At 66.0% G+C, this 57,504-nt stretch carries 46 protein-coding genes and 1 pseudogene; 22 read left to right on the plus strand and 25 right to left on the minus strand.

Annotated elements, in window-relative coordinates:
* Positions 1 to 33: 33 nt before the first annotated feature.
* Positions 34 to 414: pseudogene (locus tag QM712_RS17290) on the plus strand (DUF2147 domain-containing protein); the annotation flags it as partial.
* A gap of 2 nt (positions 415 to 416) precedes the next feature.
* Here QM712_RS17290 and QM712_RS17295 read toward each other — a convergent pair.
* Positions 417 to 1,109 carry a GntR family transcriptional regulator gene (locus tag QM712_RS17295; protein ID WP_415024331.1) on the minus strand — a complete coding sequence of 231 codons (693 nt, stop codon included), beginning with the start codon at positions 1,107 to 1,109 and terminating at the stop codon, positions 417 to 419.
* A 121-nt stretch (positions 1,110 to 1,230) separates the two neighbouring features.
* Here QM712_RS17295 and QM712_RS17300 point away from each other — a divergent pair, with 121 nt between their 5' ends.
* The 3 genes from QM712_RS17300 (at position 1,231) to QM712_RS17310 (ending at position 6,666) form a co-directional block, all read left to right on the plus strand.
* Positions 1,231 to 4,635 (plus strand): molybdopterin-dependent oxidoreductase, encoded by a 3,405-nt coding sequence (locus QM712_RS17300; RefSeq protein WP_415024332.1) that lies wholly within the window; start codon positions 1,231 to 1,233, stop codon positions 4,633 to 4,635.
* 48 nt (positions 4,636 to 4,683) lie between these two features.
* Positions 4,684 to 6,135 (plus strand): short-chain fatty acid transporter, encoded by a 1,452-nt coding sequence (locus QM712_RS17305; protein WP_415024333.1) that lies wholly within the window; start codon positions 4,684 to 4,686, stop codon positions 6,133 to 6,135.
* A 174-nt stretch (positions 6,136 to 6,309) separates the two neighbouring features.
* Positions 6,310 to 6,666 carry a hypothetical protein gene (locus QM712_RS17310; protein ID WP_415024334.1) on the plus strand — a complete coding sequence of 119 codons (357 nt, stop codon included), beginning with the start codon at positions 6,310 to 6,312 and terminating at the stop codon, positions 6,664 to 6,666.
* 97 nt (positions 6,667 to 6,763) lie between these two features.
* On the opposite strand, the gene QM712_RS17315 is transcribed toward QM712_RS17310, so the two are convergent.
* Together QM712_RS17315 and QM712_RS17320 are read right to left on the minus strand one after the other, a co-directional pair.
* A complete protein-coding gene (locus tag QM712_RS17315) occupies positions 6,764 to 7,168 on the minus strand; it encodes a cupin domain-containing protein (RefSeq protein WP_415024335.1) in 405 nt (134 codons plus the stop codon).
* Between the two features lie 23 nt (positions 7,169 to 7,191).
* Entirely contained in the window at positions 7,192 to 7,890 is a 699-nt protein-coding gene (locus tag QM712_RS17320) for a ribonuclease activity regulator RraA (protein WP_415024336.1), read from the minus strand.
* A 238-nt stretch (positions 7,891 to 8,128) separates the two neighbouring features.
* Here QM712_RS17320 and pxpB point away from each other — a divergent pair, with 238 nt between their 5' ends.
* The 3 genes from pxpB to QM712_RS17335 are packed head-to-tail and all read left to right on the plus strand — an operon-like array spanning position 8,129 to position 10,696.
* Positions 8,129 to 8,860, plus strand: a complete 732-nt coding sequence (pxpB, locus tag QM712_RS17325) for a 5-oxoprolinase subunit PxpB (RefSeq protein WP_415024337.1) — start codon at positions 8,129 to 8,131, stop codon at positions 8,858 to 8,860.
* Positions 8,857 to 9,894, plus strand: coding sequence for a biotin-dependent carboxyltransferase family protein (locus QM712_RS17330; protein ID WP_415024338.1), 1,038 nt, complete (start codon positions 8,857 to 8,859; stop codon positions 9,892 to 9,894). Before pxpB ends, QM712_RS17330 begins: the two co-directional genes overlap by 4 nt.
* A 31-nt stretch (positions 9,895 to 9,925) precedes the next feature.
* The gene (locus QM712_RS17335) at positions 9,926 to 10,696 is read left to right on the plus strand and encodes a LamB/YcsF family protein (protein WP_415024339.1); all 771 of its coding nucleotides are present in this window, start codon (positions 9,926 to 9,928) and stop codon (positions 10,694 to 10,696) included.
* 87 nt (positions 10,697 to 10,783) lie between these two features.
* On the opposite strand, the gene QM712_RS17340 is transcribed toward QM712_RS17335, so the two are convergent.
* From QM712_RS17340 to QM712_RS17360, 5 genes are all read right to left on the minus strand, one after another.
* Positions 10,784 to 10,936 (minus strand): hypothetical protein, encoded by a 153-nt coding sequence (locus QM712_RS17340; protein WP_415024340.1) that lies wholly within the window; start codon positions 10,934 to 10,936, stop codon positions 10,784 to 10,786.
* A gap of 330 nt (positions 10,937 to 11,266) precedes the next feature.
* Entirely contained in the window at positions 11,267 to 12,880 is a 1,614-nt protein-coding gene (locus tag QM712_RS17345; protein ID WP_415024341.1) for a sulfite reductase subunit alpha, read from the minus strand.
* Complete coding sequence (locus tag QM712_RS17350) at positions 12,877 to 14,655, minus strand: NirA family protein (protein WP_415024342.1); 1,779 nt, start codon at positions 14,653 to 14,655, stop codon at positions 12,877 to 12,879. The genes QM712_RS17345 and QM712_RS17350 overlap by 4 nt, the downstream gene beginning before the upstream one ends.
* Before the next feature lie 333 nt (positions 14,656 to 14,988).
* The gene (locus tag QM712_RS17355; RefSeq protein WP_415024343.1) at positions 14,989 to 16,152 is read right to left on the minus strand and encodes a CmpA/NrtA family ABC transporter substrate-binding protein; all 1,164 of its coding nucleotides are present in this window, start codon (positions 16,150 to 16,152) and stop codon (positions 14,989 to 14,991) included.
* Positions 16,149 to 16,739 carry an ANTAR domain-containing response regulator gene (locus QM712_RS17360; RefSeq protein WP_415024344.1) on the minus strand — a complete coding sequence of 197 codons (591 nt, stop codon included), beginning with the start codon at positions 16,737 to 16,739 and terminating at the stop codon, positions 16,149 to 16,151. Before QM712_RS17360 ends, QM712_RS17355 begins: the two co-directional genes overlap by 4 nt.
* 110 nt (positions 16,740 to 16,849) lie before the next feature.
* Between QM712_RS17360 and rimO the strand changes: the two genes are divergently transcribed.
* Positions 16,850 to 18,175, plus strand: coding sequence for a 30S ribosomal protein S12 methylthiotransferase RimO (gene rimO, locus QM712_RS17365; RefSeq protein ID WP_415024345.1), 1,326 nt, complete (start codon positions 16,850 to 16,852; stop codon positions 18,173 to 18,175).
* 383 nt (positions 18,176 to 18,558) lie between these two features.
* Here the strand turns inward: rimO and QM712_RS17370 are convergent, their stop codons facing one another.
* Positions 18,559 to 19,500 carry a hypothetical protein gene (locus QM712_RS17370; RefSeq protein WP_415024346.1) on the minus strand — a complete coding sequence of 314 codons (942 nt, stop codon included), beginning with the start codon at positions 19,498 to 19,500 and terminating at the stop codon, positions 18,559 to 18,561.
* A gap of 124 nt (positions 19,501 to 19,624) precedes the next feature.
* On the opposite strand from QM712_RS17370, the gene QM712_RS17375 reads away from it, so the two are divergent.
* Positions 19,625 to 20,773, plus strand: coding sequence for a tetratricopeptide repeat protein (locus tag QM712_RS17375; protein WP_415024347.1), 1,149 nt, complete (start codon positions 19,625 to 19,627; stop codon positions 20,771 to 20,773).
* A 102-nt stretch (positions 20,774 to 20,875) separates the two neighbouring features.
* Here QM712_RS17375 and QM712_RS17380 read toward each other — a convergent pair whose 3' ends face one another.
* Positions 20,876 to 22,906 (minus strand): hypothetical protein, encoded by a 2,031-nt coding sequence (locus QM712_RS17380; protein ID WP_415024348.1) that lies wholly within the window; start codon positions 22,904 to 22,906, stop codon positions 20,876 to 20,878.
* A 314-nt stretch (positions 22,907 to 23,220) separates the two neighbouring features.
* Here QM712_RS17380 and QM712_RS17385 point away from each other — a divergent pair, with 314 nt between their 5' ends.
* Positions 23,221 to 23,862, plus strand: a complete 642-nt coding sequence (locus tag QM712_RS17385; RefSeq protein WP_415024349.1) for a hypothetical protein — start codon at positions 23,221 to 23,223, stop codon at positions 23,860 to 23,862.
* 256 nt (positions 23,863 to 24,118) lie between these two features.
* Entirely contained in the window at positions 24,119 to 25,315 is a 1,197-nt protein-coding gene (locus QM712_RS17390) for an acetylornithine transaminase (RefSeq protein ID WP_415024350.1), read from the plus strand.
* A gap of 82 nt (positions 25,316 to 25,397) precedes the next feature.
* Here QM712_RS17390 and QM712_RS17395 read toward each other — a convergent pair whose 3' ends face one another.
* The gene (locus tag QM712_RS17395) at positions 25,398 to 26,615 is read right to left on the minus strand and encodes an MFS transporter (protein ID WP_415024351.1); all 1,218 of its coding nucleotides are present in this window, start codon (positions 26,613 to 26,615) and stop codon (positions 25,398 to 25,400) included.
* 172 nt (positions 26,616 to 26,787) lie between these two features.
* On the opposite strand from QM712_RS17395, the gene QM712_RS17400 reads away from it, so the two are divergent.
* Positions 26,788 to 27,678 (plus strand): LysR family transcriptional regulator, encoded by an 891-nt coding sequence (locus QM712_RS17400; protein ID WP_415024352.1) that lies wholly within the window; start codon positions 26,788 to 26,790, stop codon positions 27,676 to 27,678.
* Positions 27,679 to 27,698: 20 nt separating this feature from the next.
* Here the strand turns inward: QM712_RS17400 and QM712_RS17405 are convergent, their stop codons facing one another.
* The 3 genes from QM712_RS17405 to pcsA form a co-directional block, all read right to left on the minus strand.
* The gene (locus QM712_RS17405; RefSeq protein ID WP_415024353.1) at positions 27,699 to 28,673 is read right to left on the minus strand and encodes a quinone oxidoreductase family protein; all 975 of its coding nucleotides are present in this window, start codon (positions 28,671 to 28,673) and stop codon (positions 27,699 to 27,701) included.
* A gap of 76 nt (positions 28,674 to 28,749) precedes the next feature.
* Positions 28,750 to 29,484 carry a TerC family protein gene (locus QM712_RS17410; RefSeq protein ID WP_415024354.1) on the minus strand — a complete coding sequence of 245 codons (735 nt, stop codon included), beginning with the start codon at positions 29,482 to 29,484 and terminating at the stop codon, positions 28,750 to 28,752.
* Complete coding sequence (pcsA, locus tag QM712_RS17415; protein ID WP_415024355.1) at positions 29,481 to 30,248, minus strand: phosphatidylcholine synthase; 768 nt, start codon at positions 30,246 to 30,248, stop codon at positions 29,481 to 29,483. The genes QM712_RS17410 and pcsA overlap by 4 nt, the downstream gene beginning before the upstream one ends.
* 86 nt (positions 30,249 to 30,334) lie before the next feature.
* Here pcsA and QM712_RS17420 point away from each other — a divergent pair, with 86 nt between their 5' ends.
* Entirely contained in the window at positions 30,335 to 31,519 is a 1,185-nt protein-coding gene (locus QM712_RS17420; RefSeq protein WP_415024356.1) for a UbiH/UbiF family hydroxylase, read from the plus strand.
* Between the two features lie 9 nt (positions 31,520 to 31,528).
* Here QM712_RS17420 and QM712_RS17425 read toward each other — a convergent pair whose 3' ends face one another.
* Complete coding sequence (locus QM712_RS17425; RefSeq protein WP_415024357.1) at positions 31,529 to 32,482, minus strand: AEC family transporter; 954 nt, start codon at positions 32,480 to 32,482, stop codon at positions 31,529 to 31,531.
* Positions 32,483 to 32,588: 106 nt separating this feature from the next.
* On the opposite strand from QM712_RS17425, the gene hspQ reads away from it, so the two are divergent.
* The gene (gene hspQ, locus QM712_RS17430; RefSeq protein WP_024341905.1) at positions 32,589 to 32,921 is read left to right on the plus strand and encodes a heat shock protein HspQ; all 333 of its coding nucleotides are present in this window, start codon (positions 32,589 to 32,591) and stop codon (positions 32,919 to 32,921) included.
* Positions 32,922 to 32,999: 78 nt separating this feature from the next.
* On the opposite strand, the gene QM712_RS17435 is transcribed toward hspQ, so the two are convergent.
* Complete coding sequence (locus tag QM712_RS17435) at positions 33,000 to 33,812, minus strand: invasion associated locus B family protein (RefSeq protein WP_415024358.1); 813 nt, start codon at positions 33,810 to 33,812, stop codon at positions 33,000 to 33,002.
* Positions 33,813 to 34,081: 269 nt separating this feature from the next.
* Between QM712_RS17435 and QM712_RS17440 the strand changes: the two genes are divergently transcribed.
* From QM712_RS17440 to QM712_RS17455, 4 genes are all read left to right on the plus strand, one after another.
* A complete protein-coding gene (locus QM712_RS17440; RefSeq protein ID WP_415024359.1) occupies positions 34,082 to 35,917 on the plus strand; it encodes an extracellular solute-binding protein in 1,836 nt (611 codons plus the stop codon).
* Between the two features lie 4 nt (positions 35,918 to 35,921).
* Positions 35,922 to 37,424, plus strand: coding sequence for an AMP-binding protein (locus tag QM712_RS17445; protein WP_415024360.1), 1,503 nt, complete (start codon positions 35,922 to 35,924; stop codon positions 37,422 to 37,424).
* A gap of 84 nt (positions 37,425 to 37,508) precedes the next feature.
* Positions 37,509 to 38,738, plus strand: coding sequence for a GGDEF domain-containing protein (locus QM712_RS17450; protein ID WP_415024361.1), 1,230 nt, complete (start codon positions 37,509 to 37,511; stop codon positions 38,736 to 38,738).
* A gap of 116 nt (positions 38,739 to 38,854) precedes the next feature.
* Positions 38,855 to 40,438: a GMC family oxidoreductase gene (locus tag QM712_RS17455; RefSeq protein WP_415024362.1), complete on the plus strand. Its 1,584-nt coding sequence runs from the start codon at positions 38,855 to 38,857 to the stop codon at positions 40,436 to 40,438.
* A 132-nt stretch (positions 40,439 to 40,570) separates the two neighbouring features.
* Here the strand turns inward: QM712_RS17455 and mfd are convergent, their stop codons facing one another.
* Both mfd and QM712_RS17465 read right to left on the minus strand, forming a co-directional pair.
* Positions 40,571 to 44,089, minus strand: a complete 3,519-nt coding sequence (gene mfd, locus QM712_RS17460; protein ID WP_415024363.1) for a transcription-repair coupling factor — start codon at positions 44,087 to 44,089, stop codon at positions 40,571 to 40,573.
* Complete coding sequence (locus tag QM712_RS17465) at positions 44,086 to 44,376, minus strand: succinate dehydrogenase assembly factor 2 (RefSeq protein WP_415024364.1); 291 nt, start codon at positions 44,374 to 44,376, stop codon at positions 44,086 to 44,088. Before QM712_RS17465 ends, mfd begins: the two co-directional genes overlap by 4 nt.
* 256 nt (positions 44,377 to 44,632) lie before the next feature.
* On the opposite strand from QM712_RS17465, the gene recG reads away from it, so the two are divergent.
* Positions 44,633 to 46,741 (plus strand): ATP-dependent DNA helicase RecG, encoded by a 2,109-nt coding sequence (gene recG, locus QM712_RS17470; RefSeq protein WP_415024365.1) that lies wholly within the window; start codon positions 44,633 to 44,635, stop codon positions 46,739 to 46,741.
* Here recG and panE read toward each other — a convergent pair.
* From panE to glmS, 5 genes are all read right to left on the minus strand, one after another.
* The gene (gene panE / locus QM712_RS17475) at positions 46,738 to 47,667 is read right to left on the minus strand and encodes a 2-dehydropantoate 2-reductase (RefSeq protein WP_415024366.1); all 930 of its coding nucleotides are present in this window, start codon (positions 47,665 to 47,667) and stop codon (positions 46,738 to 46,740) included. The genes recG and panE overlap by 4 nt on opposite strands.
* Positions 47,668 to 47,803: 136 nt before the next feature.
* Positions 47,804 to 48,070 carry a hypothetical protein gene (locus tag QM712_RS17480; protein ID WP_415024367.1) on the minus strand — a complete coding sequence of 89 codons (267 nt, stop codon included), beginning with the start codon at positions 48,068 to 48,070 and terminating at the stop codon, positions 47,804 to 47,806.
* A 232-nt stretch (positions 48,071 to 48,302) separates the two neighbouring features.
* Positions 48,303 to 49,160 (minus strand): DUF1932 domain-containing protein, encoded by an 858-nt coding sequence (locus QM712_RS17485; RefSeq protein WP_415024368.1) that lies wholly within the window; start codon positions 49,158 to 49,160, stop codon positions 48,303 to 48,305.
* Positions 49,161 to 49,268: 108 nt separating this feature from the next.
* Positions 49,269 to 50,039: a DUF502 domain-containing protein gene (locus QM712_RS17490; protein ID WP_415024369.1), complete on the minus strand. Its 771-nt coding sequence runs from the start codon at positions 50,037 to 50,039 to the stop codon at positions 49,269 to 49,271.
* Between the two features lie 91 nt (positions 50,040 to 50,130).
* Positions 50,131 to 51,957 carry a glutamine--fructose-6-phosphate transaminase (isomerizing) gene (gene glmS, locus QM712_RS17495; RefSeq protein WP_415024370.1) on the minus strand — a complete coding sequence of 609 codons (1,827 nt, stop codon included), beginning with the start codon at positions 51,955 to 51,957 and terminating at the stop codon, positions 50,131 to 50,133.
* Between the two features lie 227 nt (positions 51,958 to 52,184).
* On the opposite strand from glmS, the gene QM712_RS17500 reads away from it, so the two are divergent.
* Positions 52,185 to 52,400 (plus strand): hypothetical protein, encoded by a 216-nt coding sequence (locus tag QM712_RS17500; RefSeq protein WP_415024371.1) that lies wholly within the window; start codon positions 52,185 to 52,187, stop codon positions 52,398 to 52,400.
* A 12-nt stretch (positions 52,401 to 52,412) separates the two neighbouring features.
* Here QM712_RS17500 and glmU read toward each other — a convergent pair whose 3' ends face one another.
* Positions 52,413 to 53,774, minus strand: coding sequence for a bifunctional UDP-N-acetylglucosamine diphosphorylase/glucosamine-1-phosphate N-acetyltransferase GlmU (gene glmU, locus QM712_RS17505; RefSeq protein ID WP_415024372.1), 1,362 nt, complete (start codon positions 53,772 to 53,774; stop codon positions 52,413 to 52,415).
* 165 nt (positions 53,775 to 53,939) lie between these two features.
* Between glmU and QM712_RS17510 the strand changes: the two genes are divergently transcribed.
* Both QM712_RS17510 and QM712_RS17515 read left to right on the plus strand, forming a co-directional pair.
* Entirely contained in the window at positions 53,940 to 55,268 is a 1,329-nt protein-coding gene (locus QM712_RS17510) for a hypothetical protein (RefSeq protein ID WP_415024373.1), read from the plus strand.
* 73 nt (positions 55,269 to 55,341) lie between these two features.
* Positions 55,342 to 55,722, plus strand: coding sequence for a hypothetical protein (locus QM712_RS17515; protein ID WP_415024374.1), 381 nt, complete (start codon positions 55,342 to 55,344; stop codon positions 55,720 to 55,722).
* Here QM712_RS17515 and QM712_RS17520 read toward each other — a convergent pair.
* Positions 55,682 to 57,265, minus strand: a complete 1,584-nt coding sequence (locus QM712_RS17520) for a beta-(1-6) glucans synthase (RefSeq protein ID WP_415024375.1) — start codon at positions 57,263 to 57,265, stop codon at positions 55,682 to 55,684. The two genes, QM712_RS17515 and QM712_RS17520, sit on opposite strands and share 41 nt — an antisense overlap.
* Positions 57,266 to 57,504: the final 239 nt, after the last annotated feature.

Genomic DNA, 57,504 nt, shown 5'->3' on the forward strand with positions numbered 1-57,504 from the left:
CAGGTCAGCCCGCCCGAACCCCCTCCCGAGTAGCCGCCTCCGCCACCGGCGCCCGCTCCCGTCCAGGCCGCCGCCGTCGCCCCGCCCCCCGCGGCCGCGCCCGCACGCGATCCCAATTCACCGCTCGGCGTCTGGCTCACGGAGGAGAAGGAAGGACGAGTCCGGATCGAACAATGCGGCAACAATCTCTGCGGCTATTCGGTCGATACCAAATCGAACCAGAACGGCGAGCAGGTCCTGATCAACATGAAGCCCGGCAAGGACCAGAAATGGTCGGGCCGCATCCTCGATCCCAATACGGGCTCGACCTACGATTCCACGATCGCGTTGAAGGGCACGGACCGCCTGCGGGTTCAGGGCTGCGCCTTCGGCGGCATGTTCTGCGGCGGCCAGACCTGGACCCGCATGAACTGAAGCTAGGTCGCGGAGGCCTGCCGCTTGCGCGTGGCGGCGATCGGCTCACGAAAGGCGCCGACCTGTGAGAGGGCTTCGACGAAGATCGGCTCCCAGGCCCTGATGTGGTAGCGCAGGAGGTTCGCGAGAGCCTCCTCTTTTCCCGCGCTCGCCAGCTCGATGATCCGGAAGTGCTCGCTCGCGGACTCATTCTGCCGGGCAAGGCCCGCGCGGGATTTGATGCCGTAGAGGCGCATCTGGTCGCGCAGGCTCATCACCATCTCGGTCAGGCGCGGATTGTCGGCCGCCGCCGTCAGGACCTGGTGAAAGCTTCGGTCGGCCTCGATGTACAGCTTCATGTCCTCGGTCCGGACCGCGCGTGCGATGTCCTCCGCCCAGGGAACGAGTTCGCTGAGATCCTTGCGCGGCTTCCGCGCGACCAGCGTCGCGGCGTGAAGCTCCAGGACCTCACGCAGGTCGAAGAGATTGCGAAGCTCCGTCATGCTCGGTTCGACGACCCGGAACCCACGATTGCGCACGGGTTCGATGAGGCCGCTCCGCGATAGTTCCAGCAGCGCCTCGCGCACGGGGGTCGTGGAGACACCAAGGCTCGTCGCCAAAGTCGGCACCGAATACATCGTTCCGGGCAAGCTCTGGCCGGAAATGATCTCCGCGCGCACCTGCTGCACAACCTGTTCGCGCAGATTCTGGTCCATGTCTCTCCAGCCTCGATTGCTGCCCGATCTATCAGCACCGCCCAAAGAATGCACTTGACATGACAGTGCCCTCAGCGAAGCATGTAGCGCGCTACTCTAATGCGCTACTCTTGGGCTGTCTATGTCGGAACGCTACCCCGGCTATTGCACTCTGTGCCGTTCGCGATGCGGTTCGATCACCGTCGTCGAGAACGGCCGCATGGTCGCGGTCGAGAACGCGCCGGGGCATCCGACCGGCGGCGCTCTGTGTTCCAAGGGCCGCGCCGCGCCGGAGATGGTGCACAGTCCGCGCCGCCTGACCTACCCGCTCCGCCGAACGGCTCCGCGCGACGCCGCGGACCCCGGTTGGGTGCGGATCAGCTGGGACGAGGCCTTGAGCGAGATCGCCGGGAAACTCGGGCAGATCCGCCGCACCACGGGCGCGGAGTCCGTTGCGTTTGCCGTGACCACGCCGAGCGGCACGCCGATGGTCGACAGCTTCGAATGGGTCGAACGGTTCATCCGGTGCTACGGCAGCCCCAATCTGATCTACGCCGTCGAAGTGTGCGGCTGGCACAAGGATTTCGCCCACGCGCTGACGTTCGGCCGGGGGATCGGCTTTCCGGACTACGACAACGCGGACGTCATCGTGCTGTGGGGACACAATCCGGCGCGGACGTGGCTTGCGCAGGCGACGCGCGTCGCGGATGCACGCCGCCGCGGCGCGCGCATCGCCGTCGTCGATCCCAAGCCGAATGGATCGGGACAGCAGGCCGACCTGTGGCTGCGCATTCGCCCCGGCGCCGACGGCGCGCTCGCGATGGCCGCGATACGGCACCTGATTTCGACGAACGCGTTCGATGCGGCTTTCGTGACGCGCTGGACCAATGCGCCATTCCTGGTCGACGCGCAGACCGGCCGCTTCGTCCGGGCGATCGACCTGTGGCTGGATCAATCGCGTGACTTGTTCGTCGTGCTGGATCAATCCGGCAAGCCGCGGGCGCACGATCCGCGCACGGAGATCCTCGACCCCGCGAATTGCACCCTCGATGCCGAAGCGACTCTCGAAGGGGTGAACGGACGGACGATCGCCGCCAGAACAGCCTTCGCGCGGCTCGCTGCCGAGGCCCTGCCCTACACCTTCGCTGGTGTCGCCGAGACGACCTGGCTCGACGAAGAAAAGGTCGCCGCGTTCTGCACGCTCTTCGAGAACAGCCCCAGGCTCGCTTATCATTCATGGACCGGCGTCGGGCAGCACACCAACGCGACCGCCACGGAACGTGCGATCGCGACGCTCTATGCCCTGACCGGCGCATGCGACCGGCCGGGAGGCAATGTCTGGCAGGTCCCACCGCCGACGCGCGCGGTCAATGACATCGGCCTGCTGCCGCCGGGACAGAAGGAAAAGGCCCTCGGCCTCGACGAATTGCCGCTGGGACCACCGAGCCGCGGATGGATCACCGCACGCGATTTCAGCCGCGCGGTCCTCAAGGGCGAGCCGTATCGCGTCAGCGCACTGATGAGCTTCGGCACGAATTTCGTGGTGTCGCAGGGACATTCCTCGCGCAATCGCGAGGCGCTCCGCGCGATCGACTTCCATGTGCATGTCGACATGTTCATGAATCCCACGGCCGAGAATGCCGACATCGTGCTTCCCGCCAGCATGCCCTGGGAAAGGGATGCCCTGAAGATCGGCTTCGAGATCACGCAGGCTGCCGTCGAGACCATCCAGTTCCGGCCGCAGATGCTGCCCCGGCTCGGCGAGAGCAAGGCGGATTACGAGATCGTCGCGGAACTGGCCGTGCGCATGGGCATGACCGAACAGTTCTTCGGCGGCGACATCCGTGCCGGCTGGAATTATCAACTGGCGCCCCTCGGCATCACCATCGAGGATTTGCGCAGGAGTCCCGAAGGCGTCCGCTTTCCCCAGCCGTTCCATCACGAGAAATACGCCGACCGGAAGACCGACGGAACGATCGCCGGCTTCGTCACGCCGACACGGCGCGTCGAGATCTATTCCGAGCTGATGCTCGATCACGGCTATCCGCCCCTGGCCGGCCATGTCGAGCCGGCCGAGAGCCCCATGACCGAAACCTCCGGCACGCGGTTTCCGCTGGTGCTGACGACGGCGAAGAGCGGCTGGTTCGTGCACAGCTCGCATCGGCACGTGGCATCGCTCCGCAAGAAATCGCCGGAACCTGCCGTCGAGATCAGCAAGGCGCTCGCGACACGGCAAGGCCTCGAAGAAGGCGATTGGGCGATCGTCGAAACGCCGTCCGGCCAGGTGCGGCTGCGGGTCAGGCTCAACGACTCCCTCGACGATCGCGTCGTGCTGGCCGAGTTCGGCTGGTGGGAGGATTGTCCGCCGCTCGGACGCAATTTGACGCCGCCGGCAGGCTTCGCCACGTCCAACATGAACGATGCGCTGAGTGATGCCTCGCGTGATCCCGTGAGCGGCTCGGTCCCCCTGCGCGCCACGATTTGCGACATCCGCCGCGACCAGGCGGCGAACCGCGGACGCTGGACCGGACGGCGCGCCTTCTTCGTCAAGAACATTCGCCACGAGGCCGACGACGTCGTCGCGATCGACCTTGCTCCGAAAGACGGCGAAGCCGTTCCAGCGTACCGGCCGGGACAATACGTCCTGCTGAGCCTGCCCGGCGTGGATGTCACGCGCGCCTATTCGCTGACCGGGCATGGCGGCGAGAACGTGCTCTCCGTTGGCGTCAGGAGGCAGTCGTCGAACGACCAGGCTTCCGCCGGAAACGGCGTTCACCTGTCGGAACACATCCATCGCCTCACGGTCGGCAGTGAGGTCGAGCTCGAAGCGCCGGGCGGGATCTTCACCCCGCCATTGCAGGGCGATCGGCCTCTCGTCTTCCTCGCGGCCGGTGTCGGCATCACGCCGTTCATGAGCCACCTCGAGGCGATGCTGGCGCTGCAACCTGCCGAGCGCGTGAACGAGGTCCTGCTGGTCTATACGTGCCGCAACGGCAACGCGCATCCTTTCGCCGGACGGCTCCGCGAGCTCAAGACACAGCTCCCGGAACTGAAGCTGATCACGGCGTTCACGGCGCCGCGTGCGGGGGACCGGTTGCACGAGGACTACGACATTGCCGGCCGGCCCGACCTGGCTGCGGTCGATGCCCTGATCTCCCGGCGTCCCCTCGCCTATCTCTGCGGCTCTTCGGACTTCACGTCCTCGATGACGGCGCGCCTCGTCGAGCGCGGCATGCCGAGATTCGATATCTTCGCGGAAGCCTTCGTGTCTCCGCCCGAAATCCCGGCGACACTGCAGCCGCAGACCGTTCACCTCGCCGGCAGCGACACCAGCTTCGTGTGGTCGCCCGAACTGGGCACGCTGCTCGATGCCGCGCATGCCGCTGGCGTGCCGCTTCCGAGCGGTTGCCGCGTCGGCCAATGCGAAAGCTGCGCCATGCGCATCGTCGACGGCCGTGTGGCAAGCCTCGGCGAGTCCGATGGCGCGGCCGACCAATGCCTGACCTGCCAGGCGGTGCCGCTCTCCGAGCTTACGCTTGCGCTTTGATCACATGATTTTCGACCAAGACCATCACGACCAACAGGGGGCTGAATAATGACGACTGTTTCTGGGGATTCCTTTCGGGAGAATGATTCCACCGATACCAATCCGCTGGCGAGGTTCTCGCAGCGTCTCGTGATCTTCTCCGAGCGCTGGTTTCCGGACGCCTATGTCTTCGTTCTGATCGCCGTGATCGCGATCGCGGTCGGCACGATCGTCCACGGCGGATCTCCGCTCGCCGTGAGCCGCGCGTTCGGCGACGGCTTCTGGAATCTCATTCCGTTCACGATGCAGATGGCCCTGGTCGCGATCGGCGGTTACGTCGTCGCGATGTCGCCACCGATCGCGGCGGCGCTGCGGCGGCTCGCCGCCGTGCCGTCCACCGGGCGCGGCGCCGTGGTGTTCGTCGGCGTGTTGAGCATTCTGCTCTCGCTGGTCAATTGGGGCCTGAGCCTGATCTTCTCCGGCCTGCTCGTGCGCGAGATCGCGCGACGCACCGACATCAAGCTCGACTATCGCGCCGCGGGCGCGGCCGGTTATCTCGGCCTGGGCTGCGGTTTCACGCTCGGCATCACCTCCTCGGCCGCGCAGCTGCAGGCCAATGCGGCCAGCATTCCAAGCTCGCTGCTGCCGATCACCGGCGTCATCGGTTTTTCCGAGACCATCCTGACCTGGCAGAACCTGCTCACGACCGTCCTCGTGACCGTCGTGTCGGCCGTGATCTGCTACCTGACGGCGCCGAACCCGGCCCAGACCAAGACCGCCGAGGATCTCGGCGTCTCCCTTGAGGACGACACGATCAAGCCGAAGGCGGCGACCCGGCCGGGTGACTTCCTCGAGTTCAGCCCGATCCTGACGATCCTGATCGTCGTCCTGGCGCTCGGGTGGCTCTGGCAGACCTTCCAGTCCGGCAATCCGCTCATCACGCTGTCGGGCCTGAACACCTACAACTTCGTCTTCCTGATCCTCGGCATCCTGCTGCACTGGCGTCCGCGCAGCCTGCTCGAGGCGTTCTCCAAGGCGATGCCGAGCGTCTCGGGCGTGCTGCTGCAATTTCCGTTCTACGCCGGCATCGCCCAGATGCTCACCAAGGTGCCGAACGAAAAGGGCGTGACGCTGTCCGATACCATCGCGCACTGGTTCGTCGATGCCTCGGCCAGTTCGACGGTGTTCTCCTTCCTCGTCGGAATCTACTCCGCTGTGCTCGGGTTCTTCATCCCGTCCGCGGGCGGCAAGTGGATCATCGAGGCGCCCTACATCATGAAGGCCGCCAACGCCGTCGGCGCGCATCTCGGCTGGACCGTCATGGTCTACAACATCGCCGAAACGCTGCCGAACTTCATCAATCCGTTCTGGATGCTGCCGCTGCTGGGCATCCTCGGACTGAAATCGAAGGATCTGATCGGCTACACGTCGATCCAGTTCCTCATCCACTTCCCGATCGTGATGATCGTGGCGGCGATCCTGATGTCGACCTTCACATATCATCCGCCGGTCCTCCCCTGAGGCCCTGAACAGGCAAGGCATGGGCAGCGGAATATGCCGCTGCCCATGTGTGCCCCCGATCACAAGATCATCTGCGGAGCCCCGGCAAAGCCGCGGCCCGGCGTGACGTCCCTCACATCGCCTCCCTCGGGCCCCTGTCAGGATGCCCGGGAACTCAGAGCACAGGGGCGTGTCATGAACGGTTTTCGCAGGGGTATCTTCGCCACCATCGTCGCCATCGCCTTCCCGCTCTCGCAGGCGGGCGCTGCGGCCTCGACCTTCGACGGCGCGTGGAACGTGCGTATCGCCTCGTCGAGCGAGGCCTGCGGCAACGGCGCCACCGTCTCGATCGGCATCAGCAACGGTCAGATCGCATCGGGCAGCGTCGCAGTGACGGCATCGGGCCGCGTGGCGGATGCCGGCAGCATCAATGTCACCTTGAGCACCGGGATCAAGCGCGCGGTCGGCTTCGGGCGGCTGAGCGGCACCTCCGGCTCCGGCACCTGGCGCGGCGCCCTGTGCACGGGAACGTGGACGGCGGAAAGAATGTGAGCCGTCCGGACGCTGCGCCGTTCCTCACGCCGCGGCTCCGGGATCGCGGATGGGCGACGCATCGCTCGCGCGATGCGTCTTGTCCGCAGCAGGAAGACTAGCCGAGCGGGGCCGAATAGTCCGCGTCCGTTACCGGATCCAGCCAGGTCGAGAACACCCCGTCGAGCGATTCCTGCATGGCGATGTGGCACATGCTGTTGCCCGGCGAGGCACCGTGCCAGTGCACTTCCCCCGGCGGAATCCAGACGGTGTCGCCGGGACGGATTTCCTTGACCGGGCCGCCCTTGGTCTGGACGCGGCCGACGCCCGAAATCACGTAGAGCGTCTGCCCGAGCGGATGATGGTGCCAGTTGGTGCGGGCGCCGGGCTCGAACGACACGCGCGAGACGTTCAGCCGCGCCGGCGCGGGCGCCATGTTGATGGGGTCCTGCAACACGGTGCCGGTGAAGTTTTCCTTCGGCGCGCGGCGGGTCGGCCGGGTGCCTGCGACGTGGATGTCCATGAGGTTACCTCGTTTGCTTGCTGTTACTTCTTGCTGGCGGCGTAGCGCGCCTTGGTCTCGGCGTTCATGGGATAGAGGCCGGGCAGCACCGCGCCGTTGTTCACCTCGTTGACGATCCAGGCTTCCATCCGTTCCTGCTCGACGCCTTCGGCCAGGACGTGGTCGAGCAACGCCTGCGGGATCAGCACGCATCCGTCCTGGTCCGCGACCACGATATCGTTCGGGAACACGGCCACGCCGCCGCAGCCGATCGGCTCGCCCCAGCCCACGAAGGTCAGGCCCGCGACGGACGGCGGAGCGGCATAGCCGTCACACCACACCGGCAGGTTGGTACCGAGCACGCCCTCGACGTCGCGCACCACGCCGTCGGTGACGAGCGCGGTGACGCCGCGCTTGACCATGCGCGCGCACAGGATGTCGCCGAAGATGCCGGCATCGGTGATGCCCATGGCGTCGACCACGGCGATGCAGCCCTCCGGCATCGCCTCGATCGCGGTCCGGGTCGAGATCGGCGAGGACCAGGATTCCGGGGTCGCCAGATCCTCACGCGCGGGCACGAAGCGCAAGGTGAAGGCCGGCCCGACCAGCCGCGGCAGACCCGGGCGCAGCGGACGCGCGCCGCGCATCCAAACGTTGCGCAGGCCCTTTTTCAGCAGGACCGTGGTGATGGTGGCGGTGGTGATGCCGGCGAGGGTCTTGCGGGCTTCGGGGGACAGCGACATGGACGGCAACGAGCTCCGAATGGGCGGGAAACGACGCCGCGCATCTTGCGAGCCGCAGGCCTTGCGTCAAGGGCCATGACGGCGTCCGGCAGGGCTGTTATGCGACGCGATAACAAGGCTTTATCGTGTCCCCTTGCATTAATTTATTGGACTTGCGGGCGCATTTACGCGAAGCAGGGGATGCGGATCTCGGAGGCTCGAGCCCGCGTTCCTCCAGAGGCTTGCATTTCGACAGCTCATGGCCGCGACGCTTCCCCCGCCCCGCCTTCTGCCAAGTGGCGACAGCGCCGTCACGGTCGAGTTCAGCCGCACCATCGACGACGATGCCAATGAGCGCGTGCTCGCGCTCGACAAGGCGCTCGCTGCCGCCGCCATCGACGGCATCTCCGAGACGATCCCGACCTACCGTTCGCTGCTGGTGCATTACGACCCCGGCAAGATCGGCTTCGAGGCGCTGTGCGAGAAAATTCTCCCGATCGCCTGCGAACCGCTGCCGCCCGCAACCAAGGCGCGGCGCTGGCGCATTCCCGTCGCCTATGGCGGTGAACACGGCATCGACCTCGAGGATGTCGCCAAGACCCTGAGCACCACGCCCGACGACATCATCGCCCGTCACGCCGGCGGCGACTACCGGGTCGCCATGATCGGCTTCACGCCGGGCTGGTCCTATCTCAGCGGTCTGGACAAATCCCTGCACATGTCACGGCGGCAGAGCCCGCGGCTCTTCACGCCCGCCGGCACGATCTCGATCGGCGGTATCCAGGCGGGCATCCAGTGCCTGGCTGCGCCGAGCGGCTGGCACCTGCTCGGCCGCACGCCGGTGCGGACCTATCAGCTCCACCGCAATCCCACCTTTCTCACCGAACCCGGTGATCGCGTGACGTTTTTCGCCATCGACCACAAGACGTTCGAGGAGCTGGACCGCGCCGCCGAAGCCGGCGAGATCATCGCCGAACAGGTGGCGGGATGAGCAGGCTCGTCGTCGCCAGCATCGGACCGGCCAGCTCCGTCCAGGACGGCGGCCGGCTCGGCGCGCAGCGCTACGGCCTGACGGTGAGCGGGGCGATGGACCGCCTGTCGCTGGCCGCGGCGAACACGCTGGTCGGCAACGAACCGTTCGCGGCGGCCATCGAGATCGGCCCGTTCGGCGCCTCCTTCACCGCCCACGACGGCGCTGTGCGCGTGGCGATCGCAGGCGCGCCGCGCAATGCCGACATCGCCGGGCGGCCGGTGACCATGGATACGTCGGTGACGCTGAAGGACGGCGAGACGCTGACGCTCGGCTTCGCCCGCGGCGGCGCCTTCACCTATCTCGCGATCGAAGGGGCGATCCGCGGCGAGTTGGTGTTCGGCAGCCTCGCCGTGAACGCCCGCGCCGGTCTCGGCAGTCCCTACCCGCGCCCGCTCCAGACTGGCGACGAATTCAGCGTCGATGCCGCCAGCGGCGCGAGCGACTTGCGGATCGAATTGCCCAAGCCCGCGAGCGGACCGATCCGCGTCCTGTTCGGTCCGCAGGACGACGAGTTCGACGACGCCAACAAGGCGCTGTTCCTCGACAGCGAATGGAAGATCTCGGCGACGTCGGACCGCATGGGCTACCGGCTCGAAGGGCCCGCGATCAAGCACCTGCACGGCCACAACATCGTCTCCGACGGGACCGTGAACGGCAGCATCCAGGTCCCCGGCAACGGCTCGCCGATCGTGCTGATGATGGATCGCGGCACCTCCGGCGGCTACCCGAAGATCGCAACGGTGATCACGGCCGATTTCGGCCGCCTCGCGCAGACCTCGGCGGGAACGGCATTCCGCTTCAAGGCGGTCGGCATGGCCGAGGCGCAGGACGAGGCAAGGAAGTTCGCGCAGTTGATCCGCAACCTGCCTGACCGGCTGCGGCCATCCGGCAGCGTCGCGTTCAACATCGAGGCGTTGCAGGATGCCAATGTGGCGGGCCAGGCGGTCAGCGCCATCGATGCCGCAACGTGGCAGGTGACGGCCGAACCGTAAGAGACAGGACGACCAGAGGCGGAGAGCAACCATGAAGACGATCGATCTCAATTGCGACCTCGGCGAAGGTTTCGGCGCGTGGGAAATGGGCAACGATGCCGCGATGATCGAGCTCGCAAGCTCGGTCAACGTCGCCTGCGGCTTCCACGCTGGCGATCCCGACATCATGCGCCGCACGGTCGAACTGGCGAAGGCGCGCGGCGTCTCGGTCGGTGCACATCCCGGCTATCGCGACCTGCACGGCTTCGGCCGGCATCCGATCGCGGGCCTGAAGGCCTCCGAGATCGAGAACCTCGTCGCCTACCAGATCGGCGCGTTGCAGGCGATCGCGACCGCCGCCGGCCACAAGGTGACGCATGTGAAGGCGCACGGCGCGCTTTCCAATGTCGCCTGCGAGGACGACATGACGGCCAAGGCGATCGCCGCCGGCATCAAGGCGGTCGATCCCGGCCTGATCTTCGTCGTGCTCGCCAATTCGAAACTGGTGAAGGCCGGCGAAGCCGCCAACCTGCCGATGGTGCACGAAGTGTTCGCCGACCGCGCCTACGAGGACGACGGCAACCTCGTCTCGCGCAAGAAGCCCGGCGCGGTGCTGCACGACGCCAAGGCGATCGCCGACCGCGTGGTGCGCATGGTGCAGGACGGCGCGGTGGTCTCTGTCAGCGGCAAGGTGATCCAGATGCGTACCGACACGGTCTGCATCCACGGCGATACGCCGGGCGCGGTGGACATCGCCCGGGGGCTGCGTCAGGCGCTGAAGGATGCGGGGATCGAGGTGGCGCCGTTCAAGCGCGGCACGTGAGGGCCGTGGTCATTCCGCGATGATGCCAAGCCATCGGACCCGCAATCGTAAGGTTCCGGATTCGGCTTCAACGCCCGGACCGACGAGTCAGAACGGGTGCATCGAGAGCGTGCCGAACACGATGGCGGCGATGACCGCGAAGGCGCTGTACAGCGCAACGTGATGGATGCTCGCTCCGGTCCGCCGGGAGAGCGAGCGCGCGTAGAGGTGCAGTCTGGCTTCCGCCGATAGTTCGCGCATGGTCGATCTCCAACGCTCCATTTGCGGGATTATGAACGATCACCCCCTGCGGCAGGCAAGACAGCGGCGGAAATAGCGATGCCGGTCCTCTCAAAGGACCCCATCGCAGATGCAAATTCTCTTCACCGGCAAGTTCCAAGAATCTTATTCGTTAAACTCCTAGCCAGCCGGAACCGAACCGGATGACGACGCGATGACAGGGCGAAGCGCGGCTTCATGCGCCGGCCCGGCAAAACATCGAAAACAACCCCATGCACAGGAGAAGCGGACCGCCGGATCGGCGGCCCGCCGCTGCGCGACCGGGAGGATTCACGTCGATCGCACCACGTCTTAGTAGACGTCGGCCTGGAAGCGCCCCGTCTTCTTGAGCTCGGCAACGAAGCTCACGGCTTCATCGGTCGAGCGCGCGCCGAACTGGGCCACGATGTCGACGAGGGCACGCTCGACGTCCTTTGCCATGCGCTTGGCGTCGCCACAGATGTAGAGATGCGCGCCTTCGGCAAGCCACGTCCACAATTCGCGGCCCACCTCGCGCATGCGATCCTGCACGTAGAACTTCTTCTCGCCGTCGCGCGACCAGGCCAGCGACAGACGCGTCAGCAGGCCCGAGGTCTTCATCGCGTTGAGCTCGTCCTGGTAGAAGAAATCGCAATCGCTGCGCTGATGGCCGAAGAACAGCCAGTTCTTGCCGGGAGCGCCCGTCGCCCTGCGGTCGAGCAGGAACGCGCGGAACGGCGCGATGCCGGTGCCCGGGCCGATCATGATGACCGGGGTCTTCGGATCCTGAGGCAAGGCGAAGCCGTGTGCCTTCTGCACGTAGACCTTCAGCTTCTCGCCGTCGGCGATCCGCTCGCCGAGGAAGGTCGATGCGACGCCGATGCGCTTGCGCTTGCCGATGACGTAGCGCACGGAATCGACGGTCAGCGACAGCTTCCCTGGCGTCGCATTGTGCGAGGACGAGATCGAGTAGAGCCGCGGCTGGAGCGGCTCGAGCGCCTCGACGAACGCCTCGGGATGCGGCCGCGTGCCCGAGAATTTCTGGAGCGCGGCCATGACGTCCAGCGTCGCGGCATCGCCGTCGGGATCCTCGCCCTGCGCCAGGGCCCGCGCCTTCTCGCGCTGCGCGCCGCCGGTGATGAACGAGACCAGTTCGAACAACGTATCGGGTGCCGGCGACAGCGAGACGTCCTCGACCAGCGCCTGGCGCAGAGTCTTGCCGTTGACCTTCGTCGTGTGGGACGCGCCGAGCAGCGCGATGATCTGGTCGACGAGTCCGAGATCGTTGCGCGGAAAAACGCCGAAGGAATCGCCCACGACATAATCGAGCTTGCTCTCCGAGAGATCGAACTCGATGTGATAGGTCTCCTTCTCCGAAGCGCCCTTGTTGAGCAGGCGCCGGGACAGGAAGGTCGCCGCCACCGGATTGTCGCGCGAGCGGCCCGGCTCCGCGATCGTCACCGTCACGGCAGGCGCCGCCACCGCATCCGGCTTTTCGGCGGCCTTGACCGCAGGAGCCTTGTCCAGCTCCTCGTAGAGCGACTTCAGCATCCGCGCGGTCTCCTTGCCGCCGGGGACGCAAAGGTTGAGCCGCGCCTCGCTGCGGCTCGCGATGGCCTCCGAATAGTCGTGGCAATTATAGCCGCACTGGCCGCAATCCTGCTGCGCCATCGCCGCCATCATCTTCCGCCGCACGGGGCGGCCTTCGGCGAGCGTCATGCGCTCGGTGATCGGCATGGTCTGGTCGTGCCAGGGCGCTTCGCCGTCGTCGCCATCGCCGGCGGCTCCCTGCATGACGGCAGCCCCCTGCTCCGCCGACAGCGGCGTGGCCGCGTCCGGCGACAGGAGGCCGGCGAAGAAGCCGTTCAACCAGGAACGCTGCGCCTCGGAAAACGGCGCGCTCGCGGGAATGATGTCGAGCCGCGGCGGAGGACTGATCTGGTTCATGAGGACACCTCGGCATCTGCGAGCTTGCGCAGCGTTTCGCCGTCGTGGCGGCGCGCAAAGGAGAGAAAGCTTTCGTCGGGCGACGAACGATGGGCGATGTAGGCCTTGAGCAATGCTTCGACCGTCTTCGGTGCATCCTCGGCCTTGAGGTCGTGATAGACCTCCTGCCCGACATCGGCGTCGGGGCCGAAGCCGCCGCCCGTGAAGAGGTGATAGCCCTCGACCGTATCCTCCTCGCCGACCGGCACGCGTGCGCCGATCAATCCGATATCGCTGATGTAATGCTGCGCGCAGGAATGATGGCAGCCGGTGACGTGGATGTTGACGGGCGTGTCCATGGCGACGCGCGGTTCACACCAGTCGCCGATCTCGGCGGCATGGCGCTTGGTGTTCGCGGCGGCGAAGCGACAGCCCGCATTGCCGGTACAGGCGATCAGGCCGGCACGGATATGCGAAGCCTCGGCCGCGAGCCCGATCCGCCTGACCGCCGCGACGGCGAGTTCGACATTGTGGTCCGGGACGCCCGGGATCAGCAGGTTCTGCCAGACGGTCAGGCGGACCTCGCCGTCGCCGAGATCCTGCGCGACCTTCGCCAACCCACGCATCTGGTCGCAGGTGATCTTGCCGAGCGGCACCGACACGCCGATCCAGTTCAGGCCGTCCTGCTTCTGCCTGTGTACGCCGATATGCGCCATGCGGTCGGATGCCGGGCGCGGCGCAAACGCGTCGTCCGCGACACGCACGAGCGGGCTCTTCAACCGCTCCTCGACCAGCTTGATGAATCCGTCATGGCCCATGGCATCGAGCACGTATTTCAGCCGGGCCTTGTTGCGGTTGGTACGGTCGCCGGTCTCGATGAACACGCGCACGATCGCGTCCGCCACGGCGGTGGCATCCTGCGGCTTGACGATGATGCCGGCGTATTTCGCAAAATCGCGATGCCCGGTGATGCCGCCGAGACCGAGCCGGAACCAGACGCCGGGCTCGACGCCGAAGCCGTCCTTCACCTCGACCGCGGTGAAGGCGATGTCGTTGGTCTCCTCGAGCACCGCGATCCTGCCGGCACCATCGAAGGCGACATTGAACTTGCGCGGCAATCCGTACAGCGAACGGTCGTTGAGGATGTGATGGTGCCATTCCCGCGCATAAGGCCGCGTATCGATCAGTTCCTGCGGATCGATGCCCGCCGTCGGCGTTCCCGTGACGTTGCGGATGTTGTCGGCGCCGGAGCCACGCGAGCAAAGGCCGAGGTCCTGGATGCCCTCGATCAACTTCACGGCGTTCTTCGGCGGAATTTCGCGAAGCTGCAGATTGGCCCGTGTCGTCACATGACTGAACGGTCCGCACATCTCATCGGCGAGATCGGCAAGACCCGAGAGCTGCCAGTGCTTCATGATGCCGTTCGGAATGCGCAGGCGGCACATGTAGGAATCCTGCGCCGGCGCGACGTAGAACAGGCCGAAATAGCGCCAGCGGAAATTGTCGGCCGGACTCGGCGGCGCATTGTCGAGCGCCTGCCGGCGAAGGCGCGGATAGGCATCGAACGGATGCTCCTCGCGCTTGAACTTCTCCTGGTCGGCGAGCTTCCTGCCCGAAGCGACGACCTTGTCCTGCGCCTTGATGTGCACGGCATCGGGACCGGTGGGCTCGGCACTGGCCGTGCCCGCGCCACCCAGACCGCGACCGACGCGGCTGATCTGCAGGCCGGTCGTGAAGCCTTCGAGGTAGCGTTTCTGCTCGTCGGTGAAATCGACTGAGAGCGTTTCGATTTTCATGGTCGGTCACGAAGCTCCTGCGGCCACGCTGGTGGCGTCGACAGATTGGGGCGACCCGCAAGGAACTCGGCTGGCTCGGAAGCCTGCTCTGTCGCCCAACGGTCCGATCAGCTTCGTTGCTGCGGGACTCGGCTCAGCAGGCACCTGTGACAAGCTGGCCGCACTGCAGCATACAAGTTGCGTGCCAGCTGAACCGAAATGAAAACTCAAACGATTTCAGATGATTGGTAGATGCCGCTGGAATCGCGGGGCGTTGCCCGCTCACGAATTTCGAGCATCCGGCTCAAAATTTAGACGATGGCCTCGCCTGCCCGAAATCAGAGCAGCAACGGGTCAGTCCCTCCAGCGACCGACCTCGAAGGCTTCGAGGTGCGCCCGGATGTCGGCGGGATCGAAGGCCGGGCCAGCAAAGGCACCAAACGCAGCGGGGGCTTGCGGAGCCTGCGCGTGGCCGAGAGCCGCATCGTAGAGATCGGGCCTGAACACGCTCATGGCCGTGTCGACGCCGTTCGGCGTCAGCCGCGCCTGCCCCCAGCGCACCATCTGCGCGTAGAGCCAGGCGGCCTGCACCGGATCCGGGCGCCCTGCTCCCTCGCGTCCGACCAGGAGGTAGCGACCGCTTTCGCGGACCGTGCCATCAGGCGCGATCTTCAGCCGTCCGGTGAGCGAGCGCTGGATCACTTCGGGATCGACACCGATCCGCTCCGGCCGCGCGAGGATCTGCGCCGCCTCGGTCAGGTTGGCGGGATCCTCGATGAAATCGGCGGCCTTCACCGCGGCGCGCACGAGTGCGGCAACGACGTCCGGGTGTTTGTCGGCCCAGACCTGGCGCACCGCCAGCACCTTCTCCGCCGCGCGCTCCAGGATGTCGGAGACGAAGTGCAGGATGTACCCGATGCCCAGATCGACGGCGACCGAATTCCAGGGCGCGCCGACGCAGAAAGCATCGACGTGGCCGCTCTTGAGGCTGTCGACCATGTAGGGCGGCGGCAGAACCACCAGGCGCACGTCCTCGTCCGGATCGACGCCGGCGGCCGCCATCCAGAACCGCAATTGATAATTGTGGGTCGAGAACGGAAAGGTCATGCCGAAGGTCAGCGGTTCGGCACCTGACTTCCGTCGCTTGGCGACCACCTTCGCCAGCGCCTTTGCCGTGACGAGCGGATCGAAGCGATCTCCCTCGATGTCCTCCATCAACGCGGCATGAAGCGCCGGCGAGACCGTGATCGCGTTGCCGTTGATGCCGAGATTGAAGGGCGCGACGATCGGCACCTTGACGTGGCCGAGCCCGAGCGAGGACGCGATCGCCACGGGCGCGAGCAGATGCGCCGCGTCGAACAAGCCGATATTGAGCTTGTCGCGGACGTTGGACCAGGACACCTCGCGCACCAGTTCGACCTCGAGCCCCTCGGCGGCGGCAAAGCCCTTGTCGACGGCGACGATCAGCGCGGCGGCATCGACCAGCGGGATGAACCCGATGCGGAGCGGAGCGGTCATTTCAGCATCTCCGACGCGGTGATGATCGACTGCGCGATCTCACCGATTTTCTTCTTCTCGCGCATCGCGGTGGAGCGCAGCAGCACGTAGGCCTCGTCCTCGGTGAGGCTCTTCACCTTCATCAGGATTCCCTTGGCCTTCTCGATGATCTTGCGATCCTCGAGCTGCGACTTGGTCCGCTCCAGCTCCTCCTGGAGCTTGGCGAAGGCGTTGAAGCGCGACACGCAGAGGTCCAGGATCGGCTTGATGCGCTCCTTCTTCAGCCCGTCGACGATGTAGGCCGACACCCCCGCCTCGACCGAGGCCTGGATCGAGGCTGAATCGCTCTGGTCGACGAACATCGCGATCGGCCGCCGCACCGCCCGGCTGACCTGGAACATCTGCTCCAGCACGTCGCGGCTCGGGTTCTCCAGATCGATCAGGATGACGTCGGGATCGACCGCATAAATGCGGGCGAGCAGGCTCTGCATCTCGCGGATATGGACGACCTGCGTAAATCCGGCCTCCCGCAACCCTTCCTCGAGGATCGCGGCCCGGATCGGGCTTTCGTCGACAATCACGATTTTGGGCGACTGTTCGGCGCTCATAGCTCACTCACCACCGGCGATTCATCCTTACCACGCCGGAAGGCGATGCAAAGGGTTGTAATTATGGGCAATTGGGACTAGCTGAGGCCTGTCAATCAGGCAGATCAGATATGGATCAGACGGCTGCGCCCAAGGTCAGCTTCGTGTCGCTCGGGTGTCCCAAGGCATTGGTGGATTCCGAGCGTATCATCACGCGCCTGCGCGCGGAGGGCTACGAGCTCGCCCGCAAGCATGACGGGGCGGACATCGTCATCGTCAACACCTGCGGCTTCCTCGACAGCGCCAAGCAAGAATCGCTCTCGGCGATCGGCGAAGCCATGGCCGAGAACGGCAAGGTGATCGTGACCGGCTGCATGGGCGCGGAACCGGAGCAGATCGAAGAAGCCTATCCCGGCGTGCTCTCCATTACGGGTCCGCAGCAATATGAGAGCGTGCTGGACGCCGTGCATCGCGCACTGCCGCCCGCGCACAATCCGCATCTCGACCTGGTGCCGCCGCAGGGCATCAAGCTGACACCGCGCCACTACGCCTATCTGAAGATCTCGGAGGGCTGCAACAACCGCTGCACCTTCTGCATCATCCCGAAGCTGCGCGGCGATCTGGTTTCGCGTCCAGCCAATGACGTGCTGCGCGAGGCCGAGCGTCTCGTCGGCGCCGGCGTCAAGGAACTGCTAGTGATCTCGCAGGACACCTCGGCCTACGGCGTCGATCTGAAATATGCCGAGAGCCCGTGGAAGGATCGCCAGGTCCGCGCCAGATTCCTCGACCTCGCACGCGAGCTCGGCGAACTTGGCGCGTGGGTCCGTCTGCAATATGTCTACCCCTACCCGCATGTCGACGAAGTCATCGCGCTGATGAACGAGGGCAAGGTGCTGCCCTATCTCGACATCCCCTTCCAGCATGCGAGTCCCGACGTGCTGCGGGCGATGAAGCGTCCTGCGGCGCAGGACAAGACGCTGGCGCGGATCAAGCGCTGGCGAGAGGAGTGTCCCGATCTCGCACTTCGCTCGACCTTCATCGTCGGCTTCCCCGGCGAGACCGACGCCGACTTCGCCTATCTGCTCGACTGGCTGGATGAAGCCGAGATCGACCGCCTCGGCTGCTTCAAATACGAGCCGGTCGCGGGCGCAACGTCGAACGCGATCGAAAATCCGGTACCCGACGAGATCAAGCAGGAGCGCTACAACGCACTGATGGCGCGCCAGCAGAAGATCTCCGCGCGACGGCTGAAGCGCAAGGTCGGCACCCGCCAGCAGATCATCATCGATGAGGTCGGCCCGACAGTCGCCAAGGGCCGCTCCAAGGCCGATGCGCCGGAGATCGACGGCGCGGTCTATCTTTCCAGCCGCCGTCCCCTGCGCGTCGGCGAGATCGTCACGGCGAAGATCGAGCGCGCCGACCAATACGATCTGCACGGCAGCGTCGCGGGATTCTGACGGACCGACGGTCTGCTGCGATCGATGCGGCGGCAGGCTTTCGCTTGCGGGCCGGGCTCTCTCATATGGCGGTTTGGATTGCCGAGATGTGCCGGGCCTGCACGATTCGAGACGCCCGCCAGAGACGGGCTCCTCACCATGAGGATTTGATATCTCGCCTCACGTGAGGGTTTGATATCCTGCCTCGCATGAGGGCTTGGTACCCAGCCTAGGGACGAGTGTTTGACAGCTCGCCACGAAACGAGACCTCATCCTGAGGGCCCGCCTTCGGGCGGGCGTCTCGAAGGATGGCCACAGGCGGGCTTCCAGCCAAGCTCTTCATCCGCGCCAGCCCGCTCGCAAGCCGGACAGGAAGCGAACGTGTCGCCGGGTTTATCGCCGCCTCACACCAGCCATTTCGGCACCCAGCGTTCGGGCCGCGGCGCGCGGGCGAGATCGGCCTGCGCTTCCGACAGACTTGCGGGCTCACCGCCGATGGTCGGACGCGCGTCGTATTCGAATCGCGGCATGACGCGGCCGTCGGCATAGAGGCCGAAACTCATCGCATACCACAGGCCAAGCTCGGGTCGGGCGCGGCGCATCTCATGGCGCAGGTCGCGCAGCAGGGACTCGATCGACGCCGCCTCCTCGAACGGCTGCGGCCCGCGCGTGAGGATGCGCGCTTCATACTGCGCACCGACGATCGCGACCTCGAACCGGGTCTTGTCCCATGCATTCTTGCCCTTGGGCAGATGCGCAGCCAGCCGCCAGCCGAGCTCGGCCATCAGCCGGTGATTGGCCCAATAGTCCTCACGATCCCGACTCCACTTTTCCACGAAGCCGCGGAAGTCAGGCGGCTCGAATGAGCCGTCCTCGCACGAGACGGCCTCGCCGGGCGGGCGGCGGGCGAGCCATTGCGCCAGTTCGACCGTCTGGCACTCGACCTCGTCGTCCGGCAACAGATCGCTCCAGGCCTTGTCGAACTGCTGCGAGGTCAATTTCGCGAGCAGCCCGTCGAGGGTCGGGGCCAGCAACTCGTAGTCGCCTTCCGACCCCAGGCCGACGATCGGCGGATTGTCGCGGTCGAGGCCCTCGCCGTACCAGCCGCCGACGGCCGAGCCGTCCGGCAGCCGCATGAACAGCGAAAACCGGTCCCGCAACGGACTGCCGTCGACGATCGGCGCATGATCGGAGAACTGGCCCTGCAGGGAGAAACAGCCGACGCTGCCCCAGGGACGCCCCTCCAGCCAGCCGGCAAAATCCATGAGCAGCGACGGCGCCTCGATGCCCGGCGGGAACGCGCCGCGAATGCTGTCGAGGTCGATGGGATAAGGCGTATCGGGCAAGGCTTGAACTATCTTTTTGGTCGCGCCCTTCTTGGTCTGAACCGTCGATCCGTTGGTTCGAACCAATTCGCGTCCTGCGATCACAAACGCGCTAGAGGCTTGTTGGTTTCTGGACCGCAATCAAATGAAATACAATCACAAGATTGGTATCCGGGTCGGACTTTGCGCGATAGGCACCGTATTGATTCTGTTCGCGCGCCTCGCTGCCGCGCAATCTCCATCACCTGATCAGGCGCGTCAATGGTGCTTCGGTTCCAGCGCGATCAACGACGACCAGCGCATCGCGGGCTGCACCGCTCTGCTGCAGACGGATCCATCGAATGCCGCCGCGCTCGCCAATCGCGGCAGGTCCTATCGGCGCAAGGGTGATACGCGGCAGGCGCGGACCGACCTCGATGGCGCCATCGCGCTCGCGCCAGACAATTCCGGTGTCTGGTTCAGTCGCGGGCTCGTCTATTCCGATCTCGGCGACCGCGACCACGCCATCGCCGACTACACGCACGCGATCGAGCTGAAACCCGACAACGCGAACTACTGGTGCAACCGCGGCAAATCGCTGTTCGAGAACGACGACTACGAGCACGCGATCGCCGATTTCGATCAGGCCATCAAGATCGATTCGAAGCTTGCGCTGTGCTATTTCAACCGCGGCACCGCCTATGCCCGGCATCACGAACCCGATCGCGCGTTCGCCGATCTCGACATGGCGATAAAGCTCGATTCGACCAACGCCGGAGCCTACGGCAACCGCGCGCGCCTCTTCCGCGACAAGGGCGACCGCGACCGCGCCCTGGCCGATTTCACCAGATCGCTCGACATCAATCCGAACAATGCCGGGGATGCCTATGCGCGCGGCGAGATGTATTTCAGCGCGCGAGACTATGCGCACGCGCTGGAGGACTACGACCGTTCGATCAAGGTCAATCCGAATTCTGCCGGCGTGTTCTATGCGCGCTGCGTGACGCACGCCATTCTTCGTCAATTGCCGGAAGCGCTGGCCGATTGCGACCAGTCGCTGCGGATGAAACCGAATGAGCCAGACATGCTGGACACCCGGGGCTTCGTCCTGCTTCGACTCGGCAAGGTCGATGCTGCGATCGCGGATTACGATGCCGCGCTCAGCGCAAGGCCCGGGTTCGACAACGCGCTCTACGGTCGCGGGCTCGCGAAGCGGAAGAAGGGCGACGAGGAAGGCGCCGCGCGCGATATCGCGGCGGCCAGGGCCATCAATCCCGATATCGCCGGGGCGTTCGCCTCGTCGGACGTTCCGTAGGGCATGCCGGCGCGTGATGCCATCGCAGCCGGCTGCATGATCGGAAATCCCAGCCGACCAAACGGATGATCACGGAGTTTTCGGCGACGACGGCTAGGTCTGCTACTTGTCTGCCCCTCGGGATGCTTCCGTCATCCGCGTGAAATGGATCAATTCCTTGTCCGTATTCGACTGGTCCCTGTCATAGACCTGTTCGATCCGCGGCAAGGCGTTCTTGACCCAGGGGCTCGATCCCCAGGTCTGGCGGTCACCCGCCAAGAGCTCGCGTCCCACAAACAAGTCACGCGGCCCGCCTGCCCCGACCAGAGCGTCGATCTGACGTTCCGCATCCTGCTTGCGGATCGTCTCCTGCAGGCCCGTCCCCGGCAGCGCGGATTTGCGTCCCGCAGCGATGAGCAGCGCGCCCTGGTTTGTCGCCAGCACGGCAACCGAGGGAGCGCCGGGCGTGACCGTTTCTCTCACGAACCGAAGCTTCCTCGCCATGTCGCCGGCATCATCGTGCCCGAGTTCAGCCTGCAGATGGGTCGAGGCGAGTTCCGCAACGCTCGGCATCCCCGCCCAGAGATCCGCAACGCCGGCGACGAGCGCTCCCGTCACGAGTGCCGCGAGCAACGCCCGAACGGGCCGGCCGGTGCGCGCCCCGCCCGAAACGCCGTGAGCATCGACCAGATAGCCCGCGAGCAGAATGAACGGCCAGGTCACGTGGATGAAAACGACCGGGTGCGACCGGCCGACGAAATAGCTGAACAATCCGATCGCGAGCACCGCGAGGTAGACCGCACGCTCGGTCCGCAGCGAAAACGGACCGCGGCCGATCCGCAGGCCGAACTGGAGGAACACCACTACCAGAAGCGCGATGGCCGCTGCCCACGCCGCCGGAAATCGCGGCATCGGCATCATCGCGAAGCCGAGGCCGACGAACAGATCCTGGAAGACCACGTATTGCGCGACGTCGACGACCTGGCCGGACTTCAGGCAAAGCCAGCCGTAAAATGCCAGCATCGCGGCGAGCGCGCCGCCGACGAACCACGCACAGGCGGCGATGTTGGCGGCCACGCGGCGTTTCGTGAAATTGGAGCCCGACGCCCCGTTCAGCAGCAGGAAGCCGAACAGCGCGATCAGAACGACCGCGCCGGTGTCGAGATTCCACCAGATCCCCAGCCCCGCAACGGCGCCGATCGTGAACGCCTTCAGGGACGAGCCTCCGCGCTGCCACCACAGCACCGCGAGAAAGCTCAGCGCAGGCAGGATCGTCCGCAGCGGCCAGTACTGGAAATATTCGTCCGGCGGAATCCAGGTCCACAACACCCTGTTCTGGACGATGACGATCCACAGAGCGACAGCGGTCAGAACGACCGGATTGCGGATCAGCGACCGTGCGAACAGGATGGTCGCGCACAGGCTGAACGCGACCATGATCGCCATGATGATCGAGTCGGCGAGGACCGAGAGCCCGACGAGGCGGAACAGCGGTGCCAGGAATTCTCCGTAGCAACCGTATTGGGGCAGTACATCGACCAGGCATGTTCCGCCGTAGCCGATCTGCACGACCGAGTAGAAGAACGCGTCAAAATGCCCGGACGCATCGCTCAGCGTATCGGCGCCCTGGATGCGCCAGGCCAGGCTGATCACGGTCGCGAAGCCGCACAACGCAAGCGTTGCGATGCGCTGAGCCCTGATGGTCCACCTCCGCCTCAGCGCAAGAAGCGAAGCACCCAAAACCACCGCCGAGACCCAGAACGGCACCAGGAGAATGCTGGACACGAGCGGCCTCTGAAATTCGTCCCGCGGCGTGCTCGCCACCAGCGCGGCGATGATCAACGCGATGCCCAGCCAGGTATCGGAGATCGGCAGAGGCCTGATGCGGCGGCCGATCCAGATCGCAAGCGCGACGATGACGGGCGCTGCGATCGTCAAGCCGACATACGCCAAGCGCTCGGCCGGTTCCGGGGCGAAAAATCCGGCATGAGCAAGCATCTTCGCGATTTCGGCAGCATTGATCGCAGGCGCGGGTGCGAGGCGATAGAGACCGAATCCCACCACCAGCAACGCGACGAGCGCGAGCAGGAGCATCTGGACGAAGCTCGGATCGGTCGACGGCTCGCGACGAAACGATCCGAGTAGATTGCGCAAGAGACCCGTCCCGGAAAACCAAACCGACCGCGAAGACACGACTTAGGCACCCTTCCCGCAAAACTGCAATTTTCGTCCACGCACAACCACGCCCGCCACTCCGCCGTACCGCTCCCGCCGTGCGATGACGATCCGATCGATCCCGGAAGCATTCCGCGCGAGATCGCCATCAGCGGAAACAAATCTTCAAGGACGAGTTCACCGCCGGCGTCGCGGTACCACGCGATTCAATGTGACACTATAGTGCATTCACGCAGAGGTCACCGACTCGTCCTAACTCTCCCCGCGCATTTCAACGCGAGCGAGGACTGAAGATGAGCCGCCTCTCGGACATGCTGCGCACGCAGCGCTTCGACGACTATCGCTTCTACCATCAGAGCACCGTCAACCAGACGCTGCACTTGATCAGCGCCGTGATCTTCCTCGGCTGCTATGCGCTCCTGTTCAGGGATCCCGCGCTCGCCGGCATCGTCGGCTGGCTCGCGATGCTGACGCGGCAGACCGGACATTTCTTCTTCGAGCCGAACGGATACGACGCCGTCAACGACGTCAGCAACGACTACAAGGAAGCCGTGAAGGTTGGCTACAACCAGACGCGCAAGATCGTCCTGCTGCTGTTCTGGGGCAGCGCGCCGCTGGTGCTCTGCGCAGTGCCGACATTGTTCGGCCTGTTCGATCCTCCCGCCTCGCGCCTCGACTTCGTCCGCCATGTCGGCGCGCTCTGGCTCGCGATCGGCATCGGCGCGGGCCTCGCGCGCATGCTCCAGCTCTTCGCCACGCGCGACATCACGACCGGGCTGGTCTGGGTGTTCAAGGTGCTGACCGATCCCTTACACAACATCGTGCTGTACTGGAAATCGCCGCTCAAGCTGATGCGCGGCGAACTCATCGACACCGCGATCGCGGATGCCGATTGGGGCGAGGATGACGCCGAAGAGGCCGCGCATCTGACCTGACGATTCTACGCCCGGGCTGTGGACCCGCTTGACAAGGCCTGCCCTTCGGCTGTAGGGACGCGACCCATGATCAACTCTCGGACCCACCGCCGCGCAGCTTTCCGTCGTCGCACCCGCGACGATGATGGGTTGCGCCATGTCCGACGACACCGCTGATCACCTGAATTCAGCAGAGTTTTCGAGAAGGCCGCACCCGCAAAGTGCGGCCTTTCTGCTTTTCGCGCGCCTTTTCCACCCGCCCCCAGAGGAGTTCGACATGACCACCGCCACCCATCCGTATGACGCGCTGATGGACATCACTGCACGGCCCAAGGCCGTGTTCGTCCGTGGCGCCGGTTCATACCTCTGGGACGACAGGCGTAAGCGCTATCTGGACTTCGTGCAGGGCTGGGCCGTGAACTGCCTCGGCCACTCCCCGCCCGCGATCGCCGACGCACTTGCCGCACAGGCCAAGCGGCTGCTGACGCCGAGCCCGGCCTTCTACAACGAGCCGAGCCTCAAGCTGGCGCAGGCGCTCGTTGCAAACAGCGCGTTCGACCAGGTCTTCTTCGCCAATTCCGGTGCCGAAGCCAACGAGGGCGCGATCAAGCTCGCGCGCAAATACGGCAGCCTGCACAAGGGCGGCGCATTCGAGATCATCAGCTTCGAAGGCGGCTTTCACGGCCGCACGCTGGCGACCATGTCGGCCTCGGGCAAGAAGGCGTTCGAGCCGCTGTTCGAACCGAAGGTCGCCGGCTTCAAGAAAGCGAAGCTCAATGACATCGCCTCGGTCGAGAAGCTCATCAACGACAACACCGTCGCCGTCATGCTCGAGCCGATCCAGGGCGAGTCGGGCGTGTGGCCCGCAACCGATCGGTTCCTGAGAGAGTTGCGCGCGCTCACCAAGGCGCACGGCCTGCTCCTGATCTTCGACGAGATCCAGACCGGCATGGGGCGGACCGGAAAACTGTTTCACTACGAGCACACCGGTATCGCGCCCGACATCATGACACTCGGCAAGGGCATCGGCGGCGGCGTGCCGCTCGCGGCGCTGCTCGCGACCGACCGCGCATCCTGCTTCGAGCATGGAGACCAGGGCGGCACGTTCAACGGCAACCCGATCATGTGCGCGGCCGGGCTTGCGGTGCTGGAGCAGGTCGGCAAGCCCGACTTCCTGAAAGCGGTCACCGGCGCCGGCCTGCTGCTCGAAAGCGAATTGCAGAAGGTCTCGGCCCGGCATGGCCTCGGCGGCGTACGGGGACGCGGCCTGTTGCTGGCGCTCGACCTCCGGCTGCCGATCGCTCCCGGGATCGTCGCGCAGGCCTTCGAGGCCGGCGTGCTCCTGAACGCACCGCAGGTCGATACGTTGCGTTTCATGCCGGCACTCGACGTCACGCGAGCCGAGATCGCCGAGATGATCGATTGTCTCGACGGTATCTTGACGAAAGCGGGCGCGGCAAGGCGCGTCGCATAGGACACCGCTCCACGCTGTTCTGGATGGCCGGGTTTGCTCCAGCCATCCAGAATTCCGGATCGGTCATACGTGATCGACCGGGTCACGGACGGCAAGCCGATGCGAAGCCATGTGCGCGAGCAGCCCATGCGACAGCGAGCGCGGCAAGAAGCAGCACCAGCACGCTCCACGGAAAGGCGGACACGCCGAACGACTTGAGGAGAATGCCGCCGAGGATACCGCCTCCCGCGATGGCGACGTTCCACACCGTGACGATCATGGATTGGGCCACGTCGGTCGCCTCCCCCGCCGTCCTCGCGGACGCGGTCTGAAAGAGCGTGGCCACGCCGCCGAAAGCCAGTCCCCACAGGGCGACAGACACATAGACGACGGCCGGCACCGTACCGGCGATGCCGAGCGCCAGCGCGGAAAGGCCGAACAGAATCGCGCTCGCCAGCACCAGTTCGCGAAGCCATCGGTCGATCAGCACGCCGACGATCCAGATGCCCGGCAGCGCCGCGACGCCGAAGACCAGCAGCACGAGGTCGATCTGTTCCGCAATGCCGGCCGCCACGAGAAACGGCGCGATGTAGGTGTAGAGAATGTTGTGGGCGAGCACATAAGCGAGCGTCACGAACAGGACCGGGCGCACACCCGGCAGGGTGAACACCAGCCGTAGCGCGAAGCCCTTCCCGCGCGCCTGTCCCGGATAGTCAGGCACGCGAGCCAGCACCCAAAGGACGAGGATGACGGTCAGCACGCTCATGAGACCGAAGGCGACGCGCCAGCCGAAGGCCGTCCCGAGGAAGGTGCCGGACGGGATGCCGAGCGAGAGCGCGACCGGCGTCCCTGCCATGGCGACCGCAATCGCGCGACCCTTCAAATGCGCGGGCACCATGCGCGCGGCGTAACCCGCGACCAGCGCCCAAAGCAGTCCGGCGAACACCCCGGCGCAGAAACGGGCGACCAATGTGATCGCGTAGCTCGTCGAGATTGCCGTCACCGTGTTGACGATGGCAAATCCGGCAATGGCCACGAGCAGCAACGGCCGACGTCGCCACTCCTGCGTGAGGGTCGTCAACGGGATGGCGGCGACGAGCGAGCCGATCGCGTAGATGGTGACGAGCTGGCCAACCAGCGCCTCCGACACCTCCAGACTTGCCGCCATCTGCGGCAGCAGCCCCGCCGGCAGAGCTTCGGTCAGAATGGTGATGAATGCCGCCATGGCGAGCGCCAGCAGGGCCGCGAGGGGAAGTCGATCGTTCGCAGAAGACGTCTCCGCCTTGTCGTTGAGGGCAATAGTGCCGGTCGTCTTGTTCATTGATCCGCCTGAACCTTGTCTGGGAAGCCGCCGGCGGACGCGACGACCCGAAAGGCCGGCACACTCCGCCGATGGCGGCATTGCCCGAAGGCTAGACGCGCTTTCGTTTGCGGATAATATAGCTATAGTTCAGAACACTTCTGACAGAATTGTCACTAATCGAATTGGTCTGATGGATCGCTTTGGCTCGCTGAACGCCTTCATCCAGGCAGCGGAGACGCGCAGTTTCACCGCCGCAGGGCAAAAACTCGGCGTCTCGTCGTCGGCGATCAGCAAGGCGGTCGCCCGGCTCGAAGAGCGGCTCGGCGTCCGCCTCTTCCACCGCTCGACGCGCACCGTCACGCTGACGCCGGAGGGCGCGCTGTTCCTCGAACGCTGCCGTCGCATTTTCTGCGAGATCGAAGCGGCCGAGCTGGAGCTGTCGCAAACGCAGGGCACGCCACGCGGCAAGCTGCGGGTGAGCCTGCCGCTGGTCGGCATGCTGATGATGCCGACGCTCGGCGCCTTCATGCGGGCATGGCCCGACATCGAACTCGATCTCGACTTCACCGATCGCGTGGTGGACGTGATCGAGGAAGGCTTCGATGCCGTGGTGCGGACCGGCGAAGTCAGCGACTCCCGGCTGATGACGCGCACGCTTGGAACGTTCCGCTACAAGCTCGTCGGCTCGCCGGCCTATCTTGCCGAGCACGGCACGCCGGAAACGCCCGCAGACCTCTCAACCCATCGCGGTCTGCGCCATCTCTATCCGAGCACCGGCAAGATCGAGGACTGGCCCTTGCATGGCACCGACGGCCCCGCGCCGGCCGACATCCGGACCGCGACCGTCGCCAGCACCATCGAACCGCTGATCGATCTTGCCGAACAGGGGATCGGCCTCGCCTGCCTGCCTGATTTCGCGATACGCAACCAGCTTGCCGAGGGCACACTGGTGAGCGTGCTCGACGATACGGTCAGGCACAGCGGCACCTTCCGCATCCTCTGGCCGTCCAGCCGTCACCTCTCCCCCAAGCTCCGCGCCTTCGTGGACTTCATGTCCGAGAACCTGTTCAGGGCGGGTTGAGGCGGCGGCGACGCGGCCGCTTACGGCTTCAGAATCGAAGCGCCCGTCGTGTTGCGGCTTTCGAGATCGATATGCGCCTTGGCGGCGTCCTTCAGCGCGTAGGCATGGTTGATCGGCACGTGCAGCTTGCCGTTGATGACGGCGGCGAACAGGGTGTCGGCGCCCTCCAGCAGTTCCGAACGCTTGCCGATATAGTCATTGAGCTTCGGCCTCGTCGCGAACAGCGAGCCGTGATTGTTGAGCTCGGCGATCGCGAACGGCGGCACCGGTCCCGATGCATTGCCGAACGAGACGAACATGCCGCGCGGCTTCAGGCACGACAACGAGCCGGGGAATGTAGCCTTGCCGACGCCGTCATAGACGACGTCGCAGCCCTCGTTGCGGCTGATCTGCTTGACGCGCGCCACGAAGTCCTCCTCGTTGTAGAGGATGACGTGATCGCAGCCGTTGGCTTCGGCGAGTTCGGCCTTCGCGCGCGAGCCGACCGTGCCGATGACATGGGCCCCGAGCGCCCTCGCCCACTGGCACGCCAGCAGGCCGATGCCGCCGGCCGCGGCATGGATCAGCACGCGATGATGCGGCTCGACCTTGAAGGTCTTGTGCAGGAGATACCAGACCGTGAGGCCCTTGAGCATCAGCACCGCGCCCTGCTCGTAGGTGATGTGGTCGGGCAGCTTGACCAGCCGCTCCCAGGGAATGTTGCGCTCGGAAGCATAGGCGCCGAGGTTGTGATAGTAGGCGACGCGATCACCGGGATGGAAATTCGTGACGCCGGGTCCGACCGCGACGATCTCGCCCGCAGCCTCGTTGCCCGCGATGAACGGAAGGCCCGGCGCCTTGTACAGGCCCGTGCGGTAGTAGACGTCGATGAAGTTCAAGCCGACCGCATGCTGGCGGATGCGCACCTCGCCGGGTCCCGGCGCCGGCACTTCGACGCTCTCGTAGACCAGGGCCTCGGGGCCTCCGACCTTGTGCACACGAACGGCTTTGGTCATCGCCTGACCTCCTCTTCTCGCGGGTCAGCCAAAGACATCGCACCCGCCTTGTCAACTCGACCCAGATTGGAACGGCCTAAGCGGATGGCTTGCCGGCTTTCCCGCGGTTGCGCTTGGCGAGCACGTTGAAGAATTCGACCGCCGCCGAGAACGCAATTGCGAAATAGATGTAGCCGCGCGGAATGTGAAACTTGAATCCATCCGCGACCAGCGCGACGCCGATCAGCACCAGGAAGGCGAGCGCCAGCATCTTGGTGGTGGGATGCTCCGCGACGAACCGGGCCACCGGCCCCGACGAGATGTACATGATCAGGCACGCGATCACGACCGCGGCGATCATGATCTCGATGTCCTGTGCCATGCCGATCGCGGTGATGATCGAGTCCAGCGAGAACACGATGTCGATGACGACGATCTGGGCGATGACCCAGAAGAAGGCGTTGCCGCCGGATTCGCGATCGTGCGCGCCGTCGTCGGCCTCGACCTCGGCGTGAATCTCGTGCGTCGCCTTCGCGATCAGGAACAGTCCGCCGCCGATCAGGATCAGGTCGCGCCACGAGAAATCGTATCCCTTCAGCGAGAATACCGGCGCGGTCAGGCCGATCAGCCAGACCAGCAGGCTGAGCAGGACGATGCGGAAGATCAGCGCCAGCGCGAGCCCGATCTGGCGGGCGCGGTGCGCCTGCTTCTCGGGGATGCGCGAGACGATCACCGACAGGAAGATGACGTTGTCGATGCCGAGCACGATCTCGAGCGCCGTCAGGGTCAGCAGCGCGGCCCAGGCTTCGGGGCTTGTCACCAGATGCATCATGCGAAGGATCTTGCCAGCCGGATCATGGCGTCGCTGAAGGCGATCCAGAGCGCGATCGCACACAGCGCGACGGTGACGGCGGTGCCGACGTGGAAATCCATCTCCAGCGTGTAGAGGCCGAGCAGGCCCCAGAGCACGATCAGCGACATCGTCAGCCAGCGCAGCCGCACGACGCGAACCGGATGCAGGACGTGGAACGGCACGAAGGTCAGCACCACCAGGGCCGCGACCAGCAGCGTCGACAGAAGCGGCGGCCAGTGCAGCAGGAACAGGTAGAAGGCCGCGGCATTCCACAACGCCGGAAATCCGCGGAAATGATTGTCGTCCGCCTTCATGCGCAGGTCGGCGAAATAAAGTGCACTGGTGACGATGATGGCGACACCGAGCAGCGGCGCCGCGACCGGCAACAGCAGACCGCTGGCCACGATCGCATAGGCCGGCACGAAGACATAGGTGAGGAAATCGACCACCAGATCGAGCACGTCGCCCGACCAGTTCGGCTGCACGTTCTTGACGTCGAGCCGGCGGGCGATCGGCCCGTCGATCGCGTCGATGATCAACGCGACGCCCAGCCATTGAAACATCGCCGCCCAGTGCTCGCGCACGGCCTCCAGCATCGCGAGCAGCGCCAGCGCCGCCCCGAACGCGGTGAAGATATGGACCGAGAAGGCCGCGGCGCGGATCGCCGGGGTGGGCTTCAGGGAATCTTCTTGGCTGTCCATGACTTCTGCTATCAGAACGAGGCCGGTTTGCACATCCGACATTGCGGCGCGCGGCGGTGCAATTCGTCATAAAAACAGGGAAAATCAGCGGGCTTGAATTTGCCGCGCGGCGTGTCAAATGTCGTTCCATGACAGACGCATCGACAGTCTTTGACGCAGCCGTCATCGGCGGCGGACCGGCGGGACTCGCGGCAGCCATCGCGCTGGCCGAGGCCGGCGCGCGGACCGCGCTGGTGGCACGGCGCGTCCCCTATTCCGACAATCGCACCACGGCGCTGCTCGGCGCCTCCATCGACCTGCTGGACACGCTCGGGGTCTGGCCGCGCTGCAGGGACAAGGCGGCCGCGCTCGAGGTCATGCGCCTCGTCGACGACACCGGCCGGCTGTTCCGCGCGCCGGAAGTGCGGTTCTCCTGCCACGAGATCGGGCTGGATGCCTTCGGCTACAACATCGACAACCGTTCGTTGATGCTGGCGCTGGAAGAGCGCGCGGCTGAATTGCCCGCCCTCGTCCGTTTCGACGACGAGGCCGAGAGCGTCGTCATCGAGGCCGACGACGTCGCGATCCGGACGGCATCGACGACATTCCTCTCGGCCCGGCTCGTGGTCGGCGCCGACGGCCGGCACTCGCTGTGCCGGGAGGCGTCCGGCATCGCCGTGACGCGGCGCGAACTGTCACAGACCGCGCTCACCTTCAACGTCGGCCATGCGCGGCCGCACCGGAACGTCTCGACCGAGTTCCACACGCCGCATGGTCCCTGCGTATTCGTGCCGCTGCCCGGCGAGCGTTCCAGCATCGTCTGGGTTTCCGCCCCGGCCGACGCCGAGCGGCTTCGCGGCCTGGACGACGCGGAATTGTCCGCCGCGATCGAGAAGCAGTCGCATTCCATCCTCGGCCGCATGACGGTGGAGCCCGGGCGCAACCTGTTCCCGCTGGCGATCGAGCGTCCCCAGTCCTTCGGCCGCAACCGCGTCGCGCTGGTCGGTGAAGCCGCCCATGTGGTGCCTCCGATCGGCGCCCAGGGCCTCAATCTCGGACTGCGCGATGCCGCCGACATCGCTAGGCACGCCGGCGAGGCCATCGCGGCGGGCAAGGATCCCGGCGCCCCCGAGGTGCTCAAGCGCTACGACCGGGCCAGGCGGCCGGACATTCTCAGCCGAACCTTCGCGATCGACATCGCCAACCGTTCCCTGCTCAACGATTTCCTTCCGCTGCAGCCGGTGCGCGCGGTCGGCATGCACCTGCTCGGCGCGATCGGTCCGCTGCGGCGCTTCGCCATGCGCGAAGGGCTGACGCCGACGTGGCGGCGCTAGCGCAGACGATCAGGGAAACGCCAGCCGGCCGGTCTGGATCGCCCACATCACGCTGGTCAGCGTGACCACCGAGGCGAAGGTGCCGAGCAGCACCGCGACCGACGCGGGTTCGATCCAGGCGTTGTTTTGCCGCGCGATCACGAACACGTTCAATGCCGGCGGCAGCGAGGCCATCAGCACGGCGGTGGCCGCCCAGGGCTGCGCGAACGGGCCGAACGCCAGCATCAATCCGAACGCCATGAGCGGGTGGATCAGCAGCTTCACCGCGACCACACCCGGCACCTCCCACGGCACGCGATCGAACGGGCGGAGCGCGACCGTCACGCCGAGCACGAACAGCGCGGTCGGCGCCGCCGCGTTCTGGAGGAACGTGATGGTGCGATCGAGCGCGAGCGGCATCTCGATATGCAGGGCTGCGACCGCCGCTCCGAAGGCCGCCGACATGATCAGCGGATTGAGCACGATCTGCTTCAGCACGACGGCGAAGGCGTGCACGATCGAGGGATGGTCGCGGTCGGAGAGTTCGATCAGCAGCGGCACGATCGTGAACAGGAAGATGCTGTCGCAGCAGAAGATCAGCGCGGTCGGCGCCGACGCCTTCGGGCCGAGCACGGCCAGCGCCAGACCCGGCCCCATATAGCCGATATTGCCGTAGCCGCCGGAGAGCCCCGCGAGTGTCGCCTCGCGCAGCGACAGGCGGCCGAGAAGCTTGCCGACGACCAGCGCCAGGGCGAACGCGGCGACCGTCGACAATGTCGTCGCGACGAGGAACGGCGGGTTGTTCAATTCCGAGAACGGCGTCTTGGACATGATCGCAAACAGCAGCGCCGGCAGCGACACGTAGAGCAGGAAGAAGTTCATCCAGGCGAGACCTGATTCCGGCAGCGATTTCATCTTGCCGCAGGCGAAGCCGACGAAGATCAAGCCAAAATAAGGTAGCGCCAGATTGAGGATATCGACCATTGATGAAGTATTTTCTGAAGATTTGGGGGCTATCCACCCCCTGACGGCAGGCTAATTCCAAATGAGGGCACTAGCATCGGCCACAATCCTGGTCTATCGACGAGGAATGATCAAAGCTCGGACCGCCAAATTCCAGATCGGACAGGTCGTGCGTCACCGGATCTTCTCGTTCCGGGGCGTGATCTTCGACATCGATCCGGAATTCAACAACACCGAGGAGTGGTGGCTGTCGATCCCCGAGGAGGTGCGGCCCCACAAGGACCAGCCGTTCTATCATCTGCTCGCGGAGAACGCGGAATCGGAATACGTCGCCTATGTCTCCGAGCAGAACCTGTTGCCGGACGATTCCGGCGAGCCGGTTCGCCATTCGCAGGTGGCCGAGATCTTCGTGAAGGACAAGGCCGGCGGCTATCGTCCGCGCAATCCGTCGCTGAACTGATTTTTCGCCGCCGACAAGCGGTCAGCAAAAAAGGCGCTCGAGATGAGCGCCTTTTTCATGTCCGGGATGAGAGCCCGATTACTTCTGGGCGGTCGGAGGCGTGCCGGGCGCGGCACCACCCTGCTGCTCGAGCTTCTTGCGCTGCTCGTCAGCCTTCTTCTGAAGCTCTTCCTGGAGCTTCTTCTGGGTTTCCTCGAACACCTTCGGATCGGTCGGCGGACCGTCATAGGCCTTCTGGAATTCGCCCGCGAGCGGCAGCGGCAGAGTCAGCGGCGCGCCATTGGCGTTGATCGCCTGGACGACGAGGTTCTGGCCCTTCTTCATGTTGTTGATGAGCTCGGGCGTGGCTTCGTAGTCCGACATGCAGCCGTTCTGGAAGCAGATCACGTACGGGCTCTGCAGCGGCGGATTGTTGTCGACGATGATGCGGGTGCCGTGCACCAGCTGCATGCCGAGCGGCAGGGTCACGCGCAGGATCTTCTTCGGCTCGCCTTCCGGCTCGATGATCACGGCGGCGATGACCGGCTGGCCCGATTCGATGCGGCCGTCCTTGCCGGTGAAGCAGACCTGCTTGGCGTTGGCGTCCTGGCCCTTGAGGCAGAACTTGGTCCAGGGCGCGTAGATCAGCTGGATCTGCTGGTCCGCCGGCTGAGCACCCTGCTGGGCCGGGGCGCCCTGAGCCGGGGCCTGCTGGGCCTGGGGAGCCGGAGCAGCCGCCGGAGCCTTGGGGGCAGCCTTCGGAGCGGCCTTCGGCGCCGCCTTGGGCGCGCCCGGGGCCGGCGCGGGGGTCTGCGCTTCAGCGGCGAACGGAACGGCCAATGCCGTGGCCGTCAACAGGGCGAGAAGTCGCCCGCGCGGCCGAACCGACGCGGCCAAGTAACGGAAATTCATTGCGGAAAACCCTTTCTGAACGGGAAGTGCCCGAACCGCTCGAAGCGCCGAACCTAGCCGCTTGGCGCGGCTCTCTCCCCGTCAATTGAGGCGGATAAGTGACGGGCCCGACGCTCTTACGCGATTGCCCGCCTTCTTAGCGTGGCCGACGAAAAGATCAATGCCGACAACCGGCTTTGACCGCGTCTTGAACCGCTCCCGGGCCTGCGCCCGGTGAAATTCCCTGTGATAGGATCGAGGTCCGCCGGTCCTCGAATCAGCATGTGCCGATGTTCATGTTCCAGCGCCTTATCGAGGGCCCCGCCGTCCGCCTCTGCCTCCTCGCCTTCGTCCTGGCCACGGGGCTACAGGCAGGCCCCGCGCGCGCCGAGGAAGCCCACGCCATTGCGATGCACGGCAAGCCGGCAATGCCGGCCGGCTTCACGCACATGCCCTATGCCAATCCCGATGCCCCCAAGGGCGGACGGCTGACCTGGGGCATTCTCGGCACCTTCGACAGCCTCAATCCCCTGATCGTGAAGGGACTGGCCGTCCAGCAGATGCGGAACTACGTGGTCGAGAGCCTGCTCGCGCGCGGCTATGACGAGCCGTTCACGCTCTACGGGCTCCTGGCGCGGTCCGTCGAGACCGACGACGAGCGCAGCTATGTCACGTTCCGCCTGGATCCCCGCGCCCGCTTCTCCGACGGCAAGCCGGTGCTCGCCGAGGACGTCCTGTTCTCGTGGCAGCTCCTGCGCGACCACGGCCGGCCCAACCACCGGCAGTACTACGCCAAGGTCGCCAAGGCCGAGATGCTCGACCCCCTCGCCGTCCGCTTCGACCTTGCCGGCGCCAACGACCGCGAATTGCCGCTGATCCTCGGCCTGATGCCGATCCTGCCGAAACACGCGGTCGACGTCGCCAGCTTCGAGGAGACCACGATGACCGGGCCGATCGGTTCGGGCCCCTACCGGGTCACGGCGGTGAAGCCCGGCGCCAGCGTGACGCTGACCCGCAATCCCGACTATTGGGGACGCGACCTCCCGATCAATCGCGGCCTCTACAATTTCGACGAGATCAGGCTCGACTATTTCCGCGAGGCCAACGGCCAGTTCGAGGCCTTCAAGCGCGGCCTCTATGATTTCCGTGTCGAGAACGAGCCGCTGCGCTGGCACGACGGCTACGATTTTCCGGCAGCGAAAAGCGGCGAAGTGATCCGCGACACCGTCAAGCCCGGCGTGCCGCAGCCCTCGGAATTCCTGGTGTTCAACACGAGGCGCCCCGTCTTCGCCGACATTCGTGTGCGCCGGGCACTGACGCTGCTGTTCGATTTCGAATTGGTCAACCGCAACTATTTCTTCGGCCTCTATTCGCGCGTGGCCGGTTATTTCGCCGGCTCGGACCTGTCGGCCTACGGCCGGCCCGCGGATGCCCGCGAACGCGAGCTGCTCAAGCCGTTCGCCGCGAAAATACCGCCCGACATCATGGACGGCAGCTACCGGCTGCCGGTGACCGACGGCTCGGGCCGCGACCGGACGACGCTGCGCGCCGCGCTCAAGCTGCTGTCGGAGGCCGGCTATGACCTCGACGGCACCGTGCTGCGCAACCGCGCGACAAGGGCCCCGCTCACCTTCGAGATGCTGGTGACGACGCGCGACCAGGAGCGCATCGCGCTCGCCTTCCAGCGCGATCTGAAGCGGGCCGGAATCGAACCGACCGTACGCTCGGTCGACCCCGTGCAATTCGACCAGCGCCGCCTCGCCTACGAATTCGACATGATCCAGAACCGCTGGGATCAATCGCTCTCGCCGGGCAACGAGCAATATTTCTACTGGGGCAGCGCAGCCGCCGACAGTCCGGGCACCCGCAACTACATGGGGGCCAGGGATCCGGCGGTCGATGCCATGATCGCCGCCCTGCTCGAGGCCCGTGATCATGCGGGCTTCGTCTCGGCGGTGCGCGCGCTCGACCGGGCACTGGTCGCGGGCTTCTACACAATCCCGCTGTTTAACGTATCCGAGCAATGGATCGCGCGCTGGAATCGGATAGAACGACCGAAGGCGACCGCGCTGTCCGGCTACCTGCCGGAGACATGGTGGTCCAAGGGTGAGCCTCAAGCGAAGTGATGCCGTGAACCAGTCAGCCGTATCGCCAACGCTCGACACGCTGTTCCAGCGCACGCTGTCCCGGCAACCGCACGCGCCGGCCCTGATCGACCCCATCAACAAGACGCGCGTGACCGGGCACCAGCCGCGGCGGCTGACCTATGCCGAGGCCGACACCGCGATCGAAGCGCTGTCGGCGCACTTCGTCGAATCGGGACTGCCGGCCAACTCCGTCATTGCGCTTCAGCTGCCGAACACGGTCGAGTTCGTGCTGACGGTGCTCGCCGCGCACCGGGCCGGCCTCGTGGTGGCCGTGCTGCCGCTGTTGTGGCGGCATGCGGAACTGACCGCCGCGCTCAACCGCACGGCTGCGCGGGCCATCGTCACCATGAGCAAGGTCGACGGTGTCAGCCATTCCGACCTAGCCATGCATGCCGCCGCCGAGGCCTTCTCGATCCGCCATGTCTGCGGTTTCGGCACCGACCTGCCGGAGGGCATGGCATCGCTCGACGAGGTGCTGGCCAATCCGCACGGCACCACGCGCAGCGTCATCCAGGACGGCCGCAAGGCGGCGATGATCTCCTTCGACGTCACCGCGGAGGGATTCCGCCCGGTGCCGCGGCCGCATTTCAGCCTGATCGCCGGCGGGCTGGCGATGTCGCTGGAAGCCGACATTCAGCAAGGCGCGACCGTGATGGCGGCGTTCGCGCCGATGTCGTTCGCTGGTCTCGCCTCCTCGCTCGCGGCGTGGCTGCTCTGCGGCGGCACGCTGGCGCTGCATCATCCCTTCGAGCACGACGTGCTGGAGCAGCAGGTCAGCGAAGACCGTTGCGACGTACTGATCGCGCCGGCGCAGCTTGCCTTGCGGCTCGGCGCGTCCGACCTCGCGGCGCGGATGCCGACCCTGCGCAACGTCGTCGGGCTATGGCGCGCGCCGGAACAGGTGGCCGCGAGCGATGCCTGGATCGCACCGCACGCGCCGCTCACGGACGTCTATCTGTTCGGCGAGGCCGGACTGTTCGGCGCCCGGCGCGGCGAGGACGGCATGCCGGTAGCGGTAATGCCGGGCCCGCACGGCGCCCCACGCGAACAGTCGGGCTCCTCGATCGCCGGCGAAATCCTGCTGACGCCGAAGGGCACGCTGGGCCTGCGCGGGCCGATGGTGCCGATCGCGGCCTACGCACCGCCGCAGCCGGCCGGAGACACGCTGACGGCGCAACCGCCGCGCGACCATGTCGACACCGGCTATGCCGCGCGACTCGACCGCGTCAGCGGCGCGATCTGCGTCACCGCGCCTCCCTCCGGCATCATGGCGGTCGGCGGCTACCGTTTCCTCTCCAACGATCTGCAGGAATGGGCACGCCGGCTCGGCCAGGGCGCGCTGTTGACCGCGCTGCCGGACCGGCTCAGCGGCCACCGGCTCGCGGGCCGCGCCCAGGACAATGCCCGCGCCCGCGAGGCGCTCAGCGAGCTCGGACTTAACCCCTTGATGGTCGAAGCTTTTCGGGACCGGACCGGGCCCGTCTAGGCCGATTTTCGAAGCCTTCGTTGACGCCGCATTAAGGCGGCCGAACTAGATTGCGCAATATCTATTGCGTGATCAGAGTTTGCGATGTCCCAGGCCGGCCCGATCCTCTTCGTATCGAACAGCCAGCGGCCAGCCTTCGTCTCGGCGCTGGATGATGCCCGGCTCTTTCCCGTGATCGACAGCGACTGGACCAACGCCGCGCGTGCCGTCGAGCAGGTGCAGCCCGCCGCGGTCATCGCCGCGATGACCGGCGGACACGAGCCCCACATCGCGCCGTTCGCAAAGAAGATCGCCGAGCAGCCGCTCTACCTTCCTCTCGTCGCGCTCGACGCGCCGGGCATGCTTCCCCACAACGCCCTGCCCTTTTCCTCGCACGGCAGTCATGCCGACCGGCTCGGCGCGCGGCTTCGCGCGGCGCTGCGCGTGCGGACGCTGCATGCGACCGTGCTGCGCAGGTTGCCCGAGACCACCGCAAAGGTCCCGCTGCCCCAGACCGACCCGGCGCGAGATGCGACCGTGCTTCTGATCGGCCGCGGTGCGGCCTATCCGGCGCTGTCGGTTGCACTCGGCGAGCGCATGGGCGTGATCGGCGCGCTCTCGATCGAGGCCGCCGCGAAGCATCTCAACAGCCGCGACATCGACGGCGTCGTGCTCGCCGAGGGATTCACGGCGCGTGTCGCCGACGCATTCCTGACCGTGCTCGCCGAGGATACCCGCTTCCGCAGCCTGCCCGTCGTCGTCACCGCACATCAACTCACGCAGAACTTCGATCTGCCCAATCTCGAGATAATCTCCGGCGAGCCGGCGAAAGTCGCCGCCAATGCGCTGCCGCTGATCCGCCAGCATGCGATGGAAGCGCAACTGAGCCGCACGCTGCGCTCGATCGACGCCGGCGGCTGGCTCGATCCACGCAGCGGCCTGCTGACGGTCGAGGCATTCGCCCGCGATTTCGCCAAGGCCGTGGACCAGACTCTTGCCCGCGGCGGCGGCCTATCGGTCGCGCGCTTCGCCTTCGATCCCGCCAATCCCCGCGCGCAACTCGACGCCGCGCGCATCCTCAGCCGCCTGATGCGGCAGATGGATTTCGGCGCCGCGCAGAAGGACGGCTCGGTGATCGTGGTGTTCGCGGAAACCGACTTCCGGACCGCGCACATGATCGCGCGCCGCCTCTCCGCGGTGATGCGGCACACCTCGAACGGCAAGCACGAGATGCGCAGCGATCCCGTGGTCTCGGTCGACTCGCTGTCGCCGTCGGATACGGCCAAGTCGCTGCTGGCACGCCTCTCCGCTGAAGCGCCACGCGCGGCGTCCTGAACCGCCGTGCAGGCTGCGCCGCGTCCGGCACAAGTGAGCTGTGACATTCGGCTCTAGCTCGCCACGGTCCGCTCATGCTTTGATCGCGCCCGGTTGGATCATCGGGAAACAAATCCATGTATGACGTCATCGTCGTCGGCGGCGGTTCCGCCGGTGCCGCCATTGCCGCGCGCCTCTCCGAAGTTCCGAACAAGCGCGTCCTGCTGCTGGAGGCCGGCCTCGACTGGCGCGCGGCCGACGCGCCCTGGGAAGTCACCACCCCGAACCCGATCCCGATCATCCATCAGCGCGAATTCCAGGAGAAGTGGCAGTGGCCGCACCTGCATGCGCGTCGCGTCGCGGGCCAGGAGCAGCGCTTCTACTGGCGCGGCAAGGGTCTCGGCGGCTCCTCGATGATGAACGGCCAGATCGCGATCCGCGGCGTCGCCGACGCCTTCGACGAATGGGCCGCGATGGGCTGCACCGGCTGGTCCGCCAAAGATGTGATGCCCCTGTTCTCGGTGATTGAAGACGACCTCGCTTTCGGTGACAGGCCGGGCCATGGCAAGGGCGGCCCGCTCCCGGTCTATCGCGCGCCGCCGGAGACCTGGGGGCCGGTCGATCGCGGCCTTCGCGATGCCGCGCTCGCCGCGGGATATGCATGGTGCGACGACGTCAACGGCCCCGATGGCGAAGGTGTTGCCTGCTATCCCATCAACAGCCGCAACCTGCGCCGGATTTCGACCAACGAGGCCTATCTGGAGCCCGCGCGCGGCCGCACCAATCTGGATATCCGCGGCTTTGCCCTGGTCGATCGCCTCGTGATCGAGAACGGCCGGGCCACCGGCGTGATCGTGCATATCGAGGGTCAAGGCACGCAGGACATCAGGGCGCGCGAGATCGTGCTCTGTGCCGGAGCGATCCACAGCCCCGCCATCCTCATGCGCTCGGGCATCGGGCCGGCCGATGAATTGAAGGCGATGGGGATCGCGGTCGAGCGCGACTTGCCTGTCGGCAAGCACTATTTCGACCATCCGCTGTTCCGCGCCACCATCCAGCTTCGCGAACAGCTGCGCCCGACCGATCGCGACACCCGCCACACCAATTGCTGCGTCACCTACTCGTCCGGTCTTGCCAATGGCGGCAAGCGCGACATGATCCTGATCTGCTTCAATCACCGCGGCATCGGCAATCCCGGCGCGATCGGCGCCGGCCTCTACAACGCCTTCTCACGCGGCACGCTGAAGCTGGCCTCGCCCGATGCCTCCGTCGACCCCATCGTCGAGGAGAACATGCTGGCCGATCCCCGCGACATGGAGCGCATGGTCGACGCGGTGAAGCGGCTCGCCGTCCTCACCACGCAGCCTGCGCTGTCCGGCATCGCCGACTGGATCCGCCTCACCGACACCGACATGACGCTGCCGCAGGCCGCCGCGCTGCCGACCCATGAACTGGAAGCCGTGTTGCGCCGTGACACCGGCGACATCCAGCACGCGGCGGGCTCCTGCCGGATGACGGGCTTCAATGACACCGATGGCGTGGTCAATCCCGACGGCACCGTGAAGGGCATCGCGGCGTTGCGCGTCGCCGACGCCTCGATCATGCCGGCCGACTGCCGCGCCAACACGCATTTCACCACGGTCGTGATCGGCGAGATGATCGCGCGCATGATGCTACGCAAGCCGGAGGCCGCGATGGCGGCCGCCGTACCGGCGGAGTGAGGGCCCGAACTTTCGCGCCCCGGACGCAACGCAGCGCGTCTTCGCGGTGCGCTGCTGGACCGGGGCCTATCACTGCAGCCCCGAGTTTGGGTCCCGGCTTTGCGCAGCAGTGCGTCCGGGACACCAGCCCCGCTAAGCCGCCTTCTTGCTCCGCGCGAGCTGCGCCAGCTGGCGCATGATCTCCGTGGTGCCGGCGAGGCGCTCTTCGGGCGTCTCCCAGTCCTGCAGGAACACCACCTTCATGTCGGGCCGCACCTTGGCGGCCTGGCCGTGGCTCTTGATGAAGGAGACCAGGCGCTCGGGATGCGCGAACGAATTGTCGCGGAAGGTGATGACCGCGCCCTTCGGACCGGCGTCGATCTTCTCGACATTGGCCTGACGGCAGAACGCCTTGATCGCAGCGACCTTGAAGAGGTAGCGCACCTCGTCGGGCAGCACGCCAAAGCGGTCGCGCATCTCGGCGCCGAAATTCTCGATCTCCTCCTCGCTGTCGAGATCGGCGAGGCGCCGGTACAGCGACAGACGCACCGAGAGATCGCCAACATAGTCCTCCGGAATGAGCACGGGCATCCCGATGGTGATCGTCGGCGACCAGCGGTCGGCGGCGGGCTCGGAGACGCCGGCCTTGAGGTTGACGATCGCCTCCTCCAGCATCGACTGGTAGAGTTCGAATCCGACCTCCTTGATGTGGCCGGACTGCTCCTCGCCGAGCAGGTTGCCGGCGCCGCGGATGTCGAGGTCGTGCGAGGCGAGCTGGAAGCCCGCACCGAGCGTCTCCAGCGATTGCAGCACGGTGAGCCGGCGCTCCGCCTGCGCGGTGATCTTCTGCTGCGCCGGCAGCGTGAACAGCGCATAGGCGCGCAGCTTGGACCGGCCGACGCGGCCGCGCAGCTGGTAGAGCTGGGCAAGGCCGAACATGTCGGCGCGATGCACGATCAGCGTGTTGGCGTTGGGAATGTCGAGGCCGGATTCCACGATCGTGGTCGACAGCAGGATGTCGAACTTGCCGTCGTAGAACGCGGTCATGATGTCCTCGATCACGGCGGGCGGCATCTGCCCGTGTGCGACCGCGACCTTCATTTCCGGCACGTTCTTGTCGAGGAAATCCTTGACCTCGGCGAGGTCGTCGATGCGCGGCACCACGTAGAACGCCTGGCCGCCGCGATACCGCTCGCGCAACAGCGCCTCGCGGATCATCAGCGGGTCGTGCGGGGCAACGAAGGTGCGCACCGCGAGCCGATCGACCGGAGGCGACGCGATGATCGAGAGCTCGCGCACGCCGGTGAGCGCCAGCTGCAGCGTGCGCGGGATCGGCGTTGCCGACAGCGTCAGCACGTGCACCTCGGCGCGGAGCGCCTTCAGCCGCTCCTTGTGGCTGACACCGAAATGCTGTTCCTCGTCGACGATGAGCAGGCCGAGGTCGCGGAACTTGATCGCCTTGCCGAGCAGCGCGTGGGTGCCGACGACGATGTCGACGGAGCCGTCGGCCAGCCCCTTCTTGACCTGGTTGAGCTGCTTGGTCGGGATCAGGCGCGAGGCCTGTGCGACCTGGACCGGAAAGCCCTTGAAACGTTCGGTGAAGGTCTTGTGGTGCTGGCGGGCGAGCAACGTGGTCGGCACCACGACCGCGACCTGCTTGCCGTCGAGCGCCACGGCAAAAGCGGCGCGCAGCGCGACCTCAGTCTTGCCGAAGCCGACGTCGCCGCAGATCAGGCGGTCCATCGGGCGCCCCTTTTCGAGATCCTTCAGCGTGGACTCGATGGCGCCGAGCTGGTCTTCGGTCTCGTCATAGGGGAAGCGCGCGCAGAACTCGTCATAGAGACCGGGCTGCACCGGCAGCTTCGGCGCCTCGTGGAGCTGGCGTTCCGCCGCGATCTTGATCAGTTCACCCGCGATCTCCCGGATGCGGTTCTTCAGTTTCGCCTTGCGGGTCTGCCAGCCGCTTCCGCCCAGACGGTCCAGCTCGACCGTGGTCTGGTCGGAGCCGTAGCGCGACAGCAGCTCGATGTTCTCGACCGGCAGGAACAGCTTGGTCTCGGCGGCATAATACAATTCGAGACAGTCATGCGGCGCCCCGGCGACGTCGAGCGTCTGCAGGCCGATGAAGCGGCCGATACCGTGGTCGACGTGAACGACGATGTCGCCGGCGGCAAGGCTCGTGACTTCCGAGATGAAATTGTCGAGCTTGCGGCTGGCCTTGCGCGGCCGTACGAGCCGGTCGCCGAGAATGTCCTGCTCGCTGATGATCGCGATCTCGTCGGTCTCGAAACCGCTTTCGAGGCCCAGCACGGCGAGCATCGTCTCGTTGCGCGGCGTCGCCTGCACGGTGCGCCAGCTGTTGACGCTGGTGGTGTGGGCCAGCTTGTGATCGCGCAGCATCGAGGTCATGCGATCGCGCGAACCTTCGGTCCAGAGCGCGATCACGACCTTCTTGCGCTGCGCATGCAACGCCATCACGTGGCTGACCACCGACTCGAACACGTTGACGGTGGTGTCGTTGCGTTCGGGCGCGAAGTCGCGGCCCTTGCGTGCGCCCGCGTCGACGATGCTCGTGCCATCCGTCGGCACCGAGAACGGCGTCAGCCGCGCCAGCGGGACATCGCCGATGCGCTTCGTCCATTCCGCGTCGGTCAGGTAAAGCCGGTCCGGCGGCAGCGGCTTGTAGATGGCGCCACCGCCCGGATGCTCCATGGCGTCGCGGCGGGCCTCGTAATAGTCGAGGATCTGCTTGAAACGCTCGCGGACGGCGTCCTCGGCCTGCGGCTCGATCGCGATGGCCGCACCCTGCAGATAATCGAACAGCGTGTCCATCCGGTCCTGGAACAGCGGCAGCCAATGCTCCATGCCGGGGTGACGGCGGCCTTCGCTGACCGCCTCGTACAGCGCATCGTCGCGCTCGGGCGCGCCGAACTCGGCGACGTAACCCATGCGGAAGCGGCGGATGGTGTCGGTGACGAGCTGGAATTCCGAGATCGGCACCAGGTCGAGCGAACGCATGTCCAGCAGCGTGCGCTGGGTCTCCGCATCGAAGGAGCGGATCGATTCCAGGCTGTCGCCGAAGAAGTCGAAACGGACGGGCTGATCGAGGCCGGCCGGAAACAGGTCGAGGATACCGCCGCGCACGGCATATTCGCCGGGCTCGCGCACGGTCGAGGAGCGGTTGTAGCCGTTGTGCTCGAGCCAGGCGACGATCGTGTCCATCGGCACGACATTGCCGGGCGCAACCGAAAGCGCCTGCGCCGCGACGAGATCGCGCGACGGCACGCGCTGCACGACGGCGTTCACCGTCGTCAGCACGATCAGCGGCTTGTCGCTGCCGGTAAGCGAGGCCAGCCGCGCCAGCGTCGTGAGGCGCTGGGCCAGGATGCCGCCATGCGGCGAGACCCGATCATAGGGCTGGCAGTCCCAGGCGGGGAAGGTCAGCACCGGAAGGTCGGGCGCGAAGAACTGCAGCGCGCGTTCGAGCTGCTGCATGCGCGGCCCGTCGCGGCAGACCACCGCCAGGCTGACAGCCGGCTTCTTCGGCCGCGCCGCGATCGCACGGGCCAGATCGGAGACGACGAGGCCTTCGGCGCCTTCAGCCACATTGGCAAGGGTCAGCGCGCGGCCCGGTGCGAGCAGCTCGGCCGGCGATTTCGAGGCCTGCTTCATACGTCGCGGTCCGCGATCGGAAACGCCTTGATGCGGTTGAACAGCGCGCCGGTGACGTCGGCCGGCAGCATCTTGTCGCCGATGATGGCGGCGTAGAGATCGGGATCGTTGACCTCGAGAAGGCGCTCGAGCTCACCGAGCTCGGCATCGGACAGATTGCCGATCTCGGCGTCCGCGAAGCGGCCGAGGATCAGGTCCATTTCGCGCGTGCCGCGGTGCCAGCAGCGGAACAGAAGCCGCTTGCGGCGATCATCCAGACCCTCGCTCGATCGTGTCGTTCCCGTCATGTCTCAAATCCAGTCAAACGCCAAAAGCCCGGACGTGCCGGGCCGGGGTGATATAGCCACTCGCGCCCCCGGTGTCAGCCCTTTGTTATTGCAATTGTTTGAGACCGTCATGGACGGCCGAGCCGGCTTCGCAAAGCTTCGCCGGCCTGATATCGAAAGCCCGGCGAAGCCGTTTGCGGAGTCGGGACCCGGTACCCCATCGTCGTTGAAGAGATGGATGCACGGGTCAAGCCCGCGCATGACCAATGTTGCGAGAATGCGCCCCAGCCTGCTCAATCCGCTGTTTGCTCCCGTGACCAGCCTGCCCGGCGTGGGTCCGAAGCAGGACAAGCTGCTGCGCTACCTGCTCAGCCGCGATGAGACGCCGCGGCTGGTCGACCTCCTGCTGCACCTGCCGAGCCAGGTCATCGATCGCCGCGCCCGGCCGAAGATCCGCGATGCGGTTCAGGGAACCATGGTGACGCTGGAGGTCACCGTCGACCGCCACCGCCCGCCGCCGCCGCGCAACTCGCGCGCGCCGTATCTGGTCTATGCCAGCGACGAGACCGGCGATGTCGTACTCACCTTCTTCCGCGCCAAGCCCGGCTATGTCGAAAAGCTCCTGCCGGTGGGCGAGAAGCGCTTCGTCTCCGGCACGCTGCAGACGTATGACGGCACCCCACAGATCGTGCATCCCGACCGCGTGCTCGACGAGGAGGCGATCTCGAAGCTCTCCGGGATCGACCCCGTCTACCCGCTGACGGAGGGTCTCGCGCTCGGCTCGCTCCGCCGCGCGATCGCGCAGGCGCTGCAGAAGCTGCCCGCCCTGCCCGAATGGATCAGCCCGGAGGTGATGCGCCGCTGCAGCTTTCCCCCGATCGCGGAAGCCCTCAGCCGCGTGCATCAGCCGGTCGAGCTCACCGACATCCTGCCCGACCAGCGCTATTGGTCGCGCCTGGCTTTCGACGAACTGCTCGCCGGACAATTGGCGCTGGCGCTGATCCGCGCGCAATTGCGCCGCCCGGCCGGCGTGCGCAATGCAGGCGACGGTCATCTCCGCAACAAGATCATCGACGCCCTGCCCTATGCGCTCACGCCCTCGCAGCGCAGCGCCGCTGCCGCCATCGCCGACGACCTGAAGCAGCCCGTGCGGATGTTGCGCCTGCTCCAGGGCGACGTCGGGTCCGGCAAGACCGTGGTGGCGCTGCTGGCCGCCGCCGCCGTGGCCGAGGTCGGCAAGCAGGCCGCCCTGATGGCGCCGACCGAGATCCTGGCGCGCCAGCACATCAAGACCATCACCCCGCTTGCCGAGCGCGCGGGCCTTCGGGTCGCGATCCTCACAGGCCGGGAAAAGGGCAAGGAGCGGCGCGAGATCGTCACGCGCCTCGGTGCAGGCGAGATCGATCTCCTCGTCGGCACCCACGCCCTGATCCAGGACGACGTGATCTTCAACGACCTCGCGCTCGCGATCGTCGACGAACAGCACCGTTTCGGCGTACGCGAACGCCTTGCGCTGACCTCGAAGGGCGAGGCCGTCGACGTGCTGGTGCTGAGCGCGACGCCGATCCCGCGCACGCTGGTGCTGACCTATTTCGGCGACATGGACGTCAGCGAGTTGCGGGAGAAACCCGCCGGCCGACAGCCGATCGACACCCGCGCGGTGCCCATGAGCCGGATCGAAGAGGTGATGGAGGGCGTCGGCCGTGCGCTGCAGTCCGGCAAGCTGGTCTACTGGATCTGTCCGCTGGTCGAGGAATCCGAGGCCGAAGGCACCGAACACCTCACCAACGCGACCAAACGCTTCGAGAGCCTGCAGGAGCGTTTCGGCGAGCGCGTCGGCCTCGTCCACGGCCAGATGAAAGGCACCGAGAAGGACCGTGTGATGGGCCGGTTCGCTGCTCACGAGATCGGCCTGCTGGTGGCGACCACCGTGGTCGAGGTCGGCGTCGACGTGCCGGCCGCCACCATCATGGTGATCGAGAACGCCGAGCGTTTCGGTCTTGCCCAGTTGCACCAGTTGCGAGGCCGCATCGGCCGCGGCTCGGAGGCCTCGACCTGCCTGCTGCTCTACTCGGAGCCGCTCGGCGAGATGTCGAAGGCGCGGCTGAAGGTGATCCGCGAGACCACCGACGGCTTCCGCATCGCCGAGGAGGATCTGAAGCTGCGCGGCGAAGGCGATGTGCTCGGAATACGCCAGAGCGGCCTGCCCGGTTACCGCATCGCGCGCTCCGAAGTGCATGGGCAGCTGATCACGCAGGCCCGCGACGAAGCGCTGCGCATCATGAAGGACGACCCGAAGCTGAAGAGCGAGCGCGGCGAAGCGTTGCGGTGCCTGCTCTATCTCTACGAGCGCGACGAGGCGATCCCGCTGATCGGGGCCGGCTAGCCCGTCGCTCTTTGTCGGGCAATCTCGTAAGCCGCGACGTGCGCCCGGGCGAGATCGAGGGTCGGCGTCCGGATGCCCAGCGCACGGGCCCGATCGGCCATGTCCCCGAGGATATGTTCCGCTTCGGTGGTCGAACCGCGTTCGATGTCCCGCAGCATCGATGCCTTGAGCGGAGAGTTCGCGGTGGTGAAAAGCTTGCGATCGAATTCGATGAACGTCGCCCTCGGTTCGAAGCCGGAAGCGGTGGCCACCGCGCAATGTTCCGCAAACAGGAGGAAAATCGACGCCTCGCCGTTCGGCACGGTCAGGATGTCGCCGATGCTGGCGCGCATCAGGCAGGTGATGCCGGCAAGCGTGCTGAGCTGGACGAATTTCTCCCACATGTCCTGCATGATCACGTCGCTGGCGCGCACGTCGATGCCGGGCACGTTGAGCAGCTTCTCCAGCGCGAGCGCGCGCTCGCTCAGCGGTCCCCTGGTCTCGCCGAAGACGATGGTCTGGCTGGCCATGAACTGAACGACACGCCCCTCCCCGTCGAGCCCGGCGCTGACATTCGCCAACCCTCCGAGCACATGCCCGGCGCCGAACCGTGCGGTCAGGGCATCGATGTGTTTCAGCCCGTTCAGGATCGGCAAGATCATCGTGCCGGGGCCGACAGCGGGAGCGAATTGGCTCATCGCATCGTCGAGGGAGTAGGATTTCACGCCGACGAGAACGACGTCGAAGGGCTCGCTGAGATCGTTTGCCAGCAGGATCTTCGGCTGCACGGCGAAGTCGCCGTGCGGGCTCACGACCCTCAATCCGTCACGGCGCAGTTGCTCCGCCCGCGCGGGCCGCACGAGAAACGTCACGTCGGCGCCCGCGCGCACCAGGCAAGCTCCGTAATAGCCTCCGAGCGCGCCCGCGCCGATCACCAACACTCTCATTGCAACTCCCGCGTCATGTCCCGACATTCAGCCATCGCCGCATTGCAACGGCAAGCGGATTCGGCTTCGGGCATGACGGCGGGACAGTTCGATTCGAGTTGGCTGCGGAAGCGCGGCGCGACGAGGATGGGCGCTCTCATTCCATGTCGGGCGTCTTGGTCTGTTGCTGCGCGCTGTCACGGTCCATGACCGCGCGGCATCCCGGACTGAGATCGGACCTGTGCTGGATCATGCAGGCGGTGATGCGCGGAATGTTCGGAATCTCCGCGCCGCAGAGGCGGAACGCATCGGCGGTGCACATCTGCTGCGCGTCGGCACTGAAGGCGTGTGCGCCCGTGGGCAGAACGAAGGTGGAAGCTGCAAAAGCGACAATGAAACCGATCTGGCGAAATGAATGAGACATGATCAACCCCGTTGTTCACCATCCAAAGCTAGCCGGGGCGGGTTTCCAGGCATCTTCGAGGCCGGCCCAAACGGGTTTCTCAGGCCGCGCAAACGACTTCATGAGCGCCGGCAATATTTCGTCGCGCGTGGCGCCGCGAAGTCAGCTCACGCGTTCGCGATCCACGGCCGCCGCACCCTGGCGGCCTCTCACGCCGGCTGGACCGACCTCGTGATCGCGAAATGCCCGAAAACTAGGCTTTCTTCTTCGCGATGCCTTCCGCGAACGCCTTCAGCAGCGTCGCTTCGGCCGCTTCGCCCTTGGCGTCAACGGCCAGATGCTCGAACCAGCGCGCGAAGCCCTCGTAGATCTGGCTGGCCGGATGATCCGTGCCGAGGAAACCGGAGATCTCGCGCATCTCGGCGACCCAGCGGTAGGCCTTCGGGATCATATCGGGCAGCGCGACCTCGAGCCGCGCCAGCATCGCGGGCTGGCTCAATGCGAGTTCGTCGCGAAGAGCATCGGCCGCACCGGCCTTCGTCGCCGCGATCACCATCGCCGAGCCGATGCCGGCGAGGCCCTTGACGATGCCGGCGTAGGACATCTTGAGCGCCGAGGCCGCGCCGACGGGCCCCTCGACGATGCGGAGATCGAGGCCGAGATCCTTCAGCACGGCGATGTCCCTGGCATGCTCGCCGGACATGTAGAAGGCCGGGCCCTTGCCGCCCGGCTGCGGCGGGAAGCCGATGATGCCGGCATCGACGAACGGCGCCTGCGCCGAGCCCACGATCTCCTCGATCCGTTGCACGGTATCGACATTGACCGCGTTGCAGTCGACCACGACCGGCTTCTTCTCGCGCCTGACGATCAGCGCCGCCAAGCGCTGCGCGAGCGCCACGGCTTCGCCCGGCGGCACGATCGAGAGAATGATGTCGGCATCCGCGATCGCGTCGTCCTCGGCGCCGACCATGCCGGCATCGGCGGCGCGCTTCAGCGTGGCTTCGCTTCGTCCCTTCAGCGACGTGAGGACGCGGGCGCCGTTTTCGCTGAGACGGCGGCCCACCGCACTTCCCATGGCACCGGGCGCGAGGATCGCAATGGTCTTGGACATCGAGCACTCCCGATCAGCGTCCAGCGCAACGCGCCGGATTTCGGCCGGGATGATAGCAGAGGATCCGGACGCCTGCGTGAACGGCGGCCATCCCGCGCGGGAATGGCCCTACTCCACCTTCGCAGGCTCCGGCCGGAGCGTGGAGGCGTTCGCGATGCGGGCGGCATTCGCCATGCCGGCAAGCGCCGCCACCTTCTTCGGATCAGGCGCCGAGCCGGGCTGCACCACGCCAGCCGACATGATCAGCGTCGCGGCATCCTCGGCGGTCAGATCGACCTCGATGATCTTGTTCTTCGGCACGTAGAAGAAGAAGCCGGTGGTCGGATTCGGCGAGCACGGCAGGAACACGGAGACGTGTTCCTCCTGTCCCGGCAGGCTGCGCGCGATGTCCTCGCTCGGCGATTGCGAGATCAACACGATCGACCACATGCCGGGGGACGGAAACTCGACCAGTCCCACCTTCCGGAAGCTCGACCCCTTGCCCGAGAACAGCGTCTCGAAGACCTGCTTCAGGCCGCGATAGATGGCACGAACCGCCGGGATCCGCCCGAGGAACGTTTCGCCGACATCGACCAGCGTCCGGCCGATCAGGTTGGCGGCGAGGAAACCGACCAGCGTCAACGTGAAGAATGCGACAATCAGTCCCCAGCCCGGGACGCCGTAGGGCATGTAGGTCTCAGGCCGGTAGGCAAGCGGCACGAACGGCCGCACCACGCCGTCGACCCAGGTGACGAACCACCAGACCAGATACAGCGTAATCGCGATCGGCCCCGTCACGACGAGGCCAGTCAGGAAATAATTGCGGAAACGGCCCATCAGGCCGGTATGCGGTTCCGGCGCGGGATCAAGGGGCGCAGGCGCGTCGTCGCGGGTGGTCATTCGGGTTCCAGGTCGGTCGCAGCACTCTAGCTAGGGTCTTCTAGCAGGTTTTGGAAGACAACGAAGCGTGCGGCGGCCTGATCCCTTGTGCCTATTCCACGGTCACCGATTTCGCCAGATTGCGGGGCTGGTCGACGTCGGTGCCCATCACCACGGCGGTGTGGTAGGCGAGCAATTGCACGGGGACGGCATAGACCATCGGGGTGAAGGCCGCCGCCATGTCGGGCATGACGATGGTCACGAGCGAATCGACGGTCGCCTCGGCCGCGCCCTTGGCGTCGGTCATCAGGATGATGTTGCCGCCGCGGGCGGCGACCTCCTGCATGTTCGAAACGGTCTTCTCGAAAACCCGGTCATAGGGCGCGATCACGACCACGGGCATGGTCTCGTCGATCAGCGCGATCGGGCCATGCTTGAGCTCGCCGGCGGCGTAGCCCTCGGCGTGGATGTAGGAAATCTCCTTCAGCTTCAGCGCACCCTCGAGCGCGAGCGGAAAGCTGGTGCCGCGGCCGAGATAGAGCACGTCGCGCGACTTCGCGACCTCGCGCGCCAGGCGCTCGATCTGGAGTTCGATGGACAGCGCATCCGACATCAGACGTGGAATCTCGACGAGGCCGTGGACGAGCTTGGTCTCGTCGTCCTCGGACAATTCGCCGCGGGCCTTGCCGGCTGCGACCGCAAGGGCCGCGAGCACCATGAGCTGGCAGGTGAAGGCCTTGGTCGAGGCGACGCCGATCTCCGGCCCGGCGAGCGTCTGCAGCACGGTCTCGCTCTCGCGCGCGATCGTGGAGGTCGGCACGTTGACGACGGCAACCGTGTGCACGCCTTCGGCCTTGGCATAGCGGAGCGCGGCCAGCGTGTCGGCAGTCTCGCCCGACTGCGAAATGAAGATCGCAAGATCGCCCTTGCGCAGGGGCGCCTCGCGGTAGCGGAATTCGGAGGCGACATCGACCTCGACCGGGAGGCGCGCGAACCGCTCGAACCAGTATTTCGCGACGAATCCCGCATAGCTCGCGGTGCCGCAGGCGGTGATGTTGATGCGCTGAATGTTCTTGAAGTCGAACGGCAGCTTGACCGGCAACAGCACGCGCTCGGTCGCCATGTCGACATAGCGCGCCAGCGTGTGACCGACCACTTCCGGCTGCTCGTGGATTTCCTTCGCCATGAAGTGGCGGTAGTTGGCCTTGTCGACCAGCGAGGTCGAGGCGGCGTGCCTGATCTTGTCGCGCTGGACGGCGTGACCGTCCTTGTCGAAGATATCGGCGCTCTTGCGGGTGAGAACGACCCAGTCGCCGTCTTCGAGATAGCTGATGGTGTCGGTGAACGGACCGAGCGCGATGGCATCGGAGCCGAGGAACATCTCGCCGTCGCCATAGCCGATCGCGAGCGGCGGCCCGTTGCGCGCACCGATCATGAGATCGTCCTCGCCGGCGAAGATGAAGCCGAGCGCGAAGGCGCCCCGCAGCCGCGCCAACGTCAGCTTCACCGCCTCGACCGGCTTGCTGCCGCGCTTGAGCAGGTCGTCGACGAGATGCAGCACGATCTCGGTGTCGGTCTCGGTGTGGAACACCGTGCCCTTTTTCTCGAGCTCCTCGCGCAGCTCGCGGAAATTCTCGATGATGCCGTTGTGGACCACCGCGACGCGATCGGTCGCATGCGGGTGCGCATTGTTCACGGTCGGCTTGCCGTGGGTCGCCCATCGGGTGTGACCGATGCCGGTCGTGCCCTTGAGCGGTTCGGCGCGCAGGCGCGCTTCCAGATTCTTCAGCTTGCCCTCGGCGCGGCGGCGCTCCAGATGCTGACCTTCGAGCGTGGCGACGCCCGCGGAGTCGTAGCCGCGATACTCAAGACGCTTGAGCGAATCCACCAATTGCTCTGCAACCGGCTCGCGCCCGAGAATGCCGACAATCCCGCACATGCGGATCAATATCCCCCAAATCGTCGAAAAATCGCCTAAACGACGCGCTCGTTCTTAGCGAAGTTCCTAAGGAACCAGATACTCAATAATTATTGCTGATTGAGACAGCGCCAGATCGAGCGGATCGGACCAAGCCCGACTGCGTCGAATTGGCCGGCCTTAAACCGCACGCGTTAACGCACTGTCAATGAATTTGACCAACGATTCCCCGGCCAGGAGATAAGGCCATGAAAGGCTCGTCCGATCGCAAGGGTCTGTCGTCGATGTATGTGCGCGCCAGCGAAACGTCCGGCACGCACCTCGCCCATTGGCCGCCGCCACAGCGCGGCAAGGAAAGCAAGCCCGTCTTCATGAAGCATCCGCAAGGCGAACCGGTGAAGCGCGCCAAGCCGCGCGGCTGGCGCCTGACGCGCGCGATCTTCTCGGAATTTTCCGACGAGTGACGGCGCTCGCTTCTACGGCTTGTTCTCGGTCTTCTTCCCGCCGGTCTTCATCTCGCGATAGCGCGCAGCGCCACCTTCGCGGATCGTCTGCTGGCCGCGCTCCAACGCCATCGCATCATCGGGCACGTCGCGCGTGATCACGGAGCCCGAACCGATATAGGCGCCGTTGCCGATCTTCACCGGCGCCACCAGCGATGAGTTGGTGCCGACGAAGGCGCCCTGCCCGATTACCGTCTTGTGCTTCTTGAAGCCGTCGTAGTTGCAGGTGATCGTGCCGGCGCCGATGTTGGAATTGGCGCCGATGGTGGCATCGCCGATGTAGGAGAGATGGTTGACCTTGACGCCGGCCTCCAGCGTCGCGGCCTTGGTCTCCACGAAATTGCCGATGCGCGCGCCATCGCCGAGCGAGGTGCCGGGCCTCAACCGCGCATAGGGACCGATCGAGACGTTCTTGCCGAGCGAGGTCTCGACGATGTGCGAGAACGAGTGGATCACCGTGCCGTCGGCGATCGACACGCCGGGACCGATCACGACGAAAGGCTCGATGGTGACGTCCTTGCCGAACACAGTGTCTGCGGCGAGATAGACGGTCTCCGGCGCGATCAGCGTGACGCCGGCTTCCATCGCCGCCTTGCGCAGACGTGCCTGCATGACCGCCTCGGCCTCCGCGAGTTGCGCCTTGGTGTTGATGCCGCGCACTTCATCCTCGCTGGTCTCGATCACCACGGCCTCCCATCCCTGCTCGCGGACGATACCGACCGCGTCCGTGAGATAATACTCGCCCTTGGAATTCGCATTGCCGATCCTGTCCAGGATCGCGAGCGCGCGGCGGCCGTCGATCGCCATCACACCGGCATTGCACAGCGTGATCCTGCGCTCCTCGTCGCTGGCATCGGCCTGCTCGCGGATCGCGACCAGGCGGTCGCCCTCGACGATGAAGCGGCCATAGCCGGTGGGGTCTGCGGCACGGAAGCCGAGCGCGGCGACTGCGGCACCCTTGGCCAGCGGCGCGCGCAGCCGCGCGAAGGTCTCGGACGAGATCAGCGGCGTATCGCCGAAGGCGATCAGCAGATCGTCCACGCCCCGTGCGATGGCTTCGCGTGCCGCGAGCACCGCATGCGCGGTGCCGAGCCGTTCCGACTGCACGAAGGTGAGCGCATCGGGACGGACTCGTCTCGCCTCGGCAGCGACGGCCTGGTGATCCGGCCCGACCACGACGGCGAGCGCGTTGCCGGTCCCTTTCGGGGCCGCAGCGAGCACGTGGGCGAGCAGCGTCTGGCTTGCGACGGGATGCAGCACTTTCGGCAGGCTCGATCGCATGCGCGTGCCTTCGCCGGCAGCGAGCACGATCGTAAGGCTTGAGCGGGCGGTCATCGAAATCCTGTCAGGTGCGGTCGAATCGGCTGGCGGAAGCCGGCCATCATGAGCTTGCGCCTTGCTACCCCCGCAAACGCCCGGAATTCAAGTGCGCGGCGCATTTCCTGTTAATGTTCCGTGATTGATTCGGGGAAGCTCGACAGGGCTGGGCGCTTAACGTTCATGGCAAAGGATTCCGACCCACTGGCCGGTGCCTTCGACAGCAAGGAGACCGGCGGGCTGTTTTCCGGACTCCTGGCCGAGGAGAGCGCTTTCGACCGCCGCATGTTGTGGCGGCTGGGCTCGTGGGGCGTCGCCGCCGTCGCCGCGGTCATCATCGCCGTGATGTCCAATCAGGCCCAACTCGGCTGGCGCCGCGACCAGATCGCGGCCGGCGACCTCGCGCGCCAGGCCGACCGCCTTCAGATACTGACGAGGGAAAGCCAGAACGAAACCCGCCGCCTCGCCTCCGCGATCGAAACTCTCAACACCGACCGCGACCGGCTCTATTCGCGCGTCACCGTGCTCGAGCAAGGGCTCGATTCCGTCACCGGCGCCATCGCGAGACAGGCGGCCCCGCCGTCGCAGGCTCCCGCTGCGAAGCCGCAGGACATGCCGTCGGCCTCCACGCCTGCGGCCCCGAGCGTTGCGCCGGTCGCCTCGACGCCGGCGCCGGCCAGCGACAAGCCACGCGCGGAAGCTGTAAAGGACTCCCCGAAGGAAGCTGCGAAGGATCAGGCAGGTCCACCGCCGCAGACCGCAGCCGCGGCCTCGCTCGTGCAGCAGTCAGCTGCGACGACGTCGGCGCTGCCGACCCTGCCGCTGGTGCCGCCCAAGTCGTTCATGGCGCCGCCCGATCCAGCCGCCTCAAAGCTGATCCAGCCCGAGACTGCAGAGAAGAAAGCCGAACCGCAGGCGGCCCCGACCGAAGTCGCCGCGGCAGCGACCAAGCCCGCGGACGCCACCGAAAGCGAATCCCCGGCCATCGCCGTTCAGCAGACGCGTTTTGCGATTGACCTCGGCGGAGCCAACTCGGTCGACGGCCTGCGCGCGCTCTGGCGCAGCGTCACCAAGTCAAATCCCGAGATCGCAGCACTGCGGCCGATCATCATGATCAAGGAAGGCAACAGCGGTCCCGGCATGCAGCTTCGGCTCGGCGCCGGTCCGCTGATCAACGCCGCAGCGGCCGCGAAGCTCTGCGCTGGGTTGGGCGAGAACGAACGCCACTGCGAGACGACGGTGTTCGACGGCCAGCGGCTGTCGATGCGGGGCTCGGACAAGGACAAGGGATCGGACAAGAGCTCCGAAAAGAACCAGGACGCCGCGCCTCAGGCTGAAACCGCGCCTGCGCCCGCAGCCAAGCCCGAGAGACCGCACCGTCGCAGCTATTCGTCGAAGCGGTCGTCGAAGCGCGAGGAGCCGCCACCGCCGCCGCCGCAGCCTGCTCCAGCGGCCAAGCCGGAGGCCGCCGCATCTACAGGCTCGACCCTGTCATCGTTCTTCAGGCGTTGACCGCCGTCGAATTCGCCGGAAAAGCTGCGCCTGCCCTGTTGCCCGCCCGCGCCTTCCCGACCATATTGGCCGCATGAAGAAAAAGCCCTTTCGCCTGACCCCGTATCAGGTGCAGTTCCTGCTCGTCGTCGGCTTCGTCGCCGTCGGCTGGGCGCTCTATGTGCGCTATCTCGCGATCGAGTTCTCGCAGGTCGCACTCGCCTGCGATGCCGGCCTTCAGACCACGATCTGCAAGGCGCGCTCGGTCTCGACCTCGCTGTTCAAGAATTCGGTGTTCGGCATCGTCGCACTCGTCATCGCGACGCTGAACCTGATGCGGCCCTCGATCGTGCTGCTCACGCTCGGCGTGATCGCCGCCGGCCTCGGCATCGTGCTCTACAACATCGTCCTGTCGGGGCTGGCGATCGGGCTGCTCATTCTTGGCTTTGCTCGGCCCGCGCCCGCCACAGCGTGAGCGCGAACAACAGGTAGATCGCGCAGGTCCACAGCGACTGCCAGTTCTCGCGGCCCTCGTTGAAGAGCGTGTAGGCCGCCGAGAACGTGAGCAGCGCCGCGAACACCGCTTCGGCGATCGGGCGCACACCAACCTGCGGCCGGTTCAGCATCAGCAGCGCGAACGGCACCACCGCCATGGTCAGCGAGGCATAGGGGAAATCGCGGTAGCGCGGATCGAACACGAAGCCGAGCGCAGTCTCGGCCGCGATCACCGCCGTCACCGCCAGCGTCAGGCCCAGCACGGCGGTGAGTTTCGACCATTTCCGCCCCTCACGCGGACCGAGCAGGTCGAGGAAGGTCGGCAGGCTCCGGCCGATGACCAGCGCCTGCGCGCAGAAGATCGGCGACAGAATGCCGGCGGCGAGCAGCAGGCCCCATTGCAGCCAGCCGCCCCAGCCGTAACTCTCGTAGAACATCTTGTCGGCGCCGATTCCGAGCAGGATGCCTGCGCTGGTCGCGGAGATGCCGACGCCGAGCCAGGCCGAAAGGCGCGGTGTCCAGGGCCTGCGCCGCAACGTGATGAGGGCGACCGCGAACACCAGCACGCTGAGGCCCATGCCGGCGCCCATGTACCATTTCCAGTACGGGAAATTGCTGATCGGCTCGCCCGGCGGATATTTCAGCTGCCGCCGCACGGAATCGATCAGACCCCAATAGCCGCCGACGGTGCCTTCGAGCCGCCGCTTCCACGGCTGGTCATAGGCCTCGATCAGATTGACGTGGAACTTCTGCGCTTTCGCAAGCGCCAGGATTTCCGAGACCACCCGCGCCTGGTTGGTGCGCGAAGGCAGCGCGCCATCGCGCATGCGTCCCTCGCTCGGCCAACCGGTCTCGCCGATCAGGATCTCCTTGCCGGGGAAGGCAACCGCCATCCGCTCGCGGATCGATTCGACATGCGCGGCGGCGAATTTCGCGCGCACCGGCATGTCCTCCCAATAAGGCAGGATGTGAATCGTGACGAAGTCGACGGCGTCATAGACCTCGCGATTCTTCAGCCAATATTCCCAGACATCGGCATAGGTCACGGGCACGCTGACCTGCGCCTTCACCGAGCGGATGATCGCGGTGAGGTCCGACGTCGTCATCTCGCCGCGCAGCAGCACCTCGTTGCCGACGACGAGAGACGAGATCGTGCCGGGGAAATCCTTGGTGAGCCGGATCGCGGTCGCCGCCTGCGCAAAGTTCTTGGCGCGGTTGCTGCCGAGCCAGATGCCCTGGATCACCTTCAGTCCGCCGATCCTGGCGGCCACCGCGGGCACCTGGTCGAGCCCGTTCTCGACCGAATAGGTACGGACGCAGTCGGTGATCTCCTTGAGCTGGCGCAGATCCTGCTCGAGCTGCTCGGCGTCGATATGGGTCCATTCGTTGAGCGGCGTCTGGTCGCCGCGGAACGGCGCATAGGAGACGCATTGCAGCTTGTCGCTGGGATCGATGGGCGCGCGTGCGAGCGTGATCGGCGTGGCCAGCCACCACCACACGGCGGCGATCGCAGCCAGGGACATGAACAGGAGCGCCAGTGGCGTACGAAGAGAAATCGGTTCCGTCCTCCGCGAAGGGCTCGTCGATTACCTGCTCGCACGCCGTCTGCCAAGGGGGGCCCGGCCGGCTCGGTCCACCGTTCCACCGGCGAATTGGCCTGCGGCCGTTCGACCAACGCCTAGGATCGTGACTTTGCTGGACAAAATTCGAAATACAGGTCATGGGATTCCGCGGGACTTTTCCGCCGCATTGGAGACCCATT

The sequence above is a fragment of the Bradyrhizobium sp. genome (genome assembly GCF_047605465.1).
Lineage (GTDB): Bacteria > Pseudomonadota > Alphaproteobacteria > Rhizobiales > Xanthobacteraceae > Bradyrhizobium.

Excerpts from the sequence above, each read along its gene's own strand:
- QM712_RS17295 (WP_415024331.1), bottom strand. The coding sequence starts at position 1,109 with ATGGACCAGAATCTGCGCGAACAGGTTGTGCAGCAGGTGCGCGCGGAG.
- QM712_RS17300 (WP_415024332.1), top strand. The coding sequence starts at position 1,231 with ATGTCGGAACGCTACCCCGGCTATTGCACTCTGTGCCGTTCGCGATGC.
- QM712_RS17305 (WP_415024333.1), top strand. The coding sequence starts at position 4,684 with ATGACGACTGTTTCTGGGGATTCCTTTCGGGAGAATGATTCCACCGAT.
- QM712_RS17310 (WP_415024334.1), top strand. The coding sequence starts at position 6,310 with ATGAACGGTTTTCGCAGGGGTATCTTCGCCACCATCGTCGCCATCGCC.
- QM712_RS17315 (WP_415024335.1), bottom strand. The coding sequence starts at position 7,168 with ATGGACATCCACGTCGCAGGCACCCGGCCGACCCGCCGCGCGCCGAAG.
- QM712_RS17320 (WP_415024336.1), bottom strand. The coding sequence starts at position 7,890 with ATGTCGCTGTCCCCCGAAGCCCGCAAGACCCTCGCCGGCATCACCACC.
- pxpB (WP_415024337.1), top strand. The coding sequence starts at position 8,129 with ATGGCCGCGACGCTTCCCCCGCCCCGCCTTCTGCCAAGTGGCGACAGC.
- QM712_RS17330 (WP_415024338.1), top strand. The coding sequence starts at position 8,857 with ATGAGCAGGCTCGTCGTCGCCAGCATCGGACCGGCCAGCTCCGTCCAG.
- QM712_RS17335 (WP_415024339.1), top strand. The coding sequence starts at position 9,926 with ATGAAGACGATCGATCTCAATTGCGACCTCGGCGAAGGTTTCGGCGCG.
- QM712_RS17340 (WP_415024340.1), bottom strand. The coding sequence starts at position 10,936 with ATGCGCGAACTATCGGCGGAAGCCAGACTGCACCTCTACGCGCGCTCG.
- QM712_RS17345 (WP_415024341.1), bottom strand. The coding sequence starts at position 12,880 with ATGAACCAGATCAGTCCTCCGCCGCGGCTCGACATCATTCCCGCGAGC.
- QM712_RS17350 (WP_415024342.1), bottom strand. The coding sequence starts at position 14,655 with ATGAAAATCGAAACGCTCTCAGTCGATTTCACCGACGAGCAGAAACGC.
- QM712_RS17355 (WP_415024343.1), bottom strand. The coding sequence starts at position 16,152 with ATGACCGCTCCGCTCCGCATCGGGTTCATCCCGCTGGTCGATGCCGCC.
- QM712_RS17360 (WP_415024344.1), bottom strand. The coding sequence starts at position 16,739 with ATGAGCGCCGAACAGTCGCCCAAAATCGTGATTGTCGACGAAAGCCCG.
- rimO (WP_415024345.1), top strand. The coding sequence starts at position 16,850 with ATGGATCAGACGGCTGCGCCCAAGGTCAGCTTCGTGTCGCTCGGGTGT.
- QM712_RS17375 (WP_415024347.1), top strand. The coding sequence starts at position 19,625 with ATGAAATACAATCACAAGATTGGTATCCGGGTCGGACTTTGCGCGATA.
- QM712_RS17385 (WP_415024349.1), top strand. The coding sequence starts at position 23,221 with ATGAGCCGCCTCTCGGACATGCTGCGCACGCAGCGCTTCGACGACTAT.
- QM712_RS17390 (WP_415024350.1), top strand. The coding sequence starts at position 24,119 with ATGACCACCGCCACCCATCCGTATGACGCGCTGATGGACATCACTGCA.
- QM712_RS17395 (WP_415024351.1), bottom strand. The coding sequence starts at position 26,615 with ATGAACAAGACGACCGGCACTATTGCCCTCAACGACAAGGCGGAGACG.
- QM712_RS17400 (WP_415024352.1), top strand. The coding sequence starts at position 26,788 with ATGGATCGCTTTGGCTCGCTGAACGCCTTCATCCAGGCAGCGGAGACG.
- QM712_RS17405 (WP_415024353.1), bottom strand. The coding sequence starts at position 28,673 with ATGACCAAAGCCGTTCGTGTGCACAAGGTCGGAGGCCCCGAGGCCCTG.
- QM712_RS17410 (WP_415024354.1), bottom strand. The coding sequence starts at position 29,484 with ATGATGCATCTGGTGACAAGCCCCGAAGCCTGGGCCGCGCTGCTGACC.
- pcsA (WP_415024355.1), bottom strand. The coding sequence starts at position 30,248 with ATGTCGGATGTGCAAACCGGCCTCGTTCTGATAGCAGAAGTCATGGAC.
- QM712_RS17420 (WP_415024356.1), top strand. The coding sequence starts at position 30,335 with ATGACAGACGCATCGACAGTCTTTGACGCAGCCGTCATCGGCGGCGGA.
- QM712_RS17425 (WP_415024357.1), bottom strand. The coding sequence starts at position 32,482 with ATGGTCGATATCCTCAATCTGGCGCTACCTTATTTTGGCTTGATCTTC.
- hspQ (WP_024341905.1), top strand. The coding sequence starts at position 32,589 with ATGATCAAAGCTCGGACCGCCAAATTCCAGATCGGACAGGTCGTGCGT.
- QM712_RS17435 (WP_415024358.1), bottom strand. The coding sequence starts at position 33,812 with ATGAATTTCCGTTACTTGGCCGCGTCGGTTCGGCCGCGCGGGCGACTT.
- QM712_RS17440 (WP_415024359.1), top strand. The coding sequence starts at position 34,082 with ATGTTCATGTTCCAGCGCCTTATCGAGGGCCCCGCCGTCCGCCTCTGC.
- QM712_RS17450 (WP_415024361.1), top strand. The coding sequence starts at position 37,509 with ATGTCCCAGGCCGGCCCGATCCTCTTCGTATCGAACAGCCAGCGGCCA.
- QM712_RS17455 (WP_415024362.1), top strand. The coding sequence starts at position 38,855 with ATGTATGACGTCATCGTCGTCGGCGGCGGTTCCGCCGGTGCCGCCATT.
- mfd (WP_415024363.1), bottom strand. The coding sequence starts at position 44,089 with ATGAAGCAGGCCTCGAAATCGCCGGCCGAGCTGCTCGCACCGGGCCGC.
- QM712_RS17465 (WP_415024364.1), bottom strand. The coding sequence starts at position 44,376 with ATGACGGGAACGACACGATCGAGCGAGGGTCTGGATGATCGCCGCAAG.
- recG (WP_415024365.1), top strand. The coding sequence starts at position 44,633 with ATGCGCCCCAGCCTGCTCAATCCGCTGTTTGCTCCCGTGACCAGCCTG.
- panE (WP_415024366.1), bottom strand. The coding sequence starts at position 47,667 with ATGAGAGTGTTGGTGATCGGCGCGGGCGCGCTCGGAGGCTATTACGGA.
- QM712_RS17480 (WP_415024367.1), bottom strand. The coding sequence starts at position 48,070 with ATGTCTCATTCATTTCGCCAGATCGGTTTCATTGTCGCTTTTGCAGCT.
- QM712_RS17485 (WP_415024368.1), bottom strand. The coding sequence starts at position 49,160 with ATGTCCAAGACCATTGCGATCCTCGCGCCCGGTGCCATGGGAAGTGCG.
- QM712_RS17490 (WP_415024369.1), bottom strand. The coding sequence starts at position 50,039 with ATGACCACCCGCGACGACGCGCCTGCGCCCCTTGATCCCGCGCCGGAA.
- glmS (WP_415024370.1), bottom strand. The coding sequence starts at position 51,957 with ATGTGCGGGATTGTCGGCATTCTCGGGCGCGAGCCGGTTGCAGAGCAA.
- QM712_RS17500 (WP_415024371.1), top strand. The coding sequence starts at position 52,185 with ATGAAAGGCTCGTCCGATCGCAAGGGTCTGTCGTCGATGTATGTGCGC.
- glmU (WP_415024372.1), bottom strand. The coding sequence starts at position 53,774 with ATGACCGCCCGCTCAAGCCTTACGATCGTGCTCGCTGCCGGCGAAGGC.
- QM712_RS17510 (WP_415024373.1), top strand. The coding sequence starts at position 53,940 with ATGGCAAAGGATTCCGACCCACTGGCCGGTGCCTTCGACAGCAAGGAG.
- QM712_RS17515 (WP_415024374.1), top strand. The coding sequence starts at position 55,342 with ATGAAGAAAAAGCCCTTTCGCCTGACCCCGTATCAGGTGCAGTTCCTG.
- QM712_RS17520 (WP_415024375.1), bottom strand. The coding sequence starts at position 57,265 with ATGTCCCTGGCTGCGATCGCCGCCGTGTGGTGGTGGCTGGCCACGCCG.